The 57671-nt window shown below is 34.5% G+C and carries 30 protein-coding genes and 3 tRNA genes; 5 read left to right on the forward strand and 28 right to left on the reverse strand.

What is annotated here, in order from left to right:
• Nucleotides 1-693 precede the first annotated feature (693 nt).
• The 19 genes from GSY47_RS01770 to GSY47_RS01860 form a co-directional block, all read right to left on the reverse strand.
• Nucleotides 694-1839 (reverse strand): serine hydrolase, encoded by a 1146-nt coding sequence (locus GSY47_RS01770; RefSeq protein ID WP_179006398.1) that lies wholly within the window; start codon nucleotides 1837-1839, stop codon nucleotides 694-696.
• Nucleotides 1840-2085: 246 nt separating this feature from the next.
• A complete protein-coding gene (locus tag GSY47_RS01775; protein ID WP_179006396.1) occupies nucleotides 2086-3363 on the reverse strand; it encodes an MFS transporter in 1278 nt (425 codons plus the stop codon).
• A gap of 25 nt (nucleotides 3364-3388) precedes the next feature.
• Nucleotides 3389-4774 carry a sugar porter family MFS transporter gene (locus tag GSY47_RS01780; RefSeq protein WP_179006394.1) on the reverse strand — a complete coding sequence of 462 codons (1386 nt, stop codon included), beginning with the start codon at nucleotides 4772-4774 and terminating at the stop codon, nucleotides 3389-3391.
• A gap of 42 nt (nucleotides 4775-4816) precedes the next feature.
• A complete protein-coding gene (locus GSY47_RS01785; protein ID WP_179006392.1) occupies nucleotides 4817-5917 on the reverse strand; it encodes a DUF4434 domain-containing protein in 1101 nt (366 codons plus the stop codon).
• Between the two features lie 40 nt (nucleotides 5918-5957).
• On the reverse strand, nucleotides 5958-6839 hold the full coding sequence (locus GSY47_RS01790; protein ID WP_179006390.1) for a hypothetical protein: 882 nt from the start codon (nucleotides 6837-6839) through the stop codon (nucleotides 5958-5960).
• A 17-nt stretch (nucleotides 6840-6856) separates the two neighbouring features.
• Nucleotides 6857-9178, reverse strand: coding sequence for a glycoside hydrolase family 20 protein (locus GSY47_RS01795; RefSeq protein WP_179006388.1), 2322 nt, complete (start codon nucleotides 9176-9178; stop codon nucleotides 6857-6859).
• A gap of 175 nt (nucleotides 9179-9353) precedes the next feature.
• Nucleotides 9354-11594 (reverse strand): GH92 family glycosyl hydrolase, encoded by a 2241-nt coding sequence (locus GSY47_RS01800; RefSeq protein ID WP_179006386.1) that lies wholly within the window; start codon nucleotides 11592-11594, stop codon nucleotides 9354-9356.
• Nucleotides 11595-11670: 76 nt separating this feature from the next.
• Nucleotides 11671-12570: a hypothetical protein gene (locus GSY47_RS01805; protein WP_179006384.1), complete on the reverse strand. Its 900-nt coding sequence runs from the start codon at nucleotides 12568-12570 to the stop codon at nucleotides 11671-11673.
• Between the two features lie 6 nt (nucleotides 12571-12576).
• The gene (locus tag GSY47_RS01810; RefSeq protein WP_179006382.1) at nucleotides 12577-13707 is read right to left on the reverse strand and encodes a glycoside hydrolase family 10 protein; all 1131 of its coding nucleotides are present in this window, start codon (nucleotides 13705-13707) and stop codon (nucleotides 12577-12579) included.
• 118 nt (nucleotides 13708-13825) lie between these two features.
• Nucleotides 13826-15679 (reverse strand): hypothetical protein, encoded by a 1854-nt coding sequence (locus tag GSY47_RS01815; protein ID WP_179006380.1) that lies wholly within the window; start codon nucleotides 15677-15679, stop codon nucleotides 13826-13828.
• 5 nt (nucleotides 15680-15684) lie between these two features.
• Entirely contained in the window at nucleotides 15685-17637 is a 1953-nt protein-coding gene (locus GSY47_RS01820; RefSeq protein ID WP_179006377.1) for a family 10 glycosylhydrolase, read from the reverse strand.
• Nucleotides 17627-19471: a RagB/SusD family nutrient uptake outer membrane protein gene (locus GSY47_RS01825; protein ID WP_179006375.1), complete on the reverse strand. Its 1845-nt coding sequence runs from the start codon at nucleotides 19469-19471 to the stop codon at nucleotides 17627-17629. The genes GSY47_RS01820 and GSY47_RS01825 overlap by 11 nt, the downstream gene beginning before the upstream one ends.
• 4 nt (nucleotides 19472-19475) lie before the next feature.
• Nucleotides 19476-22496, reverse strand: coding sequence for a SusC/RagA family TonB-linked outer membrane protein (locus GSY47_RS01830; protein ID WP_179006373.1), 3021 nt, complete (start codon nucleotides 22494-22496; stop codon nucleotides 19476-19478).
• 34 nt (nucleotides 22497-22530) lie between these two features.
• Nucleotides 22531-23733: an AGE family epimerase/isomerase gene (locus GSY47_RS01835; protein ID WP_179006371.1), complete on the reverse strand. Its 1203-nt coding sequence runs from the start codon at nucleotides 23731-23733 to the stop codon at nucleotides 22531-22533.
• Nucleotides 23734-23764: 31 nt separating this feature from the next.
• Nucleotides 23765-24427: a GDSL-type esterase/lipase family protein gene (locus GSY47_RS01840; RefSeq protein WP_219071083.1), complete on the reverse strand. Its 663-nt coding sequence runs from the start codon at nucleotides 24425-24427 to the stop codon at nucleotides 23765-23767.
• Nucleotide 24428: 1 nt separating this feature from the next.
• On the reverse strand, nucleotides 24429-26231 hold the full coding sequence (locus tag GSY47_RS01845) for an FAD-dependent oxidoreductase (RefSeq protein WP_179006367.1): 1803 nt from the start codon (nucleotides 26229-26231) through the stop codon (nucleotides 24429-24431).
• A gap of 34 nt (nucleotides 26232-26265) precedes the next feature.
• The gene (locus tag GSY47_RS01850) at nucleotides 26266-27681 is read right to left on the reverse strand and encodes a DUF5009 domain-containing protein (RefSeq protein WP_179006365.1); all 1416 of its coding nucleotides are present in this window, start codon (nucleotides 27679-27681) and stop codon (nucleotides 26266-26268) included.
• A 90-nt stretch (nucleotides 27682-27771) separates the two neighbouring features.
• On the reverse strand, nucleotides 27772-28824 hold the full coding sequence (locus tag GSY47_RS01855) for a glycoside hydrolase family 10 protein (protein WP_246611240.1): 1053 nt from the start codon (nucleotides 28822-28824) through the stop codon (nucleotides 27772-27774).
• Between the two features lie 530 nt (nucleotides 28825-29354).
• Nucleotides 29355-30581, reverse strand: a complete 1227-nt coding sequence (locus tag GSY47_RS01860; RefSeq protein WP_179002941.1) for an ROK family protein — start codon at nucleotides 30579-30581, stop codon at nucleotides 29355-29357.
• Nucleotides 30582-30913: 332 nt separating this feature from the next.
• Between GSY47_RS01860 and GSY47_RS01865 the strand changes: the two genes are divergently transcribed.
• Together GSY47_RS01865 and GSY47_RS01870 are read left to right on the forward strand one after the other, a co-directional pair.
• A complete protein-coding gene (locus GSY47_RS01865; protein ID WP_179002940.1) occupies nucleotides 30914-32182 on the forward strand; it encodes a DUF3370 family protein in 1269 nt (422 codons plus the stop codon).
• A gap of 383 nt (nucleotides 32183-32565) precedes the next feature.
• Nucleotides 32566-33651, forward strand: coding sequence for a TlpA family protein disulfide reductase (locus GSY47_RS01870; RefSeq protein WP_179002939.1), 1086 nt, complete (start codon nucleotides 32566-32568; stop codon nucleotides 33649-33651).
• Nucleotides 33652-33685: 34 nt separating this feature from the next.
• On the opposite strand, the gene GSY47_RS01875 is transcribed toward GSY47_RS01870, so the two are convergent.
• The 8 genes from GSY47_RS01875 to GSY47_RS01910 form a co-directional block, all read right to left on the reverse strand.
• On the reverse strand, nucleotides 33686-34195 hold the full coding sequence (locus GSY47_RS01875; protein ID WP_179002938.1) for an ATP/GTP-binding protein: 510 nt from the start codon (nucleotides 34193-34195) through the stop codon (nucleotides 33686-33688).
• Nucleotides 34196-34354: 159 nt separating this feature from the next.
• A complete protein-coding gene (locus GSY47_RS01880) occupies nucleotides 34355-35989 on the reverse strand; it encodes an OmpA family protein (RefSeq protein WP_179002937.1) in 1635 nt (544 codons plus the stop codon).
• A 14-nt stretch (nucleotides 35990-36003) separates the two neighbouring features.
• The gene (locus tag GSY47_RS01885; RefSeq protein WP_179002936.1) at nucleotides 36004-36909 is read right to left on the reverse strand and encodes a PorP/SprF family type IX secretion system membrane protein; all 906 of its coding nucleotides are present in this window, start codon (nucleotides 36907-36909) and stop codon (nucleotides 36004-36006) included.
• A 65-nt stretch (nucleotides 36910-36974) separates the two neighbouring features.
• Entirely contained in the window at nucleotides 36975-50036 is a 13062-nt protein-coding gene (locus GSY47_RS01890) for a PKD domain-containing protein (RefSeq protein WP_179002935.1), read from the reverse strand.
• Nucleotides 50037-50826: 790 nt separating this feature from the next.
• Nucleotides 50827-52380 carry a helix-turn-helix domain-containing protein gene (locus tag GSY47_RS01895; RefSeq protein ID WP_179002934.1) on the reverse strand — a complete coding sequence of 518 codons (1554 nt, stop codon included), beginning with the start codon at nucleotides 52378-52380 and terminating at the stop codon, nucleotides 50827-50829.
• 655 nt (nucleotides 52381-53035) lie between these two features.
• Nucleotides 53036-53109: transfer RNA gene (locus GSY47_RS01900), tRNA-Arg, on the reverse strand.
• A 16-nt stretch (nucleotides 53110-53125) separates the two neighbouring features.
• A tRNA-Pro gene (locus GSY47_RS01905) sits at nucleotides 53126-53200 on the reverse strand.
• Nucleotides 53201-53214: 14 nt separating this feature from the next.
• A tRNA-Ser gene (locus GSY47_RS01910) sits at nucleotides 53215-53298 on the reverse strand.
• A gap of 238 nt (nucleotides 53299-53536) precedes the next feature.
• Here GSY47_RS01910 and GSY47_RS01915 point away from each other — a divergent pair.
• The 3 genes from GSY47_RS01915 (at nucleotide 53537) to GSY47_RS01925 (ending at nucleotide 56625) form a co-directional block, all read left to right on the forward strand.
• The gene (locus tag GSY47_RS01915; protein WP_219071084.1) at nucleotides 53537-54715 is read left to right on the forward strand and encodes an acetyl-CoA C-acyltransferase; all 1179 of its coding nucleotides are present in this window, start codon (nucleotides 53537-53539) and stop codon (nucleotides 54713-54715) included.
• A 67-nt stretch (nucleotides 54716-54782) separates the two neighbouring features.
• Nucleotides 54783-55544 carry a C40 family peptidase gene (locus GSY47_RS01920; protein WP_179002932.1) on the forward strand — a complete coding sequence of 254 codons (762 nt, stop codon included), beginning with the start codon at nucleotides 54783-54785 and terminating at the stop codon, nucleotides 55542-55544.
• Between the two features lie 25 nt (nucleotides 55545-55569).
• Complete coding sequence (locus GSY47_RS01925) at nucleotides 55570-56625, forward strand: SMI1/KNR4 family protein (protein ID WP_179002931.1); 1056 nt, start codon at nucleotides 55570-55572, stop codon at nucleotides 56623-56625.
• 162 nt (nucleotides 56626-56787) lie between these two features.
• Here GSY47_RS01925 and GSY47_RS01930 read toward each other — a convergent pair whose 3' ends face one another.
• Nucleotides 56788-57633, reverse strand: a complete 846-nt coding sequence (locus GSY47_RS01930) for an AraC family transcriptional regulator (RefSeq protein WP_109194259.1) — start codon at nucleotides 57631-57633, stop codon at nucleotides 56788-56790.
• Nucleotides 57634-57671 lie beyond the last annotated feature (38 nt).

The following is a 57671-nucleotide window of genomic DNA, read 5'->3' on the forward strand; positions in this document are numbered from 1 at the left end:
TTGATCCTTATTTCCTGTCAGTATTTCTGTGAACGTTTTTCGCTGTTGCGGGTGCAAAAGTAGCACCTTTATTTACATTTCCAAACCTTTTTTTATATAATTTCAATCTTTTTCCGCTTTATTTCTTAACTTTCTCATAACAGGCGGTTTATAAATTAAACTTTTTTGACTTTTTATCAGTTTTTTCCACTTTACTTTCGTTTTTACCCATTTTCAACCTATTTGTTAATATGCTTTTTGAGGAGTTTTCAAGATTAAAGCCTCTTTTATGATGATTTCACCTAAAGCAGATCTTCTTTTCAAAGCCTTTTTTAAATCTGAAAAGGCTTCGAGTCTTCTTTTCCCCCGGCTTCTTCTTCCGAAAACTGCTTCTTAGCCCCGATAGAAGCGGAAATCCTTTTGCTTTTTTCTTTAAAAAGCAAAAGATTGAAGCGGATAGCGGGATTAAGCTCCTGAAAATCGCAATACAAAAATTCCAAATTCCAATTCTGATGATTTAAACAAATTTTCAATTTTATCCATATTATATATTATACGCACTGCGGTGAGCCTCTACGGGAAAATGGGAATTGATTAATTGCAATACTATATATATGTACAAAAAAAAACGACAGGTTTTGAAAACCTGTCGGGTTGCGGGAACGAAATTTACTCTTACATATATATGGTATACCTATTATATGTAATAAGTACCTATAAATTATTTCTCTTTTTTTCCTTCAAATTCAAATCATAGAAAGCTCGTCCAAGCTGTCCTAAAAACGGTAAACCAATTTGATCATACTCGTAAGTGTCATCATTGAAAATCTGATCTTCGTTAACTAATAAAGTTGCGCTGATCATAAATTCTATTCCATTAACCTCATCTACTATGTATGCACAGTCTACTAATGTTCCGTAAGCATCTCCAACTTTGTTATATATTTTTATGTTGGCTGGAATAGATTCTTTGGTATCGCCAAACATAAAAAACTTGCAATAACCATCATAGTATTCTTTTGGATCATAACCTGCATCTCTGGGTAAATTCTGCATGTCATACAAAAGAAGTTTTCTGTTTTCTGGCGATAAATCAAAACGCTCTTTACTTGAGAAATTATCAGGAAAAACTATTCTTTTCATAATTCCATGTAATGTTTCTAGTGGTAGGTAATTTTTAGTGCTAAAATCCATTGGAGAATTAATTAGTTTTCCATTTTCATAATATCCTTCTCCTTTCAATATCTTATTAAGTTTCAAAGGCAAAATTTTGCTGTCTATAACACTGGGAATGGTAATTTCTTGACCATCTTTTTTATAAAAACTTATCTCTTTTGTTTGCGCAGCACCTGAATTTGGAGCTGATAAACGATGTGCAATACGAACTTCTTTTAATCCTTTATTATTTAATTCTTGATTAATATAGTCTCGTCCCATTAATTCATAAAAATCATTGCTCGCTTCATTTGAACTCACTGCAAAAATTTTGCGCAAATCATCTGAAAAAGTAAACTTACTTTTGTCACTATTAATGGTAAAAACAGTATTAACATCCGCATCTTCCATTCTACTTAGTTTTTCTAAAGCTAGAACTGCAATCGGAAGCTTAACTGTACTAGCGGGATAAAAATAATTTGAAGCCTCTACATTATATTTATAATCCTTTAAAACAACTTCCCCGTTCTTCTTCCTTTTTATATCAGTGTATATAATCTGCAGTTCATAAAATTCAGATTGCGCTGCGACTTTTCTTATAGCATTATTTTCACTCCTGAGAACTTGCTGTACAGGATTGTTTTTTGCTGATTTACAATTCGAGAAAAGACATAACAAACAAAACAGAAGAAAGAATCTATACATATTCTTGTTTTTAGGAATTATTTTAATTTCAACAAATTAAAACATATTTTATATACTTAAAAAACCACTATATAGTAAAAAGGAAGGTATCGTTACCTTCCTTTTCCATTAAATTATTACAAAAACAGCCTTCATCAATACTCTGCTAGTAAAATTAATTACTAAAAAATAACCCTTTTATTGAATTCAGCTGGTGCAATTGGTAACCAAACCCTTTAAACCACCCAAACAGGTTAATGAAATAATTTAACTATAGTTTTTGTCAGGCTTTTCAGAATAATCTAAGTCAACATGAAAAGTTTCTTTGAGTTGTGACAACGCCAGCAATGCTATAAAAGATATTAGGGTTCCTACAACCATTCCTGCACTAATAATATTTCCATCAAAAATGGTATCTCTAAAATAGGAATACACTAATATGATTAAAGGCAGTGAGCCTCGCACAAAATTCGGTACTGTAGTAGTAACTGTTGCCCGAATATTAGTGCCAAACTGTTCTGCGGCGATAGTAACAAATAAAACCCAGTAACCAACAGATGCTCCCATTACTAAACACAACAAATAAAATCCAGTTGTAGAGATTCCATCAGCAAGAAGGTATACAAAAATCATGGCTAGATTAAAAATCAAAAACCAATACATCACTTTTTTTCTGCTTTTCAGCCATTGGCTCAAAAGTCCACTCGCTATATCTCCGAAAACCAATCCCGCATAACAAAATGCAATAGCTTTTCCTGCCTCTATTGTTTCTGCCTGTTGTATATTTAATGCTTTTGCAAATTCTGGCGAGAAAGTAATTAATACGCCAACCAAAAACCAAAGAGGCATTCCGATGAGAATACAGTTGATATATTTAAAAAATCTTTTTTTATTGGTAAAGAGTGATAAAAAATCTCCTTTTGCTTCGTTTTGTTCCTGAACTTTTTTAAAGATGCCAGACTCGGTAATACTTATTCTCAGAAACAACAACAAGATTCCTAGAACTCCTCCCGCATAATAACATAAACGCCAGTCTTGAAAAATTTCATAAATTAGGTAAGCAGCAACAGCACCAGAAACTCCCACAGAAGCAACTATCATAGTCCCATAACCGCGTTTTTCTTTCGGGAGAGATTCTGCGACAAGTGTAATTCCTGCTCCAAGTTCTCCTGCTAGTCCAATTCCAGCAATAAGTCTCCAAAAGGCATACGCTCCGATAGTGTCCACCATTCCGTTTGCAATATTGGCAACCGAATAAATAAGAATAGAACCAAATAAAACTGAGATTCTTCCTTTTTTATCCCCTAAAATCCCCCATAGGATACCGCCAAACAACATTCCGAACATCTGCATACTGATTAAATATTCGCCTTGATTTCGAATGGCATCGCCTGTTATTCCTAGATCTTTTAAACTATCCGTTCTAACGATTCCGAAAAGTAAAAGATCATATATATCTACAAAGTATCCCAACGTTGCAACAATGACCGCCGCATTCAATATTGAAGCTGGTTTATCTGAATTTGATTTTGAAAAAACTTTCATATTTCTATTTTTTGTCTTTAGATAATTAATGAGCAATCCAGATGTCTTCTATTTCTTCTAAAGATTTCCCTGTAGTTTCAGGGACATAGAAACGTGTTATCAAAAGATACGGAATACACATTACAGCAAAAATCCAAAATGAAATTGCTGGACTTAATGATTCTAATAATACTGGAGTTAATTGACCTATAAGATAAGAGCCAATCCAAAGAGAGAAGCCTGCCATTGACATTGCCAACCCACGCACTTTTACTGGATACATTTCTGATATTAAGACCCAAATGACTACACAGATTGAAATGGCGCAGAAGAAAATATAACCGATAATTAAATACAATAGAATATTTGGATTATTGAATTGTAAATAGAAATAAGCGCCGATAGCAATCAGCATGGCAAACATTCCAGTTACTCCAATATATACCAATTGTTTTCTTCCAATTTTATCTACCAGATACATTCCTAAAATAGTTGAAAGTACATTTACAACACCAATCACAATTTGAAAATCTAATGATCCCTGCGATGCCATTCCTGCTTCTTTAAAAATAATTGGTCCGTAATAGAAAATAACATTAACCCCCATGAATTGTCCAAGAATCGCAAGACTCATTCCGATAAACAAAGCTGTTCTATATCCTGGCTGAAACAGAATTCTCCAATCTGATTTTTCTTTATTTGAAATTGATTTCTTGGTGTTTTCTATCTGCTCCTGTGCTTCCTGAGCACCAAATAATTGTGTTAAAGTTCTTTCGGCTGCAACCAGATTATTTTTAGAAATCTGCCATCTTGGACTTTCCGGAATAAAAAAGATAATGAGGAAAAATAAAAAAGAAGGAATTCCACAAAGGCCTAACATCCCTCTCCAGTATTCCGTCTGAAAAACAAGTTTTGCCCACTGTTCTTCAAACTGACCAGACATGGCCCAGCTTAAAACTTTTGCATTGGCAAAGTAAGAGGCTACGATACCAACTGTAATTGCTAATTGATAAAGTGTAACTAATGTTCCTCTGAAACGTGCTGGGGAAACCTCAGAAATATATAAAGGGGAAACAACAGAAGCCACTCCGATGCCCATACCTCCAAGTATTCTAGCCCAAATAAGCGCTTCAAAACTATTTACAAACATACAGCCTGCTGCCGAAATTGTAAAAAGAGTTGCAGCCAAAAGCATCGTCCATTTACGACCTAAAACATCAGCTATTTTTCCAGCAAAGGCAACTCCAATTATAGAACCTATTAAGGCGCAACCAACGTACCAACCAGTTGAAACATTGTCTAATGCAAATTGTTTGGAGACCTGCTCAATGGTTCCCGAGATAACTGCTACATCATAGCCGAAAAGAAATCCACCGATAGCGCCTATTATAGACAGAAAGATTATATACTTAAAATTCTCTTTTTGATTCATTTTTTGTGGTTGGTTTGGTTAATTAAAACTATAATCTTCATTTTATTTGATTCCGAAATATTCTTTATAACGATCGTATAAATGTCCTGCCTGTAAATAAGCAGACTGTGGACTCATAAAATGTGAAAACTCAAAAGTGATTCCTTTTTGGTATCCTGCTCTTTGCGCTGCTTCGAGTTTTAATCTCAGTTTCTCAAATTTGATTGGGAAAAATTTGATTGGCATATCTCTGTCAAAAGTTTCAGCATTTGTCCAGCATTCTAAACCATATTTATCTCCTAGTTTTTTGTTTACTGAGAAGAAAGCATCTAATTCATCATAATCGATATGTCCGTCTTGAAAAGCGCAGGCATCAACAGCTCCTTTGATTCCGTCAAAGATTTCGCCCCATTCTTTTTCATGTTCCTGAACCGAAACAGCATCTTCTTTAGATAATTTCCCTGAAGCCGCCATTACTGCTTTTTTACCGTCAATCCATGGCGACATAAAAGTTGGCAATCCGCCAGATACATCTTTACATAATTGGCCTAGAGTTCTAAATGATTCTATTGCTCCTTTAGTCTTACGGCTGATCTCTCCGCTTAAATACCAGCCAGAGAAACTTTTGTAATGTCCGTATTTTTTCCAAACCTCTTCGATCACAAATTTATTTGCTTCAATTTCGGTTGTCATATCTCCTGTGTCCCAATAAACCCCAGAATCATATAATCCGAAATAAAATTTCATTTTATGTTTATCTGCCAAACGAAGGTACATATCTAAAAGATCTACTCCTGGTTTGTAACAGCCTCTTTTATTGATTAAATATTCTGAATTATAGGTAATAAATTTTCTGTAACCTGAACGAATCATAATAACGGTATCAATACCAATTGCTTTCATGTGAGCAAAATCGCGATCCCATTCTTTTTCTCCCCAGTTTTGATGCGGAATATCATGTGAAATTTCGTCTAAGAAAGTTCCTGTAATTCTTAATGCATTTCCATTCGGAACCAATAACTCTGGTCGTTCTTCTGTAATTATTCCTGTTTTTTTAACGTCTTTTATAGACGAATCACTTTCAAAAGAACTCAATAACGGAATACTCATTGCAGATGCTGCTCCCAGTCCTAACTGACTCAAAAAATCTCTTCTGGTTTTCATTTTTTATGTTTTTATAGCTTAGTAGTTATTTTTTTTAATTTTATCTCGAACCAAAAATATCAATTGATTCACCACTTTTACCAAAAGGTTTCAATTTAAAGTGACTTTTGGCAGGACATTGCATATCTGTAAAGCGTTTCGCATGCATTGGTGCTTTTACCACCTTTCCGTTTACAGAACGAAACAAAAAGGTTTCAGACCATTTTGCACCTGTAACTTTTGCTGTGGTCGGCTGAGCCGGTTTTCCTTCATTTGCCACCTGATCTATTGCATTTACTCTTTTGTACTGCGCCATAACTGCCGGATCATAGCCATCTACCTCAAGAATTTGCTCGTATTTTTTGCCAGCGCCTTCAACAATTAATTTTAGTTTTTTACTTTCTACCAGTTGTACACTCATTGTAACCGTTTCTCCGGGATACCAATAATATCTGGCTTCTGCAGGAGCATTCATATAAAATGCCGTTTGTCCTGATTTGTAACCTGTACAACGCAAAAACGGACGAAACGCTTTATGTTCTTTACTAACAGAACCATCTGCTTCGCGAACTACTTCCCATGTTAAACCAATATCTGTTTCCTGCTCATCAGAGTTTCCTCCTAAATAAACTGATGCATTGTCTAAATACGCTCCTGGTTTCTTAGGATTTGTTCTGGAAGGATCGTATGTTAAAACGGGCAATGTTACTGTTCCTCCTATTCCCAACCAATAATCTTTGCTTGAATATATTTTTCTATAATAGGCTCCAGCAAAACAAGGACTTGAAGCTGGAGGTAGTACTTCCTTCTCAAATTTACTTTGAATTTGTTTTTCTATGCTAACTTTTGAAACTGATTTTGACTGCGAGTTGCTTTTTGAACAACCTGCTAGAAAAAATAGAAATGAAAGTGTGTATAATTGAATTAAACAGCTGTTTTTCATAGTTTTTTATGTGGTATTTAGTTAATTGTAATTTCGTCTACAAATAAAAATGTAGGCTGTCCGGCAGAATAATGCCATTCTGGAATCTGCTCAAAAATTGGCGCTTTAATTTTTACATATCTTGCATTCTGTGTTGCAAAAACAGCTTTTAAGTTTATTATTTTAGGTCCATCTCCTTTTTGGGCAATTTGTAAATCTTCGTTATGAGCGGGAGTAAAATTTATTCGATCTTTTGAAACCAAAACCTGAAATTGTTTTGGGCCAAAAATCCAGTCGTTTGGAGATGTAAAGGTGTTCATGCTGACTTCTTTCACTTCCTGTACTGATTTTAAATCTATCGTCGCTTCAAAATCGTCTTTATAAAGTGCAATCCAATCTCCGGTACTAAATGCTATGGTTCCTATTCTTCCATCCACCAATGTTTTTCCGCCATTAAATCGATAGCGCTCAATAGGCTCATTTTTTAATACAATTGGTTTTGCAGTTGCTTTGTTGAATTCGAACTTTTTAGTAAAAACTTTACTCATATACTGTTCTGAAATAACTGCTGCTTTTACCGTTACAGAATTCCTTATTATTATACTTTCTGTATATTTTTTATTTTTTAAAGTAGGTTCTGAACCATCCACAGTATAATAAATAGGAGATTTACTTGAAGTTTTTAAATTCAGAATCAATTGACCATTTTCTGTATCTACTTTGTATTCTGGAGAAACCTCTAAAATGTGTTTGGCATAATTGTAATTCAGTTTATCATAGATTTTCAAAAAATCTGATAATCGATTTAAGAAATCTCCGTAATTCTTTTTATCTGTATTTGTCCAAACTACTTCACTTAAAGCGGCAAGTCTTGGCAAAACCATATATTCTGTCTGTGCATCACTGTCAATATATTCTCTCCAAAGATTTGCCTGTGCTCCAATAACAAGTTTTTTTTCAGCTTCGGTTAATCCGTTTGGAATTGGTTCGAAAGAATACACACGTTCAATATTTGTAAAACCTCCAATTGCTAAGGGTTCTGAAACTGCATCGGTACTTTGGTAATAGTCAAAATAAACATGCGAACTTGGTGTCATAATCGCTTTATGCCCTTGTTTTACTGCATCTACTCCTGCCTGAGCACTTCTCCAAGACATTATAGTTGCATTTGGTGCAATACCACCTTCCAGTATTTCATCCCAGCCTATTACTTGTTTACCTTTTGCATTTAAAAATTTTTCGATTCTGGACATGCAATAACTCTGCAGTTTTTCTTCTGCACTATGCTGACTGTCTTTTTCCAGACCCAATTCGGCAATTTTAGCTTGGCATTTAGGACATTTCTCCCATGCTTTTTTGGGACATTCATCTCCTCCAATATGTAAATATTTGGAAGGAAAAAGTGGAATTAATTCTGTAAAAACGTCTTCTAAAAAAGTAAATGTCTTTTCATTTCCAATACATAGAACATCGTCTGAAACTCCCCATTTTTTGTACACTTCATAACCTTCTCCAACACAGCCGAGTTCTGGATAAGATGCCAATGCTGCAACCATGTGACCTGGCAGGTCAATTTCAGGAATAGTAGTTATAAAACGTTGTTGCGCATAAGCTACAATTTCTTTAATTTGTTCTTGGGTATAAAATCCTCCATGAGGTTTTCCGTCATAAACTCCAACCTGTTTCCCTACTTGAGTTTCGGTTCTAAATGCACCTATTTGAGTTAGTTTTGGATATTTTTTAATCTCTACGCGCCATCCCTGATCATCAGTTAAATGCCAATGAAAAGTATTGATATTGTGTAACGCCAGTAAATCGATATATTTTTTGACAAATTCTACTGATGCAAAATGACGGGCAACATCTAGATGCATACCACGATAAGCAAATCTCGGATAATCTGTAATTTCAACTGCTGGAAGCTCAATTTGTGATTTAGTTTCATTTTCAAACAATACTTTACGTAAAAGCTGTATTCCATAAAATGTACCTGCGCTTGATGCTCCGTTTATTAGAATTTGGTTTTGATTTACCGTAAAATTATATGCTTCTTTATTATCGCTTTTGAAATTATCTTGCAAAGCAATTCCGTTATTCTTTGGACTTTCTGTTGAAATTTCAATTTTAAATCCTTCTGCAATTTGAATGTATTCGGATAAAAAAACAGCAATCTGTTTTAGGTTCTGATCTTTTTTAGGATAGTATATTTTGCTCTCTCTATTGAGTATAAAAGGATTTCCTCCAACTTCTTTTATAGATTGTGCCAAAGGAATTGTCCTGTAAATATTATACTTTTTTTCCTGCGCTGAAAGCGAGAAAATTCCAAAAAGAAGAACAATATAAATAATATACTTTTTCATGTTTAAATATATTTTATGAATAAAAACATACTGCCTGCTTTTTTGCCACAGATTGAAAAGATTTTTTCTAATCATTTTAATTCTGTTAATCTGTGGCTACATTTTATCTGCCGATCTGCCAAATCTGCGAGAAAAATTCTTAGCCGAAGATTTGGCTGATTGAGCGTGTTTTATTTTAGTTTTTCACAATCTTACTCGTCATTTTAAAAACCAGTTCTCCACCTGATGCAATTTGATCATGTGCAAAAAATAAAGAATTCAATTTTTTTCCATTTAAAGTGACTGATTCAACATATTTATTTTGAGGACTATTGTTTATTGCCTTTACAATCAATTTCTTTCCATTTTCCAAATCGATAGTTACTTTATCAAATAATGGTCTTGAAATTGTGTACGTTGGATCTCCCGGAGCAACTTGATAGAAACCTATGGCATTCAGAATATACCAAGACGACATTTGTCCACAGTCTTCATTACCACTTAAACCATCTGGGGCATTCCGGTATTGCTCTTTCATGATTTTATCTGCTAGTTCCTGAGTTTTATATGGTTTGCCGATATAATTATAAAAGTAGATAATATGATGGCTTGGCTCATTTCCGTGAGCATATTGTCCAATTAATCCCGAAATATCTGCAGATGCTTCTGAACCTTCGACTTTTGCAGTCGTATTAAAAAGAGCGTCTAGATTTTTTTCAAAAGATGATTTTCCGCCCATTAAATCTATTAATCCCGGAACATCTTGAGGTACAAACCATGTCCATTGCCAAGCGTTTCCTTCACAATAGGGACTGTTCATGTGATCTGAAAAGGAAGGATTAAATGGGCCAATAAATTTTCCATTACTGTCTAAGGCTCTCATAAAACCAGTTTCTTTATCAAAGTATTTTTTGTAGCGCATACCACGTTCCGAAAGCCATTTATAATCATTTGATTTTCCCATGTCTTTGGCAACCTGTGCCAATGCCCAGTCATTATAAGCATATTCCAAGCCTCGTGAAGTAGCATAAATCACATCTTTGTCTGCCGGAATAAAACCCATTTCCTCATTGTATTTTTTTCCTTTCGTCATCAGCCATTCCCAAATAGCAGGATGATTTACTTTTACTCCTGTTGTATCATAAGGTATTGACCTCATCATGGCTTTGTAAGCCAATTCGGTATCATAACCACGTATGTTTTTACTATAAGCATCTGCAATTACTGATGTCGCGTGAGCACCAATCATGGTTCCAGTATAGTTGGCAGCCAAATCCCACATTGGCAGTAAACCTCCCTGCTGGTATTTTAGCAGAAGCGAGTTAATAAATTCATTTGTTTTTGAAGGACTAATTAAATCAATCAAAGGCATTTGTGCTCTGTAAGTATCCCAAAGCGAAAAAACAGTATAATAGGTTCCTGAGGAAAGTGTATGAATTTTAAGGTCTTGTCCGCGGTATCTTTGATCTACATCCGAATAAGTTGACGGATGAATAAAAGCATGATACAATCCTGTGTAAAAAATAGTTTTCTGTTCATTTGTTCCGCCTTCAATTTTAATTTTCTCTAGTTGCTTTTCCCATAATGCTGCCGCCTGTTGTTTCGTTTTATTAAAATCCCAATTTGGAATTTCGGCCTCCAGATTTTGCAATGCTCCTTTTTCATCTACTGGAGAAATCCCAACTTTTGCTTGTATTGTTTCAGGATTTTCAAAATAAAGAACCGCTTTGATATGATCTGCTTTTAACTGTTTTCCAGATACTGCTTTGTTATCCTGATACAATTCAACTTTAAAAGGTTTATTGAATTTTGCATGAAAATAAACATAATCTCTTTTCGACCAGCCTTCTGTTAATCGCATTCCTCTAATTTCGGTATCACTAATAATTTCTATTGAAGATTCCAAAACCTTTTGATTGTGCAAGTTATGATGCAGATCAATAATAATTCCTGCTTCTTTTGAAGGAAAAGTATATTCGTGAAATCCAGCTCTAGTTGATGCCGTCATTGAGGCTTTTATACCATTATCAAAATTAACGGTATAAAAACCCGCTGAAGCCTTTTCATTTTTATGCGAAAAGTTCAGCGGATAATATTCTTTCAGATTTCCATTTTTCAATTCCAGTTTGCCCAAAAAAGGTGTAAAAAGAAAATCCGCAAAATCGGTCATTCCTGTACCACTCAAATGTCTATGTGAGAATCCTAAAATACTGGTATCTTCTGTGTAATAACCACTGCAGGCATCCCACTCCAACGTTCTGGTATCTGGACTTAACTGCACCATTCCAAAAGGAACTACTGCTCCTGGAAAGGTATGTCCATGTCCGCCAGTACCGATAAACGGATTTACAAATTGCAACAATTTTTGATTGGCATTTTGCGAGGAAATTCCAAGTGAAAATGCAATAAAAAAGATCGATAAAAATATTCTTTTCATTAACTGTATTTAAAGGTAAAATCAGAATTAGCACAAAAAATCTAACTTCTTACGAAATTAGTATAAACGAAAATTATTATGGAGTTCCCATAATGTCAATCGACTCTGAATCATCTGATCCATTTTTTGTAATAGAAAAATTAGCAGAAGCAGGACATCTCATATCTGTATAACGTTTAGTGGTCATTGGTGCTTCATAAATAACTCCATCAACTTTTCTAAATAAAACTACTTTATTCCATTTTCCGCCTACCACTTTAGCTTTTGTTGCCTGAACAGGTTTTCCTTCATTTGAAACCTGATCAATGGCATTTACTCTTTTAAAAACTGCTTTGATACCAGGCTGATATCCTGCAGTATCAAAATCTTCCTCATAGTGTTTTCCTGCTCCGTCAACTATAAAACGAATTTTCTTAGCACTAATAACTTGAACACTCATTGTAACAGTTTCTCCTGGATACCAGTAATATCTTTTTTCAGCTGGAGCATTTTTATATAAAGCCGCTTCTTCCGATTTATAAGCGGTTCTTCTTAAAAATGGTCTGAACGCTTTTCTGTCTGCACTAACAGCACCATTATCATCTTTAATAACTTCCCAAGTTAACCCAATATCTGTTTCTTGTCCATCTGAAGTACCTCCAAGATAGACAGATGCATTGTCTAAAAATTGAGCAGGTTTTGCAGGATTTACTCTGTTAGGATCATCTATCAGAGTAGGAACAATAAATTCTCCTTTAATTCCAAGCCAGTAATCTTGGCTTGACATTGCTTTTCGATAAAAGGCTCCCTGAAAACAAGGACTTGTAGTTGCAGGTAGCACCTCATCAATAAATCCTGTTTGAATCTGTTCTTCTAAGCTTTTTTTTATAACAGGCTGAACAGGTTCATAGTTATCACTGGAGCATGAAATATAAGCAATGCTTGATATAATGACTGCTGCAATGACAAATTGTTTTAAAATATATTCTCTTTTCATGTCATTCTATTTTTTTGGGTATGTTTTAGTGAAATAGTCTGAATTGTATTTTAATCCTTCAAAAAAGAAGAATATTTCTCCAGTTACACCATTGTTTCGGTTCTCATTTACCATCTGATCTAAGAATTGATTTGTGGCATTGTAAGTTCCAGATTGAATTAAAACTCCAGCATACAACTTTGAAAGATCTGCACTGTTTTTAACATATTTCACTTGATCTTTTAAGGTCTGTGAATATGCTGATAGATCGTAACGATAAACTTGCGGAATTACATAATCGCAATATTTTTTATCCAGCCATGTTGGCCAGTCTTGTAAATAATTATCCTTTGCCCATGGGTGTACGCTTGGAGCCATAGAAACAATTACATTAGATTTAGTAGCTTTTACCGTTTTATATAAATCTCCTAAGAATTCTGTTAGTTTATTAGCTCTCCAATCTTTCCAAGTAGCATCGTTTTCACTCGTTGGGGGATTTACACCTTTTTCTTTTTTATAAAGCTGCACTGTATAATCATCATAACCTCCTGCAATTGGCATTGCTGGTAACCTATCATCTCCCTGAATACCGTCTACGTCGTATTTTTTTACCACTTCTAGAATCAGAGATTTCATAAAATTCTGAACATCAGGATTAATTCCATTCATCCATTCAAATCCGCTACTTGAAGTTAAAAGAGCGCCCGTTTTGTCTTTTGCTGCCCATGAAGGATATTTTGCGATGATGTCTCCTCCTTGCTTACTATTGGAAGCAGCAAATCCATATTCGAACCATGCGTGTACTTTAATTCCTTCTTTATGTGCTTCGGTAATCATTTCTTGTAAAGGATCACGACCTTCATAACCTTCCATAATGGGTTTTCCAAATTCAGTGTTCATCACTGTGCTTGGATACAATGTTCTTCCTTTATTCCAAACCACAGTAAAAATATCTGTAATCCCGGATTCTTTACAAACTCTAACAGTTTCTTTAATATTAGCAGCTGAACTAAGCGCTGGAGAAGCAACATTGGTAACCCAAACCCCTTTTATTCCTTTTCCAAGAGTAGGTTTTACTACTGGCTGTACTGGCGGATAATCATTACTTGAAGTACAAGAAACAATTAACGCGCTTAAAAAAATCAAAAACTTTTTCATAATATCAATGTATCAAAATATTTAATGTCCGCTTTTTTCGAATACTGATACTCAATTATCAAACATTATAAATAGTAATAAAGAGGCTGTTTTTTGATACAGCCTCTTTAAATAATTTTTAGAATCCTAAATTATATACTGCCAATTTATCATTTGTCGCAAGGAAAACAACATGAAGCTTGCCATTGATTATAGCAAAATCAGCATCAACAGTTCTGTTAGCATTAGTAGCTACAGTAGTTGAAATAATATTCATAATTGGATTGTCTAATGAAGATTGTGAAGAATCTGTAATGTCAAACATTCTGAAAATTGCTTTATTGTCTCCAGGAATTATAACGGTTGCCAAATATTTGCGCCCTTTATAAGTAAAAACTCTACCATCTGAAGTTGGTATTCCGTTAACTTTTGCACCTTCTACCATAGAACTGTTTAAAAAGTTTATTCCATTAAAATTAGTTCCCGAAGCTATACCAACAAATCCCGTATCATTTGGCTCTATACTATAATAATAACCCGTTCCTGTATAATTGTAGGACTTAATTGTAGGTGTTGGATTCAAAACCCCGCCAGTTACAGTCCAAACAATTACATCTGTTTTTTGAGCCATACCCACAGTAATTACCGCATCTCCATCTAAAGATCCTGAAATATTGATTCCGGCAGCTCTTGGTCCATAAGTTAATCCAAGTGAAGTACCTGTATAGTTAATATAGGCTTGCGGAGCTGTATCATCTTTAGAATTCCATTTAAAAATTTTCAAGGCGGTAGTTGTTGCAGCACCAGCTCCTAATTGCACACCAAGAATTTTTCCGTTTGAATCAGTTGCTACTTTACGAATACCTGTTACTGCACCATTGTCAAAATTTGTTCCTGTTTTTGATAATGCATTTACATAATTACCGCTTAAATCATAGGCATTAATACCGTAAGTCAATGAAGCTCCAGTAGCCATAGAATGCGAAGTTACCAGTACAGAACCGTTTGAAAAGGCTGCAGAAGAACCTGCATCAGCAGCTAGCTGTAATTGTGCTTGTGTTCTGGCGAAAACTAATGTTGGATCAATAAGCGCATTTTTGACTGTAAACTCCGTTTCGACACCGTTAGTTCCTGTAATTTTAACTTTAAATCCTTGTAGCATATTAATACCCGTTCCTGTAAACGCTGGATCAATAATACATCCAAAACCAGGATTGATTTGTACAGTCGCAGTACTTAAATTAGTCAATGAAGGCAAAACAGGCTGTACAATATTCTTGGTTGCATCTACAACAACCATCTGAGTCGTTAAAATATCATTGATAACCATTGATTGAATTGTCGCTGGCCCTACAGGATCTGATGTAAAAATCACATCATAATAATACTTAGTCACACCATCAGCGCCTAAAACTTCCATTTTAAATGGTGGTTTATTTGGCAGTGAAATTGTATAATCCTTTGTACTTCCATTTGTGTAATTAGTCATAGTTCCATTTAACCATGTATAATTAACAGCCAAATTTGACACGTTTGTATCAACTGGAATCTCTACAATAATTGTCGTATTTCCAAAATGTACTTTTTCCTGAGGAATTGTCATACCAACCACTTCCAGATAATTCAATTTTGGAGGTGACTGTACAATTAACTTCCATTTTGTTACGTTTCCATCCTCTCCCTTAACTGTCACGTTTACTGGTTTTGTAAAATCATGTGTTACATTATTTTCAAAATCAGTTAAAGAACCATTTGAAACTAAAATCTCTGTTTTAATAGCCGTAAGAGGAACTCCAGGTTTTAAAACCACTTTCACTTCATTTGAACCGTCAATTGTAGTGGTGTACAATGTCCCATCCAATTTAAGAGCGACAATTTTTGCTCCTTCAAAAGCACGATTGTCAACTTTATCTGCTTCACAAGACGAAAAAAGCAGTACTCCTATAAATAAGCACAATAACATGCTTATACTATTTTTTGTTTTTAAAATCATACTAATTAATTTTTTATTGTCTGTAATCCTTTGATTTGATCTAAAAATTCAGGCCAGTTAATGTAACATAAATCAAAAATCATAAGTCCTGAAGAATTTTTAAATGCCGATTTAATTGCGATTCTTCTTTCAGTATCATTCAAATCTGGCAAACTTAATGAGGCAGATACTGGAATTTTACCATCTAACAAAATATTTCCTAACGTCACATATTTTGCTATTTCTTTATCTGTTTTGTAGTAAGTACCAATCATTATAAAATCTAAATTATCTACGTAGCTAGTTTTTGAATATTCAGCTGAATAGAATTTTGATTCTGGAAATCCTAATACAGGATTGTACTTAAATGTACTGCTAGCCCAGTTTACACCATTTTGATAATAGGTTTCATACCAAGAACCAACATAAGCCGCTAACTGAAGATTCGGTTTCGTTGAAGCTTTATATTCATTAACTACCTTTCTTACTTTTGAAGCAAATTCTTTGATCAATGTGCTTCTGAAAGTAATCCAATCAATAAAATATTTGCCTTCTACCATTTTACCTTCTTGATCTATACTAAAGGCATCATTTGGAAATTGACCAAGTTGCTTTCCTTTTTGCTTAAGATATTCAGCAAATTTATTTTTTGACAATTCGCTAAAATCAGCATAAAAATTATCAAAGCGCGTTCTGTCCAATACGATGCCATCTATTGCATAATTATCCAAAACTTCCTTTACACGCAAAAGCTGGAAATCTACTACTTCAGGATTTGCAGGATTAACGAAAGCCAAAGCCACACGTTTTCCCTGCTTCGCTTCCTGTCCTACTTTCGATTCTGAAATTTTTAAAATCTGACCTTTGTCCTCTGGACGCTGCACCATTTCTTCCCATTCAGGATGCTGCTTTAAAACCGCATAATCTTGAGTGGTTACATTACCTTCAGTAAAGAAATTAAAACTCACAAACATTTTGAATCCGCCCTTTTTAGCTCCATCTGTCAATTCGCCAAGCAAATCAAATCCATCATCAGGAATCTTTTTATTTGGGTTTGAAGTATTTGTAAAATAAGGGCTATGCGATAAATTATTTTTTCGGTATGAAACATAACCTTCTGGTCCTTTGACATCTAAAACCAAATGTGTGAATCCAGCAATTTTAGCGTTTTTCAACATCGAATCTACAGCGGTACGATTAGTCAGCACTTTTGCATTAGGAAATTGTTCTATCCACAATACTTTTATTTTTGACTCGACTGCTTCTTTTTCTTTGTGAAAAACGACTAGATTTTCCTCGCTTATTTTTTTTGAGTTATCTAAAAGGGCAATATTGATATAATTAACTCCTTTTTGCAGTTTGCAATTTAGAGCTAACTTATTTTGAATATCTTTTTGCCCATTCTGATTGGAAACAACAACCTGGTACTTATGGCCTTCGCTTTTATTAATTAATTCGCAATTCACAAGAAATTGCTTTTCATAAACAGTAGTAAACTTGTCACGATCAATTTTGAGCTGTGCCGACTGATGACCCAAAATCTCTTTTAAGTTTGAGATGTTGCCATTTTTTCTAAGTTTGACAACATCTTTCTTTTTAAAATGAGTCTTGAAAAAAGATTCCGCTACTGCATTTTTTGATGCTTGCACCGCCACTAAATAATTTCCATCTGTTATTTTAGAGCAATCTATTAGCTGATTGGCAAAAACATCAATCACTAAATTGTTCTTGTCAATTAAAACTCCAGTTATAGGAAAATCAAGTTTTGAATCTGTTGTTTTAATGAAAACTTTATCATTCGCTTGATTTATGCTTTCAATAGTCAATTCATTTCCTCTTACCACTAATGTTGGATCAGAGCTGGCAGCTTCAAGAGTAATTTTATCAGATTGGGCAAAAAGCCCAACCTGACAAAATAAAAAGAATAAATAAACCAAACTATTCTTCACTGTGTTTCTTGTTTTACGATTATTGTCCATATCCATCATTTTGAGAAAGCCAAGGCGCTTTATTTCTTTCTGTTTGAGGTATTGGCCATAAATAGTATCTGTCTTTCCAGTTATTGGGTCTGTCTGCATCTCTTTGGCGTAGTTTGCTTCCGAATGCAGCATACAATGCTAAATCGTTCAAATCTCTGTCCGATCCGGCACCACCATAAGTCGGAACCATATCAGCAGTTACTTGAGTATAACCGTCAGGATAAGTATTAGTAGCCGCATTTACTCCAGTTGCTAAAGGAAATCCGTATGTTTTTTCAGCATTTTCTAAAGCTCCCGTTCTCCAACGTCTCATATCAAAAAAGTGTAGGCCAGTTTCTCTTGCCAACTCTACTTTACGTTCTCTTCGCACCAATTGTCTAAGTCTTACAGGATCTGATGATGTTGTTCCAGGCATATTGACTCTGCTTCTTACTTCATTGATAGCGCTAAGCACTGTACCATCAACTTGGTTTAGCTCGATTTTTGCTTCGGCATATATTAATAAAATTTCAGCATAACGCATCATCAATATATTATAAGATGGTTCCGATACAATTTCATCATTAAAATAATTGTATTTTCTCCACAAGTATCCAACACCACTTTGAATATAACCGTATTGTGCTACAGAACCAGTATAATCTAGATTTGAAATTGATGTTGAATTACCAGCAGCATCAAATGATAAAGTTGTTGGTTTATACAATTCCATTAAAATATTTTGTTTAACTCCTCCAGAATTTGCGATTATATGATCTTGATGTGTATAAATTGTAAGCTTTAAACGAGGATCTCGGTTTGCAAAAGGTTTTTTAGGATCATATCCAGAACCTGGTTCATCAATTCTTTTTCCATTAGCCATTTCATAAGTATCTACCAGTAACTGTGTTGGAAATCTACCTGATTGACCACCAACGGTTCTAGCCATTTCTCCAAAAGATTGATAATGTGTCTTTTTTGATGCCTGATCTGAGTAAGCCAATGCAAATATATTTTCCTTTTTCGCAGCTGGTGTTAACTGGCCTGCTCTAGTAAATAAATCATCAAAATTTGGATCTAATGCTCTACCAGATTCTGCCATAATTCGTTTTGCTGTCTGCGCTGCAATATCAAAATAAACAGCCGCTTTTGCAGGATCTTTTACTCCTTTCTCTCCAAAACCTTCTTTACACCAAGATCCAGCATATAATGCCATTCTGGCTTTTAAACCTAAAGCGTATGATCTGTCAATTCTTCCAAACTCATCAGCCTGCCATGGTAATTGCGCACTAGCTTCTTCTAAATCATTCAATAAATAATCAACAATTTCTGTCCAAGGTGTTCTAGCAATTGCTTTTTGTTCTTCTGCAGTAACCGATTTGGTAAAAAATGGTACATCTCCATACAATGATGTTAAATAGTGATAATGAGTAGCTCTAATAACTTTTACCTCTGCGATATATTGTTTTGCTTTATCACTCAAGCTATTAATGTAAGGAGCAGATCCTTCCAATACTGTATTGGCTCTTGCTACGCCTTTATAAAAGTTAGCCCATTGTGATTCGACCATAAAATTATTTTCAAGAACAACATTGTTCACACCAATTGAACTATTATCTGCACGTTCAATACCCATTGGAGTGTACATATCATACAACGTAAAAAAAGGCAATTGGCTTGTCTCCATATACAAACCCTGATAAGCACCATTGGCTCCTTGTTTTATTGCAGCCTCATTGTTATAAAAGTTAGATGACAAATAATCACTTAAAGGCTCTTTGTCAAGATAATCATCACAAGATCCAAACCCGATAACAAGGGCTAATCCTACTATTGTTTTTCTGATTAAGTTCATTTTGTTAAAATTTTAAATTAGCACCAAATGTTATCGTCTGCATAATTGGATAAAATTCCCCTCCTAGACTTCCTCCATAATTTACCTCAGGGTCATATCCAGAAACGAAATGACTTAATGTCCATAAATTTTGCCCGCTTACATAAAGACGAAGGCCGTCAATATGCGCTTTTTCTAAAAATGATTTTGGAAGGCTATATCCTAAAACAACATTTTTTAATCTTAAATAAGCTCCATTTTTAACCCATTTATCAGAAGTAACAAAATTATCTGCCGAATTAGCTTCTGGAACTAAAATAGGATATGCCGCATCTTGATGATCCGGTGTCCAAGAATCTAATTGATGCACAAATAAGTTTGATCCGTTTGCGAATGGTTTTACTCCAATACCACTCATTAAAACCTTTCTTTCTCCAACTCCTTGGAAAAAACAAGTAAGATCAAAATTTTTGTAGTTTGCTGTAAGGTTTAAACTATACTCATAATGAGGAAAAGGGTCTCCTAAATATACTTTATCACTTTCGGTAATTTGATTTGGATTGGAACCACTTTGATCCATTTTTACATATTTTACATATCCTGGTTTAGCAGAACTAGATAATTTTGGAGAATTGGCAACATCTGCTGCATCAACATAATAACCATCTGTTTTATAGCCCCAAATTCCACCTCTTGGATATCCTAAAGTTATTGACCTGTCTGAATACTGACCATACAATCTAGTAATCTCGTTTTCATTATTACTAAGTGCTGCAGTTATACTGTAATTAAATTCACCTATCTTATTTTTGTAAGAGAGACTAGTTTCCCAACCCTTATTTCGCATGTCTCCTGCATTACTATAGGTGGCGTTAAGCCCTACATAATAAGGTACGGGATAAACCATAAGCATATCATAAACATCTTTTATGTAATAATCAAGTGTAGCAGAAAGCTTTCTTTTAAAAAAGGTTGCATCTAAACCAAAATTGGTTTGTCTTGATTTTTCCCATGTAATATTTGGATTCGACAATGTTGTTTGTGCTACTCCTGGTGCTAGTTGTTTGTCAATCCAGTAACTATAACCTGTATCGATTGTTGAAGCGTAAGGATAATTTCCAATGTCCTGATTTCCTAGAGTTCCTACAGAAGCTCTTAATTTGAAATCACTAACATAATCTAATATTGGCTCCATAAATTTTTCTTTACTAACCACCCAGCCAGCAGAAAACGAAGGGAAAAATCCCCACTTTAATCCATCCGAAAAGCGTGAAGATCCATCATAACGGCCGCTTGTTTCGAAGAGATACTTACCTGCATAGTTATAATTAAATCTTCCATAAAAAGAAGACATAGACCATTCTGTTGCTCCTCCGTATACTGTTGGAGTTCCTGTTCCATTACTTAAGTAATATCTTTCTAGTTCAAAACTGTTTCTAGCCGCACTAAAATCTCTCGCTTGATTATTTTCACTTTGTGTACCTACCATCAATTTAGTTTCGTGCTCTCCAAACTTTTTAGAATAAGAAGCTTGAGCTCTAAAATAGTTTCTCACATTTTCAGTATAGGATTCTGATACAGTCGCGTCTTTAGATGGATAATAACCTTGAAAAAGTCCTTTCAATGAAGTCGCGTATGGTGTCATGATGTAAGTAGCTCTCGCATCGGTTTTTCTATAACTATATTGACCCAATATTTCCAAGTCTTTTACAGGCGTAGCAATTAAGGTAGCATTTAATAGTATTTCGGGTCTAATCATAGTATTTTGACCAGAAGCTTCTGCATTTGCAACAGGGTTATCACCATTTTTTCCATATCCCCAATTGCCGTCTAATTCTTTAACTGCAGAAAGTGTTGGCAGCATATATAAAGCTTTATTGATAATAGCTTTTGGAGAAGAAATCCCAGGTGTTACCTGTGTAGAAGTTCTATAAGAAAACTCATTATTAAGTTTCAACCAGCTGTTAATATTAGCGTCTGTGTTTAATCTAACATTCATACGCTTAAAATTATTGTTGGCAATTAAACCTCCCTGATGAAGAGATGTTAAAGCTCCAAAATATTTTAAATCTTTACTACCTCCAGATAAAGTAACATTATTACTGTTCATTAAAGCACTATTTTTTATAGTAGCATCTTTCCAATCCGTATCATATCTGTTCCAGTTATCAGGTTTATATGCTCTTTGATCAGCAATCATTTGTTCTTTTGCTTCTCTCACTCCGGGTGCTTGCTGTAGTCCTGCATTATCAGCAGCATTTAGTTCCGACTGAAGATAATCTGCAGCTTTGACTACTTTTGGCATATTAACAGGAGTTTGTATAGTAGTATAAGAATCAAAAGCCAGTCTCATTTTTCCTTCTTTACCTCTTTTTGTAGTAATAAGGATAACTCCATTTGAAGCTCTTGAACCATAGATTGAAGCAGAAGCCGCATCTTTTAATACAGATACAGATTCCACAGTGTTCATATCAACTTGATTCATATCCATTTCAATTCCATCTACCAAAACTAAAGGGAACGTATTTGAATTTACAGAACCAATACCTCTAATTCGAATGTTGGCACCATCTGAACCTGGTTCTCCGGAAGTTTGCTGCACTGTTACCCCGGCAATTTGTCCCTGTAAAGCTGTAGATAAAGAAGCAACGGCTCTTTTATTAAGTTCAGCTCCTTTAACAATTCCAAGTGCACCAGTCACAGTTTCCTTTTTCTGAGTTCCATAACCTACCACGACAACTTCCTGCATTTGATTTGAAACTGTCTCCATCTGGACTTTTACAGTATTTTTTCCTGTAATATCAACAGTCATGTCTTTGTGTCCCATATAGCTGACCTTTATAGCATTTTTGCCAGCTGGAACATTAATTTGAAAATTTCCATCAAAATCCGTTGAAACTCCTTCCTTTGATCCCTCAACAGCAATATTAGCTCCAATCAGAGGCATGCCGTCAGGGTCAATAACAGATCCTTTTAATTGTCTTGATTGCGCCTGTATTGCTACTGAAGCCAAACAAAACAATAAAAAAAACATCATTTTTTTCATAGTTACATAATTTAAATTGGTTAGTTAATTTTTTTTATTTTAAGGTTGTCCACAATTCATACAACCCTCGTGGAACGTGAAAACATCCTTTCCATTTACCTCCTTTTGCTTCCAGAAGTGGTTGGCCTTCTCTGGTCAGATAACCAAACCATTCTCCTTTGTATTTTTCATCTCTAAAGTGATCCCATGTATAATCATGAAGTTTTATAAACCAATCTTTAGATTTTTCATTTCCTGTTAGTTTATAAGCTTTCGCGAAAGAAATCATGGTTTCAATATGCACCCACCATAATTTTTGATTCCACTGCAGTTCTTGTGTTGGATGACCTTTTATATCTAAGAAATAATAGATTCCTCCAAATTCTTTATCCCAGCCAAATTCAGTTGTTTTAATTAAAATCTCTTCGCATTGTTTTATTAGTTCCGGTTTATTATATCTGGTTGCAATATCCATTAGGAACCACATCGATTCATTTCCATGTCCCGGATTAATAATTCTTCCTTCAAAACTGTCGCAAAAAGCACCATTTGCCCCAACATTTTCCATGATGATGCCATGTTCTTTGTTCAAGAAATTGGTCATAATATCTTCGATAAGAGGCGGAACCATCTGATCTACTACTTCCTTACCAATTACTTCTTCCAGCAATAATGACAGGTTACACAAGATCATTGGCAACGAAAAGTTTTTTAATTCTCTTGTACCTGCATACGCTTTACTCCACTTCCCTTTTGGGTTATTTTGTCTTGCAAGAATGTTATTATAGGTATTGATAGCTACCTCTTTATGCAAATCGTCATTTGTTGCTTTATATAATTCGCCAAAAGCCATTGCAGCGAAGCAGTCTGAGAATATGTTATAGGGAACGACTAAAGGCTCTCCTTTTTGGTTTAAAGAAAAATACCAGTTGCCCTCTTCATCCATTCCGTTTTCTAGTAAAAATTTTGCCCCATGAAGCGCTATATCAAGCCATTCTTGTTTTTTTTCTACTTTATTATACAGCATAGAAAAAGTCCATACTTGTCTTCCCTGCAACCAGATAAATTTATCAGTATCGTAAACGTTACCTTGTCTGTCCAAACAAGTAAAATAACCTCCGTATTCATTATCAATAGAATATTTTTCCCAAAAAGGAATAACTTCTTTCAATAATTCGTTTTTGTATAAGTCTGCATACTGGAACAAATCTGTATTCTGAAGCTGGTCTAATTTGATATCTTTTTTAGTTTCTAACATTTACACTATATTTTTTTTAGTTTACTATATCTTACTCAATGTATTTTTTTAAAATGGACGCCCATAGAAGATAACCAGGCCCCAGAAGATGCAATCCGTCGTTTGTATAGGATTTACTTAGTTTTCCATTCTCATCCAAAAAATGCGGAAAAAGATTAATAAACATGACATTATTCTCTTTCGCTAATTTTTCTAATTCTATATTGACCTCTTTTATAATGGGCATTTTTCCCTGATGATTTTTGAATGTATCAAACTCATCATTTGTGGGTAGAATACTCTGAATATAAATTTTCGTTCTAGGACTATCACTTTTTAATCTTAATACTATGCCCTTGTAATTTTTCAATATTATCTCAGGATTTATTTTTTGAGCGATATCATTAATTCCTATCAGGATAAATATTTTTTTAGGTTTACGTCTTATGATTTCATCCATTCTGTCTAAAACTCCCAATGTGATGTCTCCCGAAATTCCTCTGTTTATCACATTTTGGCTTGAAAAAATTTCATCCCAGTTGGCGCAATTCGTTATACTGTCGCCTAGTAGAATAATTTCATTTTTACCCGCAGGCATTGTCTCAAAAAAAGAACGCCTCTGATCATAGAAATAATTATGGAAACTCTGATTGTTCTCCTGAGCATAAAGTCCCATGAAAAGGGCTGAAAAGAAAAAAACAAAAATCTTAAACATCTTATTTCTTTTTAGTTTTAATACTTCCTGAAAAATCAATTTCAGTTTCAAACGGATGCAGATTTTCTTCAATTAAAAGTGCCAGATCTCTTTTGTTTATTGGCTTTGCCGAAAAATTCTTGTTTTGGATTTTAGCTCCTGCTTTTATTAAAAGATTAACTGCTTCTTGTTCTGTAAGGAGTGCTGTATCTTTAACAATCTTATTTTTTTTATCAAATTGATTTAGGCCTTCTGTAAATTCCTGAACTGAAATATTTTGTTCTGGATAAAACCAAGTTCTGTTAGCCCATTGATAGCTTTCTCCTTTTGTTTTTAATATTCCTGTTGCTGTAACTTTCTGAATAGTTTCAAAAGCTGGGTCGGTCGGTTTTACATCGAAAAGCGGCATGATGTACGCTTTCTGATCTAATAAAGACTGTTGTACACTTCGAACAGAAACATTGCGAACATTTTGATTTTTGTTAGCTGCTAGAGCTGCCAGAGTTCCTGCTGCCTGACCTGTTAACAATACTACCGGCTGTAAACGTGTTGCGCCATTTATAAGATTCGAAACTGAAATTGCTTTATCTGCCACAATAAAACCATCCACTTTTTCTGGAATCAAAGCTCCTAAAGGAATATTATAAGACGGTACCGGGGGAAATCCTACATGTGGCGCATCTGGATTTTTATCGTGATGATGATCAACAGGATAATCGCCAACTGAAATTCCGGTTTTATACAAAGCTTCTTTTTGATTGTAAGGATCTGCGACATGGTTATAAGTTAAAAATGAAACTCCTTTTAATCTTCGGCCTTCTCTGTGATACGGTGCATAAGCCAGTAAATCTGATGTTGCAAATTCATCATCTGCTAAACCTAAGTTTTTGTAACCAAGCTCTTTTTGAATGTAATAAACAAACTGCAAAGTAAAATTTCTTGCTTTCAAAAGTTCTTTGTTTCGCTCTTCTCTAGACATTTCGATAACGTTCAAATAAACATCATTTCCTTTTTTAGGCCAATTGATCATGTATTTGTTGTTAGGCAATTTTCCGTAAGTCAACATTTTATCACAATCAATTTGTTTGTTATCAACTGTTTCTGCGCATGAACCTGCAAAATGATTGGCATCATAATTTTCAGGTTTAGCGATTGTCTTATCTGCACCAGCTCCATAATCTTTTAATACGGCAACCCAAGTCAAATCCTGAACAATATTGTTGGCTTTTAGCGGTGCATTTTCTTCCTTAGTTTCTGCCTTGGAATCCATGCCTAATCTATATGTAGTCCCAGCCATTTTAAGGCTTTCGCCAATGTCGGTTGCATCGATTGTAACTTTGGCAGTAACCTCTAAAAGATCATTTTTATCATTTTTAAAAGTAGCGCCAACAACTTTATTTCCAGATTTTTTAATAGTTGAGATATAAAACCCATGAATAATTTCTAATTTCTTTTCCTTAGAAGCTATTTTATTAAAGATCATATTTCCAACAGATGGCTCAAATAAAGTATTGCTTACCCAGCCCGTTTCTAAAGCGGCCGCGCCTCCATAATATGTTCTTAATGCATCTCTAAACTCGTTCCAAATTCCTGAATCCAGATTATGATTTCCATCACAAGCACCCACTCCTTGTGATGTAAACATGCCGCCTATCCATGGAGACTCTTCGACAATCAAAGTATTGGCTCCCAATCTGGAAGATGCAATACCAGCAGATGTTCCGCTGGTAGAGCCTCCAATTACTAAAACGTCAACCGTCTTTTTAGTGATATTCTGCGAATATCCATAACAAAATAAAAAAAATGCAATTATTTGAATCTTCATAATATATAGTATTTTTAATAGCAAGATTGAATTTTTAGGTTCTCCAAAACCATTTCTTTTTTGAGAAAAATGTTGTTACCAAAACAGCCAAAACGGTTAGTATAAAACCTCTCAGGAAGCCCATAAAAGCGTTTTGGTTAAATACGTCAAAATAATCTGTAACCGTTAGAATAGTCAAAATAGGCATTACAAACATTGAGGTAGTGACATAGGCAATCATTGGGTTTTGACCTGTTAAAACCAAAAATTTAGTAGCTCTAATGCATTTGAAATAATCGCAAATCACAGAGAAAAATAGTACTGCAAAAAAAGCCAGTCCAGATGTTACAAAATAATAACTGTAGGTTGAAGAATCTTTTCGTATTCCGCCTTCGTAAGCTTCTAGAAACAATCCGAGCAATAGACAGTAAGCTCCCGCTGAAAAAAGTTTTTTCCAAAAAACACTAAATTCGAAAGTATCTGATTTTAAAATAAAATAATTTAAAACCAATAAGACTAAAGTAACTCCAAGATTGATTTCTAATTGACGCGTAAATAAAAAGTAAACATTACTTACAATGACTGCAAAAGAAAGTAAACCTGCCACAATTGCTAATCTATCATTTTGTCTTACTTCATTTTGGGGAGCAACTGTCCATTCTTTTATATATTCTCCAGCGAGAGTTCCTGGAATTACGATGAAAAAATATTTTAAATAGTAGAATTTATAAGCCCACGCAAACGGAGTAAAATCATATAATAGTTTTACCCAGCCATCATTTTTACTTGCTAAAAAAACAGCCATAATAAAGGGTAGGACCAATAATCTATAAACTGGCTTTTTGAATGTGAAAATATAAATCACGCTGGCTAAAAAAGCCATGTCAGCAAGGACAATTAAAATAATATCGCTATAATAAATATCAAAATTATGATTGTCTTTTCCTTGATAATCTGTTAAAGTCATCAGTGCAAAGCCTAATGCAAAAGCAATAATTTTAAAAGTTAAAGAAGGTAATTTTGATTTCTTTAATTGTGTTGAAAATGGAATAAAATCCGGCATGAACATTAAAAATAGCAATGCATAAGAAGCTAAAGAAATAACACATGCTTTAACATCAACTGGACTGCTAATCACAAATGGTCTCATGTGCATAAAGAAAATGGCAAAAAAGACTAATTTCAAACCTCTAAAAAATGAACTTAAACATAACTTCCATTTATTCTCACCATTCTCTAATTTGCCTCCTAAGGCAAAAGGAAATGCGGCACCCATTGAAAATAAAAAGAAAGGAAAAACAAGATCTACCCAAGTAATTCCATAAATATCCGGATTAAATGTTGAATTGGGAGGCACTTGAGCGTGTGCCATCCAAGCAGGTAAATGCGTAAGGATAATTTGTCCAGAAAGTATCATTGCGATTATCGCAAATCCTCTTAAAGCATCAATAGATAAAGCTCTTGTTTTCATATCCATATTTTATAATCGATTGTTTTTTTTAGGCAATAGTCTAACCAGTCGCTATGGCAACAATTTGTTTTTTCAGTATTTATTTTGAATCTATTTCTTTTTGTATTCCTTAGAAAAATAGTCTGGAAAGGCTTTCAGACCTTCATAAAAAAAGAAGGATTCTCCTTTTATTCCGAACTTTCTGTTGGTATCAATCATCTGTTTCAAAAAATCGGGTGCGGGATTTACTCCATTTACTTGCAACAGCACTCCTGAAAAGAATTTATCTTTCTGATCTTTTTTTAGAAATTTTATTTGATCTTCTAACGTAGTGGTATAACTTTCAATTGTTTTTCTGTAAACTTGCGGAATTACATAGTCACAATACCCTTTGTTTAACCATGTTGGCCAATCCTGCAGATATTCTTCTTTTGCCCAAGGATGAATACTCGGAGCCATGCTCACAATCAATTTAGGTTTGATTGCTTTTAGCTCTTTATAAAGTTCTCCCAGAAAAACGGTCAATTTATCTGCACGCCAAGTAAGCCAGTCTGCATTTTTGTAATCATCTGGAGGAAGATTTCCGTTGTGTTCTTGTTTGTATAAAGCTACCGTATAAGCATCATACCCTCCAAGCGAAGGCATTGCTGGTAAACGGTCATCTCCTTGAATACCGTCAATATCATAATTTTTAACAACCTCTACAATTAATGATTTTACAAAATTCTGAACTTCCGGATTCATAGCGTTCATCCATTCAAAACCATTTTTTGTTACAAGGTTTCCTTTATTATCAATTGCTTTCCAGTTTGGAAATTTTTTCAGGATTGCACCACCATTTTCTCCATAAGAAGAAGCAAAACCAAACTCAAACCATGCATGCACTTTTATTTTTGCTTTATGTCCTGCATCTATCATTTCCTGTAATGGATCACGATCACCAAAACGTTCCATAATAGGTTTTCCAAATAAGTCTTTCATTATTTCACTCGGATATAAAGTGGTTCCTCTATTCCAAACCACAACATAAATATCTGTAATACCTGATTTTTTGCAAAGAGCAACTGTTTCGGCAACATTTTCTTTAGAATCCAAAGCTTTTGACGCAACATTAGTTACCCAAACTCCTTTAACTGGAGAAATTGGAGTTTTATCATTAATCAATTTTGGAGTGCCAGCACAACAAAAAAGAGAAAATAATAAAATAGGTATCAAGGTTATTTTTAAGATATTATGCATCGGTTTCTGTTTTTTTGGTTAGAGCAAATATATAAAATTTTATTAACCACAACTTAGTTATTAAATTTTTTTATTAATGAATTATTAAAAAATTTTAATAAATATTTACACTATCCTCGAAATACTCAGCAAATACAATACATCTACATAAAAAATATATTTATAAAATTTTCAGTTTTTTAAGGATATTTTTTAATGTAACAAATAATTTCAATCAAAAAACACAGATATTAATCCTAAAACAAGAGAAAAAAGAAGAATAATTAGCTATTAAAAAGAGAGAAGCAAACTTTTTTAATTATCATGAGGCAATAAAAAAGCAAACACAAATCCTAAAACTTTAAAAACTTTTAGTTTAAAGAAAAAGCATTTTTACTACTCGTAAGAGGGCATAAAAAAAACTCTATAAAGTAAATTATAGAGTTTTGAAGAAATTTATATTTAGGACAAAATATTTATTTAAAAAAAGGCGAAAGCATCTTTTCTTTTACAATACAGCAGGCTCCAATAACACCTACACGATGACCCAATGTTGATTTTTTTAATTTCATATCTCGGTTTACTAAACCCAGAGAATGTTTTTTAAGTGCCGACTGAATCGGTAAAAGCGCAAAATCTCCAAGCTGTGAAAAATCTCCACCAATAACAAGCAGATCAGGATTAAATATATTTAGCAAAATAGATAAGTAACGGCCCATTTTTTCGCTCTGTCTTGTAACCAATTCTATACACAAGCTATCTTCAAGGTTTATTGCACCAGAAATAATATCCAAATGCTGGAGATCTTCATTTTCATTGAGTTCAATTTTAGAATGTTTTCCTTCTTTCAGGGCTTCCTTAAATTGACGCACCAAAGACCAGCCTGAAATTTCAGTTTCGAGACATCCTAATTTACCGCATTGACAAATGATTTCATTTTCAAAAAGAGTACTATGTCCAAACTCACCTGAATATCCTGATTTTCCATAATAAAGCTTACCGTCGGTCATAATACCGATGGCTACTCCCCAACTGTAGTTTAAGAAAATTATATTTTGCTCATCATCTACAACACCTTCACAATATTCACCAAAGGCCATTGCTCGAGTATCGTTTTCAAGATGAACTGGAAGTCCAAGCTGTTCTGATATAATCTCTGTAAGTGGTCTGTTTTCACTAAAGAAATAGTTATAGCTAAAGCCTTCCATAGAATTTATACGACCAGAAAAATTAATACAGATTCCTACTATCAGTTTTTTTTCAACTGAACTTTCCTCGATATAATTGTTTATTAAAGCGCAAAATTCCAGAAGAGATTCCTGAGAATTTTTCAATGCAAATGGAACACGCAAATCAAGACTTATAAACTCATTTTTGATATCCTGCAATCCAATAGACATGTGGGTTCTTCCGACTTCAACACCAAGAAAAAAAGCACAAGTAGGATTGATACTATATAGTGAAGGTCTTCGTCCTCCGCTATTGGTAATTTTTCCCATATCCACAACATTCCCTTCCTGCAAAAGTTCATTTACAGCCTTGGTAACAGTAGGAACACTGGATTGTAATTCAGAGCTTATTTCTGCTATAGTAGCATTTCCTGAAGAAAGTAATCGTTTCACAATTGACTGTCTCAGCATGTGCCATTTTTGCCCAGAAAGACTGTTGTCTTTGCTAATATCAAGTAAATCTTTTAAATTCATTTATCTTCGATTTTACTAAATTCTTATACAAACATAATTCATTTTTAACTTAACCCCTTCTTTTTTTTATTGCAAAAATCGCAATACAATCTTACAATTTAAACTTCAATAGTTTCTAGTCCCTATATCATAACTTTTTACAACATTCAAGCAAAATAAGAAAAAACATCTTAAAAACACTTATTTTTTATTTTATTCAAAGATTTAAAAAAAATATAAACTAACAATGAAATACTTATTAAATATTTTTAAAAATAAAATCAAAGATATTAATTTTTTGTTATTTTAGCCAACAACTAACTGATTGTCAAAACTATTAAATCTAACCAACCATGAAAACAAAAAAACTACTCTGCTTTGTTATTACGGTATTTCTTACGTATGCTTGTTCAAACGAAGAATCTGTTGAAAAAACTACTACTGAAACAGCTGTTCAGAACACAACCCATACAACAGCAAAAACACAATTAGCTTTAAATTCATTAATTTCTTCTGACTGGACTTCTGGAACTTTGTCAACTTCGATTGTACCGTCTCAGAATTTAAAATATTTAAGCGGCAATCTGTCCGAAAAACCGATTTGGAAAAGCAACAATCCCGAAATTATAAAAGGAAACGGATGGTTAATGCAAAATGCAAGAGTTGATACTAATAGAGGCGGTTCTTCAAATCCTCTTTCAGGAACTTTTGGCGTTTATTTATTCCATATCAATCAGTCTGGCTCTACAAAATATCTTCATGTTTTAGTTTCAAATCCGCAAACTTCAGCTGTGACCATTTCTGGAAAAGGATCTACCTACACAAACGCTGAAAAACCGTTAAATGGAAGCGCAACAGGACAAAGTTATTTTGTTTCTAAAGACTGGTTGCAAAATACCCCTCGCACCACTTTTAACAGTATCACTATTAATCCTTCAAAGGTTTATGAAGTATACAAAGCTACATTGTCAAACAACAATATGGTAGATGGTTCTTATGAAATAACCGCTTCACAAGGTGTATATGTCTACACTGTTGTCACTTCAACGGGAGATATTAATGATGCTGTAAATGCTACACAAACCGCAGCTTCTGGAGATATTTATACAGAAAGCACAAACGCGTATGGACGAGAAGCAGGAATATACACAGATTCTGGCTGGTCAGGAACTACAGAAATTGATCTTCCTGCCGGACCAGCATATATGGGATTATGCCTTAATACAAGTTCTAAATTTGCAGTGAACGGTGCTTATCTTCAAAATCAAAATGCTCCATACTCTTATAAATTAAATGGAGCTTCACAAAATACTTATGGAAATTATGGCCACAAATATACATTGACCCTTAAGCTCAATAATCCAAATAGCACTGTAAAAAATGTATCACTTACATTTGCGTCTAACTTTACGTCAGGAACTAATTCACCTTCATTTACTTTCAATGGTCCTCTTTATTTCAATGGAACTTTAAAAAACATTTATACCACTCCAACTCAGCCAGCACAAAATCTCGCAACTTGGAGCATTCCTGCCAACTCATTTTTTAATGCAACAATAACATTTTATGTTCCTGGTTTAATCACAACTGGACAGCAATTGATATTAAAACAAACTAACTAATTCTCCCATTATCAAAAGAGAATTAAATTAGACCAAAAAAAAAGCCACTCCATGGAGTGGCTTTTTGTTAAGGATAAGAATATTTAAAATTTAACTATCGTATTCTTTTTTGAATTTGATTTAATCTTTCTAATAGATCTCCCTTTTACTTCAATTACTTCTAATTCAAAATCATTAATTCATAACACTCCGAATAATATAGTATAAGTATATAATAATATTTGCACTTAATCAGTAGTACATTTTAAGATACTTTTGTAAGTAACCTGCGACAGACAAAAACTAAAACACTGTAAATCAAAAGTATAATAAAAATAAAAATCATTAAATATTTAAACTGAAAGCATAGAAAACTATTCGATCTTATTTTAATAAATTGATATATGAATCACAGTAAATTTTCCATAGCCCTATTTTTTCTAATAGCTATTTTTTCCTGTTCTGAAAAACAGCAAGATTCTGGTTTAATAAATGCTGATTTAAGTACCTTGACAAAAGACTTTGATAAAGTAGTTATTAGTATGTGGGGCTATCCATTTCTTGGAGATTCGACTACGACGTCTGATACTGTCGAAGCAAAAAATGGAAAATTTCAATATCATTTCAAAATAAAAGAGGTAAAAGTTGCTTCTTTTATTTTACTGAAAAACAATAAAAAAACTGCAGAACTAGGCTTTAAAAATATTAATAAAAATGGTACAACTAATTTTGGGAATATTTATTTAGGCAATGAAAACATCGTCATTTCTGGTGTTAGGGAAATCCCTGTTCATTATACTGAAAGCCATCCTTACAAAAATTACCTTGTTAATATAAAAGGTTCTAAAGAAGCAGATATAAGAATGAAAGTAATGAATGGTAAAAATTTTACTTCTGTTGAAAGTATTAAATCGAATCCTGATTCTTATGCTATTTTATATGAACTCTTTTTTGTTAAAGAAAAATATTCTCTGAATCATTTGAAAAAGTTGTCTTTATTATTTTCAGATGATCTTAAAAAATCTATTTCCTTTACTAAATTACAAGATTACATTAAAAGCAGTGAAGAATTGGAAAAATATGGCTATACAAAAGGTTTCAATTTTATTGATATAAATGGAAAGAAATACTCTTTTGATGATATCAAAAAGGGTAAATCGATGACGCTTCTCATTTTCTGGGCGAGCTGGTGCGGACCATGCAGACAAGAGATTCCGGCGCTCAAAGAGTTTTATTATAAATACAAAGGCAAAGTTAGCATGGTAAGCTTAAGTATTGATCACGATTATAAAAGCTGGAGATTGGCTGTTGAAAAAGAAAATATGCCTTGGCCAAATCTATCGCAATTACCTAGCAAACCAACTGGGATAGAAGATAAATTTAACATTAATGCAGTTCCAACTTTAATTTTATTGGATAAAAACGGCAGCGTTGTAGTAAATGCTATTAACAATTTAGCAGAAATAGAAAAAACAATCCATATTAACTAAAAAAAAATCTGAAAAGACTTTTAAAAACTTTTAACTACTTTATTTGATTCTGAATTTGATTTAATCTTTCTGATAGATCCCCTTTTACTTCAATTACTTCTAATTCAAAATCATTAATTAATTCAACTATCATATCATTTACTTCATTTCTAAGTTCTGGCAACTGGTAATTTGGGCATGAAATTCTATCGGGTTCTTCAATTGGAACAAACACAAAAAAATCAATTTTATTAATCGCATCTTGTATTTTATTAAACACTAACTGAAAATCCACTGAATCATCAACTGCTAAAGCATACGCTAAAAGATCAATTGGACAGCGGTCGAAAATGGCATTTTTATCACTTCTTAGAATTTGTTTTAAGGAATATTCCAACTGCATCATATAATCATCTGCAGTAGGTATTTCAGCAAAAACAATTCCCATTTCCTGCAATTCAAAATAAGGCTCCGGATAAAGCTCGTAATTAGGAAAAGATTCTTGCAGTTTTTCTGCTAATGTAGTCTTCCCTGCTAAATGTGCTCCTAGTATTGCAATTCTCATATCATTGACATAATTAAGACCAATAAATTATTATTTCTAAATTAATTAAAACATCATAATTATAAACAAATATAACTAACATCCAAGAAACTGATTAATACTTTCTGAGTATAGGTAAAAAACAAAAAAGTCTATTTCGCAATGAAATAGACTTTTTGATTAACGTATATCGTTACTTTTTGCAGAAACCAAATCTACTGCACCATCAACTTCCTTTATGACTTCAGGATTCACAATAACAAATTCGGTTCTTCTGTTTAATTGGTGGTCTTCTTCTGAGCAATTTACACCGTTTGAACATTTATTGACCAATTCTGTTTCACCAAAACCTTCAGCTTTGATTCTAGCCGGATCAATTCCCTTTCTCACAATCCAGTTTTTAGTAGATCTTGCTCTTCTGGTAGACAGAGACCAGTTGTAATCATCATGTGCTCTACTATCTGTATGTGAACCTAAATTAATTTTAAGTTTTGGATATTTCTCCATAATTCTCACTACTCGTTCAAGTTCAATCTGTGCATCAGGTCGGATATATGATTTATCCAAGTCAAAATATATAGGATTAATTTTGACCATTAGTTTACCTCTTACATAAACAAATTCACCTGAAGTTAAATCCAAATTAAGCGCAAGCTCCAAATTCGCTTCGTTTGATGAGGCAAAAGTCTTTTCGTCCATATCATAATAATCCTTTACAGCGGTTACTTTGTATGAAGCATCACAATTTACTTTAAAATTAAAAACAGCAAATTTATCGGCAATTGTACTTTCAACTTTATCTCCTTTTGCATCATATAAAGTTACCAAAGCTCCAGGCAAAAGTGCTCCTGATTCTTTTTCACGAACAGTTCCTTGAACGAACTGCTTACATTTTGCAGCAATTGGGCTAACTAATTCTTCGAAAAAGTAGATATCATCATCTCCTTTTCCGCCGTCTCTGTTAGAAGAAAAGTGACCTGTTTTTTTTTCGTTTTGAAAAACTAAAGAGAAATCGTCTTTGGCACTGTTTATAGGAAAGCCTAAATTAACTGCTTCTCCTACTCCCTTTTTATTTTGAATTTCTATAGCATACACATCTAAACCACCGTTTCCATCTTTTTTACCATTTGAAGAATAATAAAGTACATCATCAGCATCGATATGAGGAAACATTTCGCTTTTTACAGTATTCACTTCTGGTCCTAAATTATAAGGTTCTCCATAAGTTCCATCTTTATTGATATCTACTGCCCAAATATCTGTAAGTCCCAATGAACCTGGTCTGTTCGATGTAAAATACAATTTAGTATCATTAGAATTTAATGAAGGATGTCCTGTATCAAACTGATCGCTATTGAATGGCAGTTTTGTTATATTTTTCCAATTTCCTTCAGCATCGATATCGGCTTTGTACAATTGAATTAAAACCCAGCCTTTATCATCGGTCTTATACTTTTTGCTATTGTAATTGTCTCTTGAAAAATAAACTGTCTTTAAATCTTTTGTAAAGGTTACATTAGATTCATGCATCTTAGTATTCAGGTCTTTTGAAAACAATTCAGAACCTGTAAATTCACCCGTATTGGTTACAGTTGCTTTGTATAAATCTAAAAATGGCTGCTTGTTTAAATACCATTTTTTATTTCTAGACTGTTTGGTCTTTTTTGATGAAGCATATATTGCCGTGTTTTCACCATAATAGGTTACACCAAAATCAGAATATTTAGTATTGGCATCTATATTTTTGATATTGTAATTTTGAGAATAAACGCCAGCTCCAAATAACAATACTATAATTAGAGTAATTTTTTTCATATCTTATTTTTTATCTAGAAGAAACGAGGACTTTTTATTTTTTTCTTGTACAAATCAAATAGTATCATAATCTCATGAGAACCTGAATTAAACACTCCATAATTAGAAGTCGTATAATCGTAAGCATAGCCAATTCTCATACCCTGACTTATATTGTATCCCACCATAGCGCTTACAGAATCATCTAATCTCATTGAAAGTCCAAATTCTACTTTTTCCTGCACTAATAAGTTTAAAGACAAATCGACTGAAAGAGGTGCTCCTGACGCTGCTTTTAACATCGTTGAAGGTTTCAGCTTTAGGTTTTCATCCAAATCAAACACATATCCAGAAGTAAAGAAAAAGTGTGCTTTTTCTGAAGCAGAAGAATAGATTCCGTTTTTCTGGTCTAAATATCTTGATTCGATAAAATTTGGCACAGATAAACCGGCATAAAAACGCTCATTATAGTACATTAAACCCACACCAAAGTTAGGTGCAACCTGATTTATTGGTGCATTTAATGGATCCGGATCTACCGTTGTAAATTCTCTAATATTCAAAAAAGTGGCTCCAGCTTTAATACCAAATGCCAATTTATCTTCTTCAGAAAGATTTAAAGTATATGAGAAATCAACGTAAGCGTTGTCTTCTTTTACAGGTCCGATTTCATCATGAATAACAGAGAATCCTAATCCGACATTTTTTCCTACAGGTCCGTTTATAGACAATGTTGCCGTTTGAGGCGCACCATCAACTCCTACCCATTGTGTCCTTCCTAAGATTCCAATACTTGTAAATCCTTTTGAACCCGCATAAGCCGGATTTATAATGTTCATGTTATACATATATTGTGTATACTGAGGATCTTGTTGAGCAAAAACAGTACTAGCGGAAAATATCAAAACAAAAAATCCAATTAGTATTTTAATTTTTTTCATAAAAATGAGTTTAATTTTTGAAAGGAGAGAAGATTTTTAACCTCTTCCCTCCTTAAAGAATAGTTTTATTTTTTTAAATATACCCAGCCTGTTTGTGGCTTTCTTTCATTATTGTTGAAGTGAATAGTATAGAAATAAGTTCCCGCTGGAACCGTATCTCCAGAGACATTAAGTCTTCCTGTTGAATGACCATCCCACCACAATGGAGTTGTGAATTTGTCTCCGTTATGTTTGTACTTGTACACAAGGTTTCCATATCTATTTACAATCTCCATACTAAAGTTTGGATACAATACTTGCAAATGTTCTATTTCAAAAACATCATTTATGCCATCACCATTTGGAGTAAATCCTTCTGGGATGTTTAAAGGAACTGTAGGTTCTAATGTTACAGCATCCTGATCGTCTTCCTGTAGTTTATTATTTCCAGGAGTAGAATCGATATCGGTTTCATTTGCTGCAATTACTTCTGCAACGTTTGTGAAATCACCTGCCGGCAATACATAAGCTGTTACTTTTAATGTTTCTACTGCATTGATATCAATAGTTCCTACGTTCCAGATTCCTGTAATCGCATCGTAAGTTCCAATTGTTGTAGTCGCACTTACGAATTTGAATCCTGACGGAAGCAAATCTTTCACTACTACACCTGTTCCTCTGCTCGGCCCTTTGTTTGATAATGTTATCGTGAATTCAACATTAGTTTCAGCAATTGGTTTTAAGATATCTACCTCTTTAGTCAATTCTAAATCTATTAGAGCTATTGGTGCTGCAGTGATACAGCTTTGATTGTTTGCTGGATCTATATCTGTTTGGTGCATTGCTTTTATACTCGCACAATTTTGATAATCTCCAGATTCGTTAACAATTACGTCAACAATCAAAATCTCTGTTTCACCGTTTAATATCTTACCTACTTTCCAGTCTCCCGTTACATAATCATAAGCTCCTCTAGTAGAACTATAATTTACGAACGTGTAGCCCGAAGGAAGTACATCTGATACCAAAACACCTGTTGCATCTATATCTCCATTGTTTGTTAACTGAATCTCGAATGAAATCTCAGAATTTACTTTTGGATTCATAGTATTCTTCAAAATCGTCTTAACAACAGCTAAATCCACTGATTGATTAGGTGCAGCCACAGCACAAGCATAATCATCTTCTAAATCATTTCCATTCCCTGGAGTAGAATCAATATCTGGTTCGTTGGCTTTCGTAATCTCTGCACAGTTCATGTAATTTCCACTATCCAGAACTCTAACATCTACTAATAAAACTGCTGTATTTCCAGGTTCTACAAAACCTACTTTCCAAAGACCTGTTGAAGGACTGTACGTTCCAATAGTCGAACTATAGGTAATAAATTTATATCCAGAAGGAATTAAATCTACTACTTCTACTCCTGTTGCTTTTGTTGGTCCATCGTTCATCACTCTTACTTCAAAAGTGATTACATCGCCTACAGCAGGATTGGTAACATTTCCAACAATTTCTTTTGATAAACTCAAGTCTATATAAGCTGTTGGTACAATTGCTACACTGCCAATATTATTTGCTGGATTAGAATCTGCCTGATCCGCTTTTACTGCAGTAGTTGTATTCGTAATTGTTGTTCCATAAGTTCCTGTATTGACTCTTGCATCAATTGTAAGGGTTGCAACCGCACCATTTACAAGATTGCCAATTGTCCATAATCCAGAACCATTGTTATAATTTCCTGCTGAAACTATATCACTTACATAAGTAACTCCTACAGGTAATTTATCTACTAAACTCACATTGGTCGCATCACTAGCACCGTTGTTTGTTACTCTAATAGTATATCTAATAACTTCCCCTTCATTCGGTGTCGCATTATTTACGGTCTTAACAACCGCTAAATCTAAGTTCGTAACCGTTATCGTTTCAGTAGGGTCATCAGGAGTTCTGTTGGTATCAAACTGATCCTGCGTATTAGATACTGTATTGGTTAATACATTACCTCCCTGATCTAAACCAACAAGTGCTTTAATCTCGATAGATCCTTCTTCTCCCGGTTGTAATGTTCCTACTGTCCAGTTTGGAGTTGTCCATACCCCTTTTCCTGGAGTAGCTGAAACAAACGTTAAACCAGATGGCAGATCATCTTTTACTACCAAGTTTGTTACTAATGTTGTTCCTTTATTAGTTACCGTCACAGTATAAGTTACCGTTTCTCCAATGTTAGGTGTACTATTGTTTACTACTTTAGTCAATACAACATCGGCACCATTTTGAACTATGATGGTTTCTGTTAAATCATCGCCAGCAGTAGTTGGATCTGATTGATCTCCTTTGGCAGCGGTCGTTGTATTGACAATCGTTTTTCCTGCTGATCCAGAATTGATTAATACATTAATATTTAAAACTTTAGTTGCTCCGTTTGCAAGATCACCTATAGTCCAGATACCTGAACCATAATTATAGTCAGATCCTTGATTGTTGCTTACATAAGTAACTCCAATTGGAAGAATATCGGTTAAACGAACTCCTGTTGCATCACTTGGACCATTATTAGTCACTCTAATAGTGTAAGTAATCGTTTCGCCTTCGCTTGGGTTTGATTTACTTACTGTTTTTTCAGTAACTAAGTCTGAACTTGTCACAATAATTGATTCTGTTAAATCGTCTCCAGCTGTTGTTGGATCTGATTCATTTCCTGCTGCAGGAGTAACTGTATTTACAATAGGCGTTTGACTCACCGTTCCTGCCGCAGTAACTCTTGCATTAATCAATAATGTTGCAGAAGATCCAATGTTTATGTTTCCAATATTCCACAGACCTCCAGAATATGTATTGATTGTTCCTCCAGTTGCTACATGCGATACATAGGCTAATCCCACAGGTAAATTATCTGTTAGATTTACTCCAGTCGCTGTGCTTGGGCCGTTATTTACAACTGTTATAGTATACTGTACAACATCTCCTTGATTTGGATTTGATTTATCAACTGTTTTTGTGGTAACCAAATCAACTATTTTAACCGGAACAATCGTCACATCTGACTGATCAATTTCGTTAGGCGTGTTATTTCCGTGGATAACTCCATTTGGATCTAATTGATCTACTTTAGTAACCTCGGCAACATTTGTATAATTTCCTCCTGCATTGATGCTTGCAATTACAGTTAATGTAGCATTAGAAGTATTCGTTAAACCTCCTAAATTCCATAAACCATTCGATGCATTATAAGTTCCGCTGCTAGGCGTCGCGCTAACAAAAGTGTAACCGCTTGGCAGTTTATCTACGATGTTTATTCCCGTAGCATCACTTGGTCCGTTATTTATTGCTGTAATTAAAAACTCAACATTATCTCCTATTCTATGAGGCCCTGCAGTTACAATTGCTTTTGTGAGCGTAATTTCTGCTAGTGCATTTACAGTATCAATATCCGTTTGAGAATTATTACTAACATTAGGATCTTGAACAGCCGATGTTGCACTTGCTGTATTTACAATCTGACCAGTATAGTTGCTTGGAACTGCAATTGTTACGGTATACGTAACCGTTTCACCAACACTTAAACTGCTGATTGTTGCGTTACCAGCGTTTATATCTCCAGTACCATTTGCATTTGGAACTATTGTACCTCCTGTACCAACAGCTGTCCATGTCGTTACTGCTTCTAATATTGGATCTGTAATATCGTCAACTACCACTACATTTGTAGCTGTCGATGGACCATTATTTTTAACTGTTATCGTATAAACACTGTTTGTTCCAGGAACATACTTCTCTTTATTATCTGTTTTAGTAACTACTAAATCAGCTTGAGGTATCACTCTAATAGTAATCAAACTATTATTAGACAGATTACCTTCATGATCTTTAATAGTATAATTTATTGGAGTTGGATCTGTAATAAAACCAGGATTTGGCGTAAATGTTACTCTTCCGGTTACTAAATCTACATTCCATCTTCCTTCTCCAGGAATTGTTATACTTGTAATGTCTCCTGTTGGATCCTGAACAATATTGGTTCCATTTCCTGGATTAACCAAACTTACTGTTGTTGGATCAACTAAATCTCCTGTGGTATCATTAGCTGTAACATCAACAACTACCGGCGTATTAATTGGATTTCCAATTGATAAATCAGGCGAAGTGATTGGAGCATAATCTATTGTGATCGTAGCTGCATTCGAACTATTTCCTTGATTGTCTCTTATTGTATAGCTAATTACTGGTGGATCAATTGTGTATCCTGTCTCTGGAGTAAATGTTACATTTCCAAGAGCATCAACAATCCAATTACCAACTCCTACTACAGAAACTTCTCTAGGAGATATCTGAATTCCTCCAAAAACACTTGACGCATTTAATACTACTGTCGACACATCAACCGTATCTCCCGCTGTATCATTTCCAGAAACATTTAATGTAACTGGTAAACCTGGAGTTCCCGGTGTTGTATTTCTATCATTGGCTGCAACTGGAACATAATCTATAGTTACCCTCGCATTATTAGATACATTGCCATCATTATCTTTTACATTATACTGAATAGGTGTTGGATCTTTATGGAACGTTGGCAATGGCGTAAACGTAATTGCACCAGTTACCGGATTAACACTCCATTTTCCTTCATTCGGAACATCAAAACTTGTAATTCCTTTTGAGTCTGTTACAATAGCCGTTGCTCCTGCTGGACTCAATAAACGAACCGTTGAAGGATCTATAGTTCCATCCGGATCTGCATCTATTCCAGAACCGTTGTTTACTAATGGATTTACTGTTACTGCTGTATTTACAGGATTTCCACTACTTAAATCATTATATGCTATTGGTGCCTGAGCCACATAAGTTACTGTTATAGTTGCAGTGTCACTTAAGCCCGTTTGTGTTTCTGTTAATTTATATCCTAATGGCGTTGGATTAGATGTAAATCCTACCTGTGGTGTAAATACAATTAAACTAGTTGCTGGATCATAATTCCAAGTTCCTTCTCCTGGTACTATAATTGCTGTTTCTACTCCTGGTGTGTTAGGATTTAAATCAACAATTGTATTAGTAGGAGTTGCTAAAGTTCCATCTCCTAATCTATCATTTGTTAGAATATTTAATGGGGTTGAAGGCTGATTTGTTGTATTACCATTACTAATATCATTTGCAGCAATTGGTGGCAAACTAACCACAATTGTTTCCTCTAAATCATCACCAGCTGTTGTAGGATCTGTTTGATCTCCTTTAGCAGCAGTTGTTCTATTTATAATAGTTAAGCCTTTAGTACCTGCATTTACTTTTGCTGTAATTTCTAAAGTAGCTGTACCATTAACTGCTAAGTTTCCAATAGTCCATACTCCAGAAGCATAGTTATAAGCTCCAGCGGTAACAGTATGACTTTCATAAGTCAAACCTACAGGAAGAATATCTGTTAAACTAACACCTGTAGCACTAGTTGGGCCACCATTATTTGTAACCACAATACTATATCTAATAGTATCACCTTCATTTGGTCTTGATGCAGAAATACCTGCAACAGTAACAGCCGAAACTGTTTTTACTGTAACTAAATCTGATACATTAACCGGAGTAACTACTACAGCACTTTGATCATTTTCTAACGGATTATTATTTCCAGGTATTGAGTTTGGATCAAATTGATCAGCACCTGTTACTTCCGCTACATTGTTATAATTTCCTGAAGCTAATACTCTAGCTGTAATAGTTAAAGTTGCACTAGCGCTGTTAGCTAAATTACCAACTGACCAACCGCCAGAATTACTGTCGTATGTTCCTACTGAAGGTACTGCGCTTACAAACGAATATCCTGATGGCAATTGATCTGTAACTACAACTCCTGTCGCATTACTTGGACCATTATTGGTTACCACAATAGTAAATACTGCATTTTCGCCAACATTTGGAGAGGCATTCGCTACTGTTTTAAGCAAGCTCAAATCAGAAATCGCTCTTGGAGTACTAGAAACTTCACTTGTGTTATCAGTAAGATTCCCATCCGTTTCAGTACTTGTAGCTGTAGCTGTATTAAGGTAAATACCTGTTGGATTTACAGTAGCTGTAATATTTAAAGTTCTTCTTGCCCCGCTTGTCAGGTTACCTATTGTCCAATTTCCAGAAACATTGTTGAAGTTTCCTGTTGCATCATCGCTTACAAAAGTGTAACCAGTAGGCAATACATCATTTACAACCACATTTGTAGCATCACTTGGGCCATTATTTACAACATCAATTGTAAATACCACTGTAGATCCTACGTCTGGAGTTGCATTATTTATTCTTTTCACAACTGCAAGATTTACTAATGCAGATGGTGTTGTTGTTACTGTTGAAAAATCATCTCCAGTTCCATCATTTGGTGTAGAATCTGGATCATGCTGATCGCTTGCAATTACTTCAGCATTATTTACATAACTACCATTTTTCAGAACTTTAGCAGTTATTTGAATAGTTTCAGTAGTATTTGCAATAATTGGTCTTGAAACTGTCCAGTCTCCAGTCGTTCTGTTATACATACCTGCAGTTGGAACTGCACTTACGAATTCATAACCAGAAGGCAATAAATCTCTAATAATAACACCAGTAGCATTACTTGGTCCTGCATTTGAAACCGAAATTGTAAATACTACATTATCGCCTACTTTTGGCGCAGGTACATTAACAGTTTTATTAACTGATAAATCAGCAATTTGTCTAGGAGTTACAATAACTTCACTTTGATCATTCTCTGTAGCGTCATTATTTCCTGGAGTAGAATTACTATCTACTTCATTAGCTCCTGTAACTTCTGCTACGTTATTATAATTACCTGTTGGCAACACTCGAGCTTGAATCTCTAAACTAGCTGTTGCTCCATTTGCAAGAGTTCCGAGCGTCCATGAACCTGGCGTATTATTATAACTTCCAACAGATGGAATAGCACTAACAAATAAATATCCTGAAGGTAATTTATCTGTAACTACAACTCCTGTTGCATCACTTGGCCCAGCATTGTTAACCGTAATCCTGAAGGTTACAATATCATCAACATTAGGCGTATTATTATTAATTGTTTTAACTAGACTTAAATCTACTAATGGCCCACGTGATATTGTGATTTCATCTTGATCGTCTTCTGCTAAAACATTATTATTTGGTGTCGAATTTACATCTGTTTCATTAGCGCTGATAACCTCAGCAACATTGGTATAATTTCCTGTTGCATTAACGCTAGCCGTAACAGTTAAAACTGCTGAAGCTCCATTTGCAATAGTTCCAATATTCCATAATCCAGTTCCATTAGCATAAGTTCCGTTTGAAACTGTCGAACTAACATAAGTATATCCACTAGGAAGTAAATCTCTAACCTGCACTCCTGTAGCATTACTTGGTCCCGCATTTGAAACTCTTACAGTAAACACCACATTTGATCCCGCTAACGGACTAATATTATTTACCGATTTAGTTAATGATAAATTAATTAAAGCTGTTGGAACAGTAGTTACCGTTGAAGTATTATTCGCAGGGACTGGATCTGTTTGATTACTTGCTGTTACACTTGCAGTATTTCTATATTCATTAGCTGTTCCTGTTATAGGATTTACTTTAGCTGTAATATCTAAATATTCTGTTTTTCCATTTGCAACACTTCCTGAAATTGTCCAATTCCCATTTGTTGCATTATAAGTTCCATTAGTTGAAGTGTAGCCTACATAAGTATAACCTGACGGTAATAAGTCATTTACAATCACTCCTGTTGCATCACTTGGTCCAACATTTCTCAATGCAATTCTAAACTTAATGTTATCACCTACTTTTGGAGTCGCAACATCTACAGTTTTAATAACTTCCAAATCAGCTAACTGAACTGGAGTAATAACTACTTGTTCTTGATCATCTTCTGATAAATTGTTATTTCCAGGTACTGAATTAGGGTCAAATTCGTTAGAATGCACTACTTCGGCAACATTTCTATAATCACCGGTTGCATTTATTCTAGCAGTAACAGTTAATACTGCCTGACCTCCACTATTTATAGTTCCTATATCCCAAGAACCTGAAGTGCTAGAATATGTTGTTCCTGTATGACTCACATAAGTATAACCTGAAGGTAAATAATCAAGTACACTTACAGAATTTGCTGCACTTGGTCCGGCGTTTCTAACCGTTACCGTAAAAGTGACATTACTACCCACATTATATGGTCCTGCACTTACAGTCTTTGTTAAACTTAAATCTGCAATTGCTCTCGGAGTACTAGAAACACTGCTGGTATTGTTAGTAGAATTTGTATCAATCTCAGTTCTGGTTACAGATGCTGTATTGGTATAAGGTCCTGTTGGATTTACCGTGGCAGTAATTGTTAAGGTAGTTTTTGCCCCATTTGATAAACTTCCTATATTCCATCGTCCATTTGTACTATTATAAGTACCTGTTCCTGCAGTAGCACTAACAAAAGTATAACCAGCAGGCAAGTTGTCAGTTGCCACTACTCCCGTAGCATTACTAGGTCCGTTATTTACAACTTCAATTGTAAATTGAACTGTAGATCCTACATCCGGTGTAGCATTATTAATTCTTTTTGTTATCGCTAAATCAACATTTGGAATTGGAGTAAGCGTTAGAGAAGCTTGATCATCTTCTGTTGGAATATCATTATTTGGTGTTGAATTTGGATCAACCTGATCACTAGCAGTTATCTGAGCTGTATTCCTATATTCATTAGCTGTTCCTGTAGCTGCATTTACTCTAGCTTTGTAAGTTAAGTTTAAAGTAGCTCCATTTGCAACTGATAAACCAGACCAGTTTATTGCATTTCCTCCAGCATTATAATTCCCTTGATTAGAAACACTTCCAGTAATTAAAGCAAAACCTGTTGGTAAATTATCTCTTACTGCAATTCCTGTTGCATCGCGATTTCCTTTATTGGTAACAGCAACTGTAAAAGTTACTATATCTCCCACTCTAGGCGATGCAATATCAGCCGTTTTAGCTAAACCTAAATCGGTTTGACCGATTAATGTAATTTCTACAGTATCAGAGTCAACAGCACAAGAGCTATTTGAAACGGTATATTTAAACACATATTTACCTGGAATAGTTCCTGCAATTTGTGTAGTAGGACTGTTAACATCTAAAATAAATGGAGTATTAGGCCCTGATACAAATGACCATGTTCCTGTATTTGGCGCAGGATCTGTCGCTGCCATAGTAACAGTGCTGTATTCTCCTAAAGTTTGGTCTGGACCAGCATTCACAGCTGCAATAGCTGGATTAATGGTTATCAGCATTGTATCTTCTAAATTACATCCTCCACCATTAGAACTTGACCACTTAAATTCATAAGTACCATTTGTCAAAGCAGAAACAGTAGATTGAGCGCTGAATCTATTAGAAAAAATAGCTGTTGTTGGTCCTGAAACTTGTGTCCATGTTCCCGTTCCTGGATTAACAGGATTGGCATTCATCACTGCAGTAGTAGCATTACATAAGTTTTGATCAGGCCCTGCGTTTGCAGGTGTTGGAGGTGCTCCTGTAAATGTTATATTTACAGTATCTGTACTTACAGCACAAACAGATCCATTTCTTACCGTCCAAGTAAAAGTATATGTTCCTACTGGCAATAAATATGGGTTAGCAATTGATAATGTTGATTTTGGATTATTTGGACTGTCAATAACAATTCCTCCATTAGATGGATCAGTAGTTAATGTCCATGTTCCAATTCCTCTTGTCGGTTCTACTGCATTAAGCTGAGTAGCCAATTGACAAGCACTTTGATCTGCTCCAGCATCAGCTGGGCTTGGTGGCGAATAAGCGTTAATTCTAACAACATCGCTTAAGTTATTACAACTTCCATTACTAGCTCTCCATTCAAAAATATATAATCCTTCCGCTAATCCAGTAACACTTGTAATATTTGAATTTGGTGATGTTATTGTTTCACCAGCCGGCCCGCTTATTTTACTCCATCTACCAGTCCCTGAAGTAATTGAATTACCAGTTAAAGTAATAGAGTTACCTGCTGATAAACAAATATCTTGGTCAACTCCCGCATTAGGCATTGTAGGTAAAGCACTATTGGTAACCGTCATGCTATCATTGCTTGCTCCACAGCCTCCTGCGTTCGCATTTGATATATCGTATCTAAAAGTATAATTATTTCCAGGTACAATTGAAGCTCTAGCTGTAGAAGAAGAAAGTGGTGTAATGGTTGCTCCAGTTCCTGTAGTCACACTCCAAGTACCTGTAGATCCCTTTGTCCCTTGTAAAATAATTTCAGTCGCATTACATAAAACCTGATCTGGTCCAGCATTTGCAGGAGCATTCACATTTAATACTAGATCAGCTGTCGATGTTGCACATGATGGACCATTTGTACTAGACCATCTTAATACATAAGTTCCTGTTGTAAGTCCAGAAATACCAGTATTGCCACTATTTACATTAGCAAATGTTGGATTATTTGGTCCAGAAACAACCTGCCAAGTTCCTACCCCGGCTGTAATGGTGTTTCCTGTTAAAGTTGCGCTTGTAGTACAAACTGCTAATGGCGAGTTTGTCACTACTGCTGTAGTTGGTGGTAAACTTACTTTGAAACTTACTTCACTTGAAGCAGAATCACAATTTCCTCTTTTAACCAGCCATCTGAAAACATAGTTTCCAGGGGCCAAATTGCTAAATACTGCTTTTGGATTATTTATATCCGAAACCGTCCAAGAACTATTTCCTGAAACCTGAACCCATGTTCCTACTAAACCTGGAGTAAGATTGTTTCCGTTCATGGTAACACTATTTCCAGCACTATCAGTACAGACGTCTTGATTAGATCCTGCAGCAGAAGTTGGTGCAGCGGCAATTGTAAGAGTTGTAACGTCTGAAAAAGTAGAACATCCTGAACCAGCAACTGATGTAGTCCATTCGAATTCATAAGTACCGTCTGATAATCCTGTTATATTAGTATTATGACTATTAGGATCATTAAAAGCAACTGTTGTTGGTCCAGACTTTTGAGTCCAAGTTCCTGTAGTACCCGCTGCTGGAGCTGTAGCTGCTAATACAGCCGTAGTTGTTCCTGAAGGCAGACATTGATCTGATCCTGCATCTGCCGGAGATGGTGAAAATGTACTTGTAGTATTTACCACAACATCACTCCATGCAGGAGTACAATCTGTTGTAGCACTTGTAACTGTCCATCTAAAAGTATACGAACTACCTTCTGACATTCCATTAACATAAGTTTGAGGACTTGCCGGATTTACAATTGAAACAGTCGAAGGACCTCCAACTTGTGTCCATTGTCCCGTTTGCCCATCTACTAATGCATCAGCATTTAGGAAATAACTACCCGCACATACAGTAACAGGTGTTGATCCTGCATTTGCGCTAGGTGGTCCTGATACCGTGATAGAAGTTTCACTAAAAGTGTCAACAGAATTTGGTCCACCTGAGATATTCCATCTAAAAACATATACCCCTGGAATCAAAAGGCTTACAATAGGATTATAATTATTTATATTATCAAAAGTCGCCGTATTAGGTCCGCTAACTTGTGACCAATAACCTGTCAAACCTGCAGTTGCCATCAAAGCTGGATTATTCCCCGATAATTGAGTTGATGTAACGCTACAAAGTAAAGCAACTGTAGTACCTGCATTTGATGGTTCTGGTCTTAATGAAACAACAACTTTAATATCAGCAAATGCTTCTGAACAGCCAGTAGCAAAACTACCGCTTGTATATCTTCTTGCTCTAAAAGTGTACGTTCCCGGTCTGCTTAAACCTGAAAAGTTTAGATTACCTCCATTAACATTGGCAGTTGGTGAAGCACCAGCAGGGCCACTTACAAATATAGCTTCACTGGCATTACCACCTGTTGTAACCATTGGTACACTTCCTGAAGTCGTGTTTACTGGTAAAACAACAGTATCTACACCATTGTTCAAAGTAAGAGTTGTTGGGCTATTAAAATAATTTACTGTAAAAGTGGATTGTGTTTCACAATTTGGATTTACACTACTATTCCCTTTAATCTTATAGATAAAAGTATAAGATGTAGTAGTATTAAAATTTAACCCTGTAATTTGGGTGGTTGGACTACCAGAAGAAACAATAGTTGCTCCTGAGTTTGTAGTCCATTCCACAGTTTCCCCTGCGTACAAAGGGATATTTCCTTGTAAAATTGTCGAAGTTATAGAACTGTCGCAAAATGTTTGCGAGTTATTTGTTCCTCCAGCAGTTGTAACATCTTGTGTTGCTGCAGGTACATTTATAGTAACCGTGTCAGAACCAACCGCACATGGTCCTTGAACTAACCATCTAAAGACATAAGATCCTTGTGTTAAATTCGAAACTGTTGCGTTTGGAGTATTAGCATTTGTAATCGTCGGCATCGTAGGACCAGATACAAATGACCATGTTCCCTGTTGTGTTCCAGTTCCATTTCCGCCTATTGATGCATTTAGACCTGCTGATTGTGTAGCCGTGTAACATTCTGATAAATTTTGATCTGGACCAGCATTTGCAATAACTTCCCCTCCATAGTTAGTTACTACTATTGAAGAAGACGATGTACATGAAGAAGAAGTAATCGTCCAAGTTAACTGCGTATTACCAGCTGCACTTGGAGACAATGTTATCGTTGCGTTTGGCGAATTTGGATTATTTATTGTCACACCTGCATTATCTGCACCGCTTTTTACCCATAATCCTGTTTCTCCTGGATTTAGAGGAGCATTCGCAGACAGAGCGTAAGTACCAGGACAGCCTTGTATATTACTTCCTGCTCTTGCTACAGTTATCGGATGCACTATGTAACTAACATCTTGATAAGTTGTCCCTATCTCACAGACACCTGATAAACGAAAGGTATAAGTATTACCTCCAACAGCTCCAAGAACTGATGTTACAGCATTATTGGGATTTTGAATAACCACCGAAGGACCTGCTATTTGAGTCCACCTATGACTTACTATTTTACCTCCTACAACACCATTCAAAACAAGTGGAGCATTGGCACAAATTTCATCAGGTATTCCTGCATTTACAGAACAATCCTGAGAATAAGCGCTTTCACTAAAAAAAAGAACAGCAAACAATGCTAAAAAGCACGAAAGTACAGTATTAAAATTGGATTTTTTGTGTTTAGACGAGTAGTTTTTTTCCATAAAATAATCTTAAAATAATGTTCTTCTATAAAAGTTTCCTTTTAAATCTTCTTTATTTAAATTCTTAAAAAAATTCATTTTACAACAAATCAAAATAATCAAACCAAGCAAGGTCATCAGAAGCTGTATTGACTTCCTTGACCTGCTAATTCTAAAGTTTAATATTTTCGGTTTTTTATTAATCCATCATCTTATTTTAGGCAGCAGATTCGCCACTCTAAACAAGGTGAAAAAACAAAAAAAGTATGCGTTTTTTTAATACCAAATGGAGGAGAATACAAAGAGAAATATCTTCCATTAAACAAATATTTCTATGCATCAACCTGCACAAATTCCGGGCGAAATTAACCAATGAATAGACTTAATTTTAGAAGAAGGCTTGCTAGATTACGTAAAATAAAAAGCATTAAACATTTTAAAAATCACTAACTCACTAAATAGCAAGCAATTATTAAAAAACAATTGATTAAGCCTTTTTTAAGAGAAAATAAGAAGAGGATTACAGGAGTAAATTAAGATTTGAGAACACAATCTAAACTGACTAAAAAATTATGCTATTTTTCGCTCATTAACAACATCTTATTTTAAAGAAGTCCGCTAAATTGAACCCAAAAAAAGTCTCGTTTATTATAAAAAAATGCTAATTAAAGAACTACTTAATACAACAAAAAGACAAAATCTACTTTTAGTTTTACTCTTTTAAATAGATGAATCTAAAATGAAAAAACACCAATTTCGAAAAATCAAAATTGATGTTTTTTTTAGCATAATACTATTTTAATCTGATTCCTTAAAGATCTTTCTTTTCTTCATCACGTTGCTCTTGAAGATCCGTAATAAAAGTTAACGGAGAAACTCCTGTTACCTTTTTAAAAGTAGTTGTAAATCGGCTATGAGAAGAAAAACCACACAGGTCTGCAAGAAAACTAATTTTATACTTTAAAAAGTTATTATCATTTCTCAAACGATCGGTAATATAATGTATTCGCAGCTCATTAATATATCCCGCAAAATCTATTGATTTGTTTTTGTTTATTACATAAGACAAATATCGCTGATTGATAGAAAGTTTTACGGCAACATAATTTAAAGAAATATCCTTATCGAGATAAAAATGAGACTCTTCCAGCTTTTGTATCTTTTCCAAAATAGCACTTTCCGTCGCTTCCGACATATATTCTTTAGAAGATTCCTGCTTAGGTTTTAAATCTTCGATTTCTATTACCTCATTATTGCCACTAACTGCTTCAGGTTTTATATAATCTTTTTTTCTTTTAAATACATAGACCAACATTATAATCAAAACAATAAAAATAAAACAGCCAAGAAAAATAATAATTCTACTTTGATCATTTTTTAACTGATTATTTTTCTGCTCTTCTCTTAGCGTTTTAATCAAATCATCTGTATTACTTTTACGACTATCCTCCTCGTCTTTCTTTAACTTTAAATTCAATTCATTATACTCGATGTACTTTTTATAGTCCGTCTTTTTATAAAATTGCATTAAAGAAGCATACAATTCTTGTTTTAAGGTAAAAAAATCAGAAGCTATTGCAATCTCTTCCGCTTTCTGATAATTAAGAAGTGCCTTTTTATCATCGCCAGTACGTGCATAAACATTTCCGAAACCATTAAATATAAACCCCTTTAGCGGACTATTAGAAGATTCCGATTCCGAAAGCTCCTTCTCTGCTTTTTGAAAATAAACCAAAGCCGAATCAATCTTTTGCAGCGAAAGGTAATTTTTTCCGATAAGCTCATCATTAACCGCAATATGAAAATTTTTATCTATACTTGAATCTGCCAATTCAAATTTCTTTTTTCCAGCTTTAAGATCGTGAATTGCTTTGGAGAAATTAGAATTGTACATTTCATAATATGCAATTTCTTGAGATAAGGTTCCTTGAAATTTATACATTTCATTTTTATCTTCAATCTTTTTACTAACTGCAATCGCTCTTTGCAAATACACTTTTCCAAGACTGTAGATTTCATACTCGCGATAAATCGTCGAAAGAAAACCATTTATCCTAGCTTGAAGATTATAATTTTTATCCAACACTGCCAAACTATCAGCACGCTTTAAGGCTGTAACGGCTTCATTTCGCATACCGTGCTGACGCAAAAGAGTCGCCCTAAGCATAGAAGCTCTAATACGCTCTGTATTGTTTGCTGAAATTTCATAAAGATAAGCCGTATTTCGTAAAGCCTTTTCTGGGTTTGAACTCAACAACACTTTAGAGGTTTCATCAAAAACTTTATCGAATTTCGAGCCTTGAGAATAACTTAAGTTACAAGAAACTAAGAATAGAAATAGGAGAAGAATAAATTTTAAGCGCATATAAATAATAAGAAATCAAGCTTTGCAACATATTGCTGTTTACTCCTAAAATCAATTATTCAGTTTAAAAGTTTAACTAGAAAATCTAAGCTAATACCTAAATACACTTTTATCCTTTCTCTTAATTACAACTTAACGAGTTGGGTCTATCATGTATTGATTCAAAATGTTATTGATTAAATCTGGAAATTTAGAATAACAAATAAAGTTATAAACTATACGTGAATATTCTAATAAAAACAACTTGGTGTAAAGACAACACTTTACAGCGCAAATTTAACACATCGAATATATATATACTACACAAATCCAACTTAAAATTTCAAAAAAATACATTTACTTGTTATTAATAACATTCAATATTTTTTTTCAAATAAAATAGAGGAAATATCTTTTTTGCCGAAAATTTTATGGTGATTTTCTAAGAATATTTTATCGGAGCTCAAGTTTTACAGTGTTTTCTTAAATAACCAATAACCTGTAAAAAAAACCTCATTTTTATTCTTATGCCAAATGGAGTTAATGATTTTACTAAAACATTCACATCTAAAAATCCTGCAAGAACTATAAAAAAAGAAGAGTTTTTACAGAGCATTTACTGACGCAAAAAAATACAGAAAACAAAAAAGCCCTTGAAAAACAAGGGCTTTAAGTGTGAACGCAGAAGGATTCGAACCTTCGACCGCCTGCTTAGAAGGCAGGTGCTCTATCCAGCTGAGCTATGCGTCCATTATTTCAATTGTAGTCGGGGTGGCAGGATTCGAACCTGCGACCTCCTGCTCCCAAAGCAGGCGCGATAACCGGGCTACGCTACACCCCGAGGCAAAATTTAAGCGGAGAGACAGGGACTCGAACCCTGGCGACGGTTACCCGTCGACAGATTAGCAATCTGCTCCATTACCGCTCTGGCACCTCTCCTTGCTAGTGGAATTGCTTCCGTTTTGCGAGTGCAAATGTATAACAACATTCCTTTTCTCACAAGCTTTTTTCTGAGTTTTTTTAGTTTTTTTTTATCTTTTTTCAAAACCACTTCACAATCAAACAAATAGAATTAACAAAAAATTGACCCAAATTTAAAATCCGCCCTATTCAATACAAAATTTGAATATAATTAAATAAACAGTAAATTTGCTTTATTAACTATATCACACAGAAAATGAACAAAAGAGTTGTTATCGTTTCTGCCGTTAGAACACCTATCGGAAGTTTCATGGGAGGTTTATCTACCGTACCCGCGCCAAAATTAGGTGCTGCCGCCATTAAGGGAGCGCTTTCAAAAATTAACCTAGACCCAAAACTAGTTGATGAAGTTTTTATGGGTAATGTAATTCAGGCAGGAGTTGGACAAGCTCCAGCTCGCCAAGCTGCACTTTTTGCTGGTTTGTCTGAAGAAGTTGCCGCTACAACAGTAAACAAAGTTTGTGCTTCTGGAATGAAAGCGGTTATGTTCGCTGCGCAAGCAATTGCATGTGGAGACGCTGAGATTGTTGTAGCGGGCGGAATGGAAAGCATGAGCTTGATTCCACATTATGTACAAATGCGTGCCGGAAACAAATTTGGTCTTGCAACTATGCTGGATGGAATGCAAAAAGATGGCTTGACAGATGCTTATGACAACAACGCAATGGGAGTTTGCGCTGATTTATGTGCAACTGAATACAAAATCAGCCGTGAAGAGCAAGACGCATTTGCAATCCAATCTTATGAGAGAAGCGCTAAAGCTTGGGATGCTGGAAAATTCGACAATGAAGTTGTTCCTGTTGAAGTACCACAAAGACGCGGCGAACCTATTATATTTTCTAAAGACGAAGAATATACTAATGTAAAATTAGATAAAATTCCATCTTTAGCTCCAGTTTTCACAAAAGACGGAACGGTAACTGCAGCAAACGCATCGACAATTAATGACGGAGCCGCTGCTTTAGTTTTAATGTCCGAAGAAAAAGCAAATGCATTAGGCTTAAAACCTTTAGCTTACATTAAAGGTTATGCAGATGCTGCGCAAGAGCCAAAATGGTTCACTACAAGCCCTGCAAAAGCATTACCAAAAGCATTAGACAAAGCAGGAATCTCAATTTCAGATGTTGATTTCTTTGAATTCAATGAAGCTTTCTCTGTAGTTGGTTTAGCCAATGCGAAAATCTTAAACCTAGATAACGATAAAGTAAACGTAAACGGTGGTGCTGTTTCCTTAGGACATCCTCTTGGAGCATCTGGAGCACGTATCATTGTAACTTTACTGAATGTTTTAGAACAAAACAATGCAAAAACCGGAGCTGCTGCAATTTGCAACGGTGGCGGAGGTGCATCAGCAATTGTTATCGAAAGAGCATAAACAATATCTCAAAAAATCAGGAGTTATATAAGGTAACTCCTGATTTTCAACTTATAAATTTCCTTACATGTTTGGAATTTGCAATTTAGCCATAGTACCCGTTCGAGCTGAAGCTAGTGACAGAAGTGAAATCGTAACACAGCTTTTATTTGGCGAACATATCGAAATTTTAGAACGCCATAATCAATGGGCTAAAATAAGAATTCAGTTTGACGACTACGAAGGCTGGGTCGATTCTAAACAATATCAGGAAATTACCAAAGAGCAATTTGATCTTTTGAGCAAAGAGTCAATTATTCTAAATGCTGATTTGATTGATTATATCACAGCTCCAAACAACCTATTGCTTCCAATTCCCCTTGGAGCTTCTTTATCTTTTCTAAACAATAGCGAAATCAATATTTCCAACTTTGATTTTGAAGGAACCAAAACCAGCGGTATCAAACCTAAAAGCGCTTTAATTAAAACTGCTTTTATGTATCTGAATGCTCCGTATTTATGGGGCGGAAAAACTCCTTTTGGAATTGACTGTTCCGGTTTTACTCAAATGGTTTACAAACTAAACGGCTATAAAATTCATCGTGATGCTTCGCAACAAGCGCTTGAAGGAGAACCTTTAAGTTTTATTGAAGAAAGTGAAGTGGGCGATTTAGCTTTCTTTGACAACGACGAAGGAAATATTACCCACGTTGGAATCATTATGGAAAACAACTATATCATTCACGCAAGTGGAAAAGTCCGTATCGATCGTTTAGACCATACCGGAATTTACAATCCCGAATTAAAAAGACATACCCATAAACTTCGTGTAATCAAGAAAATTATCTAGTAAAAAATCCTTACAAAAAGAAACAATGGCAAAACTTGAATTATCCAAAAACGGCTTTCAGATCAACAATATAAACATCGAATTCCCAATTGATATAAAAGTTTTAAAACAGGCTTTAGGAAATTCTAGATATACTAAAAAAAAATACAATCACATTTATACTTGGGACGACCAAGGGATTATGGCTTTTTCTAAAGAAGGAGACAAAGTCGAAAGTATAGGACTTGAATTAGAGCTTCGTGAATACGATTTTTGTGCAAAAAGTATCTTTACTGGCGAATTTATTTTTGATGGTTACGAATTATTTAAATACTACGAAAACAACAAAAAACAGCTTGTAAAACTTTTTAAAGGAGACAGAAGCGGTGCTTTTATCCTAAACGGAATCAGCGTTTGGTTTGACAAAGAAGATGGTAAAATTACGAGTTTAAGCATTTCTCCACGCAAGGAAGAAGAGAAAAAAATTTCAGCTCCTGTTGATCTCGAATTCAAATTCTTTGAACCACTTTGGAAAGAATGGATTTCTGAAATCAATAAAATTGTTTCTGAAAATAATGATTATTACAATCTTGCAGAAGGAATTTCAGAAGATGATATAAACAATCATTCAGTTATTGAAGATGAAATAACAATCCCTCCTGCTCTAGTAAATTTCTACAAAGTTCACAATGTCGATTACGATGCCGTTACATCAGCATTTCAGTTGGCGATAAACAATTGGAGTTACGAACTTATTCCTTTTCAAGACATTACGGAAGAATGGATTTCCATACAAGATCTGCAATTTGACGAAGACGATTTACCAGAACAAGATGAAGTAGATTTCGAAAAAATCAAAACCAACAACTACGCCAATCCAAAATGGATTCCGTTTGCAACCGGAAGAAACGGAGATTATTTACTTTACGACACAGACCCGGCCTCAAAAGGAAAATTTGGACAGATTATCGAACTCCAAAATGAATCCTGGTCAAGAATCATAGTTGCCGATTCATTAGAAGAATTAATTCAAAACGAAATCAACAATTTAAAAGCGGGTAAAACTGAGCATTTTAGTTTTATAATTGAAAAAGAAAATTAAGGCACACGGATAAAACAGATTTGCTTTGCAAAAACGCGGATTTACACAGATTTTTTCCTCTCACAGATTGAGCAGATTTAACAGTTTTTTTTACAAGTATTATATGTGAAATAAAAACAGTCCAAAAATTAGAGTAAATTCGTGAATTCGTGGCAAAAAAAACTAAGCACTTAATCGAATCGTTTTTCTAAACTCAGATGGACTATACCCTTTTTGTTTTCTAAAGAATTTATTAAAGTGGCTTTCATCCGTAAAACCAAATTCATACGCAATTTCATTAATACGTTTATCACTAAACTGCAAACGATGCTCAATCAGTTTCGTTTTATAATTACTGATATATTGTTGCATCGTTTCACTCGCATGCTTCTTAAAATAACGTCCTAAATACGTATTTGAAATCCCGAAATAATCACTTATGGATTCCGCTTTAATTTTTTCAGGGAAATAAATATTATTCTGAATGTATTGCAAAATATCCATAGCTTTAGCCTCTGTACCAATATTAACCTGCTCTGGAAGATATTTCGCAATATTACGAGCAACTATTATAATCAAAGTATTCACCAATTGCTGAATCAATTCCTGATTGTAAACATCTTTATCCTGATGCTCGCGACAGATTGCTTCAATCATCACTTTCACCAAACACTTATCAGGATCATTTTTTAGAATACAACCCGGCTGATGATTCGCATTTTGAAGAATATATTCCAATCGCTGCACATTCTCATTTTGCAAACTCGAATTTTTCAAATAAATATCATTAAACCTCAAAAAGAAAAACTTCGTTTCTGTTTCAATGGTAAAATTATGACAGTCCTCTGGCGTCAATAAAAACAAATGCCCTGGATCGTACTCAAAAATATTTTTATTAATACACTGTCTTCCTGTTCCTTCAAGAATATAAACCAGTTCAAAGAAATTATGGCGATCACCCACATCCGGATATTCGTTTAAAGTTTCAAAAGAAACCGTAAAAGGCTCGTATAAATTCTCTTTTTTCATAATCTATTTTATTTGAAGTTGCAAATATACCTAAAAAA

The sequence above is a fragment of the Flavobacterium quisquiliarum genome (assembly GCF_019308285.1).
Lineage (GTDB): Bacteria > Bacteroidota > Bacteroidia > Flavobacteriales > Flavobacteriaceae > Flavobacterium > Flavobacterium quisquiliarum.

Bases quoted from the DNA above. Each gene is read 5' to 3' on its own strand.
- GSY47_RS01770 (WP_179006398.1), bottom strand. From the start codon at position 1,839: ATGTATAGATTCTTTCTTCTGTTTTGTTTGTTATGTCTTTTCTCGAAT.
- GSY47_RS01775 (WP_179006396.1), bottom strand. From the start codon at position 3,363: ATGAAAGTTTTTTCAAAATCAAATTCAGATAAACCAGCTTCAATATTG.
- GSY47_RS01780 (WP_179006394.1), bottom strand. From the start codon at position 4,774: ATGAATCAAAAAGAGAATTTTAAGTATATAATCTTTCTGTCTATAATA.
- GSY47_RS01785 (WP_179006392.1), bottom strand. From the start codon at position 5,917: ATGAAAACCAGAAGAGATTTTTTGAGTCAGTTAGGACTGGGAGCAGCA.
- GSY47_RS01790 (WP_179006390.1), bottom strand. From the start codon at position 6,839: ATGAAAAACAGCTGTTTAATTCAATTATACACACTTTCATTTCTATTT.
- GSY47_RS01795 (WP_179006388.1), bottom strand. From the start codon at position 9,178: ATGAAAAAGTATATTATTTATATTGTTCTTCTTTTTGGAATTTTCTCG.
- GSY47_RS01800 (WP_179006386.1), bottom strand. From the start codon at position 11,594: ATGAAAAGAATATTTTTATCGATCTTTTTTATTGCATTTTCACTTGGA.
- GSY47_RS01805 (WP_179006384.1), bottom strand. From the start codon at position 12,570: ATGAAAAGAGAATATATTTTAAAACAATTTGTCATTGCAGCAGTCATT.
- GSY47_RS01810 (WP_179006382.1), bottom strand. From the start codon at position 13,707: ATGAAAAAGTTTTTGATTTTTTTAAGCGCGTTAATTGTTTCTTGTACT.
- GSY47_RS01815 (WP_179006380.1), bottom strand. From the start codon at position 15,679: ATGATTTTAAAAACAAAAAATAGTATAAGCATGTTATTGTGCTTATTT.
- GSY47_RS01820 (WP_179006377.1), bottom strand. From the start codon at position 17,637: ATGGACAATAATCGTAAAACAAGAAACACAGTGAAGAATAGTTTGGTT.
- GSY47_RS01825 (WP_179006375.1), bottom strand. From the start codon at position 19,471: ATGAACTTAATCAGAAAAACAATAGTAGGATTAGCCCTTGTTATCGGG.
- GSY47_RS01830 (WP_179006373.1), bottom strand. From the start codon at position 22,496: ATGAAAAAAATGATGTTTTTTTTATTGTTTTGTTTGGCTTCAGTAGCA.
- GSY47_RS01835 (WP_179006371.1), bottom strand. From the start codon at position 23,733: ATGTTAGAAACTAAAAAAGATATCAAATTAGACCAGCTTCAGAATACA.
- GSY47_RS01840 (WP_219071083.1), bottom strand. From the start codon at position 24,427: ATGTTTAAGATTTTTGTTTTTTTCTTTTCAGCCCTTTTCATGGGACTT.
- GSY47_RS01845 (WP_179006367.1), bottom strand. From the start codon at position 26,231: ATGAAGATTCAAATAATTGCATTTTTTTTATTTTGTTATGGATATTCG.
- GSY47_RS01850 (WP_179006365.1), bottom strand. From the start codon at position 27,681: ATGAAAACAAGAGCTTTATCTATTGATGCTTTAAGAGGATTTGCGATA.
- GSY47_RS01860 (WP_179002941.1), bottom strand. From the start codon at position 30,581: ATGAATTTAAAAGATTTACTTGATATTAGCAAAGACAACAGTCTTTCT.
- GSY47_RS01865 (WP_179002940.1), top strand. From the start codon at position 30,914: ATGAAAACAAAAAAACTACTCTGCTTTGTTATTACGGTATTTCTTACG.
- GSY47_RS01870 (WP_179002939.1), top strand. From the start codon at position 32,566: ATGAATCACAGTAAATTTTCCATAGCCCTATTTTTTCTAATAGCTATT.
- GSY47_RS01875 (WP_179002938.1), bottom strand. From the start codon at position 34,195: ATGAGAATTGCAATACTAGGAGCACATTTAGCAGGGAAGACTACATTA.
- GSY47_RS01880 (WP_179002937.1), bottom strand. From the start codon at position 35,989: ATGAAAAAAATTACTCTAATTATAGTATTGTTATTTGGAGCTGGCGTT.
- GSY47_RS01885 (WP_179002936.1), bottom strand. From the start codon at position 36,909: ATGAAAAAAATTAAAATACTAATTGGATTTTTTGTTTTGATATTTTCC.
- GSY47_RS01890 (WP_179002935.1), bottom strand. From the start codon at position 50,036: ATGGAAAAAAACTACTCGTCTAAACACAAAAAATCCAATTTTAATACT.
- GSY47_RS01895 (WP_179002934.1), bottom strand. From the start codon at position 52,380: ATGCGCTTAAAATTTATTCTTCTCCTATTTCTATTCTTAGTTTCTTGT.
- GSY47_RS01915 (WP_219071084.1), top strand. From the start codon at position 53,537: ATGAACAAAAGAGTTGTTATCGTTTCTGCCGTTAGAACACCTATCGGA.
- GSY47_RS01920 (WP_179002932.1), top strand. From the start codon at position 54,783: ATGTTTGGAATTTGCAATTTAGCCATAGTACCCGTTCGAGCTGAAGCT.
- GSY47_RS01925 (WP_179002931.1), top strand. From the start codon at position 55,570: ATGGCAAAACTTGAATTATCCAAAAACGGCTTTCAGATCAACAATATA.
- GSY47_RS01930 (WP_109194259.1), bottom strand. From the start codon at position 57,633: ATGAAAAAAGAGAATTTATACGAGCCTTTTACGGTTTCTTTTGAAACT.